The sequence below is a fragment of the Curtobacterium sp. MCBD17_021 genome (assembly GCF_003234525.1).
In the GTDB taxonomy this organism is placed as follows: domain Bacteria; phylum Actinomycetota; class Actinomycetes; order Actinomycetales; family Microbacteriaceae; genus Curtobacterium.
Map to the genome: position 1 here is coordinate 286,095 of NZ_QKTS01000001.1, position 55,742 is coordinate 341,836.

The following is a 55,742-nucleotide window of genomic DNA, read 5'->3' on the forward strand; positions in this document are numbered from 1 at the left end:
CCTGCGCGACGACGAAGTCGTCCTCTTCCGAAGCCGTGAGGTAGTCGATGGTCGTGGTGACCTGACCGTTCACGACCCGGCGGTACGGGGTCTCGATGAAGCCAAAGGAGTTGATCCGACCGAAGGACGCGAGCGAACCGATCAGGCCGATGTTCGGGCCTTCCGGGGTCTCGATCGGGCACATGCGGCCGTAGTGCGACGGGTGGACGTCGCGGACCTCGACGCCGGCACGCTCACGGGACAGACCACCCGGGCCGAGGGCCGACAGACGCCGCTTGTGCGTCAGGCCCGCGAGCGGGTTGTTCTGGTCCATGAACTGCGACAGCTGGCTCGTCCCGAAGAACTCCTTGATCGCGGCGACGACGGGACGCACGTTGATGAGCGTCTGCGGCGTGATGGCCTCGATGTCCTGCGTGGTCATGCGCTCGCGGACGACGCGCTCCATGCGGGACAGACCGGTGCGGACCTGGTTCTGGATGAGCTCGCCGACGGCGCGGATGCGACGGTTGCCGAAGTGGTCGATGTCGTCCACGTCGAGGCGGAGCTGGACCGGCTCGCCGTCACGGATGCCGTCCATCGTGGTGCGCTCGGCGTGCAGCGACACGAGGTACTTGATCGTCGCGACGATGTCCTTGACGGTGAGCACCGAGTCGGACAGCGGGGCGTCGATGCCGAGCTTGCGGTCGAGCTTGTAGCGACCGACCTTGGCCAGGTCGTAGCGCTTCGGGTTGAAGTAGAAGTTGTCGAGGAGCGCACGCGCGGCCTCGGCGGCGACCTGCTCGCCCGGACGGAGCTTCCGGTAGATGTCCTTGAGCGCCTCTTCCTTCGTGAGGACGGCGTCCTTCTCGAGGGTCGACTCCATGGACGCGAAGCCCTGGAACTCCTCCATGATCTCTTCGCTCGTCAGGCCGAGGGCCTTGAGGAAGACGGTCACGGACTGCTTGCGCTTGCGGTCGATGCGCACGCCCACCTGGTCGCGCTTGTCGATCTCGAACTCGAGCCAGGCACCACGCGAGGGGATGATGCGAGCGGAGTAGATGTCCTTGTCGGACGTCTTCTCCTGCGCACGCTCGAAGTACACGCCCGGCGAGCGGACGAGCTGCGAGACGACGACACGCTCGGTGCCGTTGATGATGAACGTGCCGCGCTCGGTCATGAGCGGGAAGTCGCCCATGAAGACCGTCTGCGTCTTGATCTCACCCGTCATGTGGTTCATGAACTCGGCGTTGACGTACAGCGGAGCGGCGTAGGTCTTGCCGCGTTCCTTGCAGTCGTCGATCGAGTACTTCGGGTCCTCGAGCTCCGGGGACGTGAACGAGAGCTGCATGGTCTCGCCGAGGTCCTCGATCGGGGAGATCTCCTCGAAGATCTCCTCGAGGCCGGAGTGCAGCGCGAGGTCGGTGCGACCCTGCTCCTGCCCTTCGGCGAGGCGGGCCTTCCATGCGTCGTTGCCGACGAGCCAGTCGAAGCTCTCCGTCTGGAGGGCGAGCAGATCAGGAACCGTGAGGGTGTCCGTGATCTTGGCGAACGAGAGTCGCGAGTGGTTGCGACCGTTCTTGGGGTTGGTGGATGCGTTGGGCGCAGCAGCCAAGGGTTTGACCTCCGGTAGGCCCCGTCGGGCCGACACTGACGAGCAGTGTGTAGGTGAGTGGATTGATCGCTCGGCGCAACCCGATGATCACGACACGAGTACGGTGAGGCTCCGGGTCCGGAGCCGCCTGTGGGATGATCGGTGAGCGGGCCCCGCCGCCATATACGGGACCGGCATCACCAGGCGTGTTCTGCGAAGCACCTGCTGAGAGGCGTCTTCGAGGAACTCGGTCGACCGCAATATGACGACACGGATGCCAGGGAGCGCGAACTGTCATCATAGGTCGGGTACGAGTGCGCTGTCCAGTCCTGGCTTGACCGAGATCGAGTCCGGCGTGTATAAGCCCCGCACGACCTGTCTCATTCCCCCGCCGGGGCACCCCCGGCCGCGACCCCGCTGTCGAGCGCGCGGACCGCGTCACACGGCCGGTCGCTCCGCACGAACGTCGTCCGTCCCGCGTCGTCGGTGATCTCGAGGCCGGGTCCGGGCGTCAGCACGAGGGCGCGACGCCGCCGCCCGATCCGGAGCCCGACGCCGCCGTAGGTGCCGGCGTCCGCCTCGGACACCCGGACCCGTGCGATGCGCCGGCGCGCGATGCGACGGGGCGGGAGCGGCCGGAAGTGCAGGACCACGGCGTCGGCGGTGACGGTGAAGCCGGCGCGGGCGACGAGTGCGAGGACCCCGACCAGGACGGCGACGAGCCCGGGGACGAGGAGCGCCGTCTCCGGCGCGTCCCCCGGCCAGGCGAGGACGGCGGCCGTGAGCGCGAGCCCGGCGGTCAGCACGACCCCGCCGACGACGCGCATCCAGACCGGTGCCGTCTCGTGGTCCTCGACGATCGGACGGGAGGCCCGGCTCGCGCCCACACCGCGGCGCGCGTGCGTCGAGGGTCGCGCCGTGCCTCCTGGTCGGCGAGGACGGGCCGGGCGGACGGGGACGGGGACGGGGACGGGGACGGAGAGGGTGTCGGCGGACATGGGGTTGCTCCTTCGGGCGCGGGGCCCGGACGTGGTGCGGTGGTGCGGGCGGACGCGGAGCACGTCGACGAGACCCGCGACGGGAGCGGGGCTCGTCGTCGGGCGGCGTCCGGAGCGGTCGGGGCCGACGGCGTCGGGCGCGGCCTCGGCGGGGACCGGGGCGGTCGTCGACGGGTCGGGCCGACCGGGACGACGGGCACGACCACCGTGGGGTGGGGCGGTCGCGTCGCTCGTCGTCCGAGGACACGCAGACCGTACGTCGCCTGCCTTGGCGTCTCCTGGCTGTCCATGCAGGAGCATCGACCGACCCGGTCGGACCCGGCGCACATCGGACCGGTCATCGGCCGTGCTCCGTGCAGTCCTTATCCTGGTCGCATGCCCAGTCTCTCGAGCGACGAGCTGTCCAGCTGGATCGCGGAGTTCCGCGCGCGGGACGCCGGCGACGCTGCCGACCCGCGCGCGATCGACGTCTCGTGGGACGGCTCCCTCATCGACACCGCGCTCATCGTGGCGCGCCTCGGGACCTCCGGCACCGAGGTCTACCTCAAGCGCGACATCGGCGGCTCGCCGGAGTGGACCGTGACGTTCGAGGCCCGGGAGTCGGACGCGCAGGTCTCCGCGGAGCAGGTGATGACCCTGGCCACCGAGGTCCTCGCGGTCGGGCGGCTGTGCGCCTTCCTGACCGAGCGGACGGCGCAGCACCTCCGCGAGGTCGCGGCCCGCACCGGGGCACCGACCCCGGCAGCGTCGGACACCTGACCCACGGGCGGGACCTCGCCGGACGCCGGGTGGTGTTCCATGGACACATGGTTGATGCGTTCGACGGGTTCCGGGTGGGTGCTGGGTACGCGGTCGTCGAGCCGGACAAGCACCGGCCGGGGTCGTTCACCCTGGTGGTCGACGGGACGCCGCAGTCCCACGTCGACCTCGAGGACCCGACCCACCTGGCGTTCGAGTACATCCGGCGGATCGGCCACGCGATCGACCTGCTGCCGCCCGGACCGGTCACCGCGCTGCACCTCGGCGCCGGCGCCCTGACCCTGCCGCGGTACGTCGCGGTCACCCGGCCGGGCTCCCGGCAGCAGGTGATCGAGCTCGAGCGGGAACTCGTCGACCACGTCCGCGACGCCCTGCCCTTCCCGCGCGGCGCCTCGATCCGGGTGCGGTACGGCGACGCCCGCGAGGTGCTCGACAAGCTGCCGGCCGGCCTCCGCGGCACGGTCGACCTGGCCGTCGTCGACGTATTCTCCGGAGCCCGCACACCCGCCCACGTCACGAGCGTGGAGTTCTACCGGTCGGTCGCGTCCTTCCTGTCGCCGACGGGCATGGTCGCAGTGAACGTCGCCGACGGTGCCGGCCTGGCCTTCGCGCGCGGTCAGGCGGCGACGCTGCAGTCGGTGCTGCCCTCGGTGGCGGCGGTCGCGGACACCGGGATGCTCAAGGGCCGGCGGTTCGGCAACATCGTGCTGCTCGGGTCCCCGGGCGAGCTGCCGATCGCCGAGATGCCCCGGCGGTACTCCGCCGACCCGCTGCCGAGCAAGGTCGTGCACGGCGCGGAGCTGCGGTCCTTCATCGCGGGCGCACCGATCGTCACCGACACCACGGCGGTCGGGTCCCCCGAGCCGAACCGCTCGGTCTTCGGCGCCTGAGCACCGGCTGCGGATGCCGGCGCGGGTGTACCCCGGCGAGGGGACGCTGCCAGGATGGGAGCACGCCGCGCCAGCGCGCGACCGCACACCACGAGGAGGCCGCCGATGACCAACGACGATCGCAACCAAGCCCCGCAGGGCCACGGTGAGCACGACCAGCCGCGCTACGGCGAGCGCATCACCCCGGAGCACGGCTCGGCTCCGCGGTACGAGGACCAGCCGACGCAGCAGTACGGTCAGCAGTCCCCACCGCAGTGGGGCGAGCACCAGGGCGGGCAGCAGCAGTACGGACACCAGCAGGGCCAGCAGCCCTGGGGGCAGCAGCAGTACGGGCAGCCGCAGCAGTACGGCCACCAGCAGCACGGTGCCGCTCCCGCCTGGCAGGCACACGACGGGTCGGCGAAGCGGAAGAAGACCGTGGGGGTCGTGGCGTTCGGCCTGGGGATCGTTGCCCTCGTGCTCGGCGCCGTGGGCGGCTGGTTGTTCGGCAGCGGCATCGGGGCGAGTCAGTCGTTCCAGGACCTCATGCGCAACGGCGGCTCCGGCACCATCGACCAGCAGGAGATGTCGCGCGAGCTCATGTCCGACCCGGCCGTGATGCGTGCCCTCGGCAGCGCGCTGGTCGTGATGGGCATCGGCACCGTGATCGGCCTCTGGGCCCTCGTGCAGGGCATCATCGCGGCCGCCACCGGGCGCGGCCGGGTGTGGGGTGTCCTGGCGATCGTCCTCGCCGTCCTCGCGGTCGTCGTGTTCGGCATCGCCTACGGCGGCTCGATCGCTGCTGCCGTCGCCGGGAGCCGGTGACCGCAGCCTCCGCCGACGTCGACACGGCCCGTCCCGGACGACCGGGGCGGGCCGTGCGCGTTCCGTGCGCGTGGCACGGAGACCTCAGGGGATCGCGCGGATACCCTCGACCCTGATGTCCCTCCCGCCCGACGAACGCCGAGACCACGACCGGACCGACCAGGCCCGGGAGCCGCGTCATGCCGCCCCCGTGACCGCAGGGGTCAGCCCGGGCAGCACCTTCGCGCCGATCAGCCTCCGCCCGGCCGTCGACGTCCAGGTCGTGCAGGACCGCCTGCGCGACCTCGGCCAGAGCCGAAGCACCGACGCCCTCGCCGAGCGCGCCGAACTGCTCCGACTGCTCGGTCGGCTGGACGAGGCACTGACCGTGGCTGAAGAGGTGTTCCGGTTGACGATGTTCACCGGGGAACGCCAGGACAAGGTCGGCGCACGGATCCGCCGGGCGCACATCCTGCACGACCTCGGTCGGTACGAGCGTGCCGCGACCGAGGCCTCGCTGGCGCGGGACACCGCCGCGACCGAGGAGTGGCCGGAGCTCGAGGGCGCCGCCGCCGAGATCGAGGGCTGGTCCCTGCACGAGCTCTCCCGCTTCGAGGAGGCCCGCGCCGTCCTGAGCCGCGCGTACGACGCCTTCCGCGCCGCCGGTGCGCCCTCGGAGCGGACCGAGGCGCTCCGCACCGCCGTCGAGGCTGCACTCCGGGCCTCCATGGCGCAGCCCGCGGCGGAGCCGGACGCCGCTCGTCCGCGCACCGCCCGTGAGGTCGCGGTGCGGACCGACGACGAGCCGCAGACACGGGTGACCGAGCCGCAGGAACAGGTCCCGCCGGTCCGACGCCGGGTGCTCGGCGCTCCGGACGCCGCCCGGACCGAAGGGGACTCGCTCTGGGGTCGTCTGGCCGCCCGGAAGGACCGGTCCGACGAGGGCCAGGGTCCGCGCGGGGAGCAGTGACCGCGCTCGACCGCGTCCGTTCCCGGGCTGCCGAGCTGATGAGCGCCCACCTGGCGGACCGCTCCTGGGCCTTCGCGTTCGACAACGCGAAGACCCGCGCCGGCCAGTGCGACTTCGCCCGCCGTCGGATCACCGTGAGTCGGCACCTCGCCGTCCGCTTCACCCCCGAGGACGTCGAGCAGGTGCTGCTGCACGAGATCGCGCACGCACTGAGCGGTCCCCGGGCGGGGCACGGGCCCACCTGGCGCCGGACGGCCGCTGCGCTCGGCTACACCGGGTCACGGCTGCACGACGGGCCGATCGCGAGTGAGCTCGCCCCGTGGGTGGGCCACTGCCCCGCCGGACACGAGCACTTCCGGTACCGGACCCCCACGCGCCCGCTCGCCTGTGCCCGGTGTTCGCGCCGGTTCGACGAGCGGAACGTCATCGCGTGGGTGCGCCGCCCGCACTCCGAGACGGCTGCGTCTACCCCAGCAGTGGCGGATCGTGTCGGAGGCGCGCCGCTCACCCGTTAGCCTGGGCGGATGCGAACAGGGCAGGACATCCGGACCGATGCCGGGTCCTCGTGGTTCTTCGACGCGGGACGGATCGCCCTGGACTTCGCGCACACCGGTGGGTTCGCGGACGACCCGGACCGCCGTCGCCCGCGTGGGCACCTCGGCGAGCTGCTCGCCACCCCGGCCGACCTCGACGAGTGGCTCGGCCTGCACACCGAACCGATCGACGTCGGCGCGACCGCCCGTGAGCTGCAGGACGCCCGTGCGCTCCGTTCCGCGATCGCCCGCCTCGCCGTCGCCGCCGCCCCGGCGGCCGCGGACTCCGCCGCCGAACGGACCGCCGTCGCCGCGGGTCTGCGGGCCGGGACCGGTCGGACGGGTCCCGCGCCGGACGACATCGACACCGTCAACCTGTTCGCCGCCCTGCCGGACGTGCCCCCGAGCCTCCCGGGTGGTCGGCGTCGTGCCGGCGCGAACCGGGTCCGGCTCGCGCAGGCACTCTCGAGCGTCGCCCGTGACGCCGTCGCCCTGCTGACCGAGGTCGGCTTCGACGACGTCGAGGCCGACGGTCGGGCCGCCCGGCTCAGCCGGTGCTCGGCGCCGGACTGCGGCCTGGTGTTCTACGACTCCTCCCGCGGCGGCACCCGGCGTTGGTGTTCGATGCAACGGTGCGGGAACCGGGCGAAGGTGCGGGCACACCGGGCCAGACGCGCCGCGGTCTGACCCGACACCACCGGCAGCGCCCTCCAGCGGTCGAGCGCGCCGCAGGACGGCCGTCCGCGCGGATCGGACGACCTGCCGAAACCCTGGATTCGGCCCGCCGAACTCTCTGGCAGGCTGGCGGCATGACGGACACCGCCGCCCCGGTCGTGGGCCAGCGCCCGCCCGGCCGACGTGCTGCCGGCCTCGGGTTGCTCGGACCGGCCTTCGTCGCCGCGATCGCCTACGTCGACCCCGGCAACGTCGCCGCGAACCTCACCGCCGGCGCCCGCTACGGCTACCTGCTGCTGTGGGTGCTCGTGGCCGCGAACGCGAGTGCGGTCGTCGTGCAGTACCTCTCCGCGAAGCTCGGCATCGTGACGGGCAGGTCGCTGCCGGAACTGCTCGGCCTGAAGATGCGACGCGCGCCGCGCCTGCTCTTCTGGGCGCAGGCCGAGGTGGTCGCCGCGGCCACCGACGTCGCCGAGGTCATCGGTGGTGCGCTGGCTCTGCACCTGCTCTTCGGGGTGCCGCTCGTCGCCGGCGGGGTGATCACGGGCGTGGTGTCGATGGCGATCCTCCTGCTCCAGAACCGCCGCGGCGCCCGGACCTTCGAGGCGGTCGTCACGGCGATGCTCGCGGTCCTCACCATCGGCTTCTGCGCCGGACTGCTGTTCGCGCAGGTCTCCCCCGGCGCCCTCGTCGCCGGCATCGCCCCCCGGTTCGCCGACTCCGGCTCCGTGCTGCTCGCCGCCTCGATGCTCGGCGCGACCGTCATGCCACACGCCGTCTACCTGCACTCCGCCCTCGCCCGGGACCGCCACGGCGACGTGCCGGCCGGACCCGAGCGACGCCGGGTCCTCGTCGCCACGCGGTGGGACGTCGCCCTGGCACTCGTCGTGGCCGGCGGGGTGAACATCAGCATGCTCGTCCTCGCCGCCGCCACGCTGCAGGGCGTCGAGGGGACGGACTCGATCCCGGGAGCGCAACGGGCCATCGCTGAGAACGTCGGACCGGTCGTCGGGGTGCTCTTCGCGATCGGGCTGCTGGCGTCGGGACTCGCCTCGACCTCGGTCGGCTGCATGGCCGGCGCCGAGATCATGCACGGGCTGCTCCGGGTGCGGGTGCCGCTCGTGGTGCGGCGGCTCGTCACGCTCGTCCCCGCGATCGTCCTGCTCGCGCTCGACGCCGACGCCACGCAGCTCCTCGTCATCAGCCAGGTGGTGCTGAGCTTCGGCATCGCGTTCGCGATCGTCCCGCTCGTGGCCTACACGTCCCGGCGCAGCGTGATGGGTGCCGACGTCAACGCCGTCGGCACCCGGGTCGTGGCCTGGCTCATCGCCGCGGTGATCGTCGCCCTCAACGTGGCGCTCATCGTCCTCACCGTGACGGGCTGAACCGGGTCACGCACGCTGTCGGTCGACCTCAGTCGGCGACGCGGACGTCCTTCCAGAACGCCACGTAGCCGCTGTAGTCCTTGCCCACGCGGTCGAACGACGACGGGATCGGCTCCGGGTACGACCAGGCGTTGTCCACGTGCTCCTGCCCGTCGACGGTCACCGTCCAGTACTGCGTGTCGCCCTTCCACGGGCAGTGGTACTGGGTGGGGCTCTCGCTGAACAGCTCGGTCTTCACGCTCGCCGGCGGGAAGTACCAGTTGCCCTCGATCTGGATGAGGTCCGCCTCCGGGGCCTCCGCGATGACGGTGTCGCCGATCACTGCCTGCATGACTTCCTCCTCGTTCCGGCCGTCGGTCCGACGGCGGTCGAGCCGGACGTTACGCCCGCCCGGTGGACGGTCGCAGCGTGACGAGGTCGGTCCCCACGGCGAGCGCCGCGTGCACCCGCTCGGGCCCGAGCACGGCGGCCGACTCCGACGCCGTCACGAGGTGCTTGGCCGCTCGACGGAGGCCCGTCCACGCCGCACACGCCGCCGCGGCCTCCGGGGACGTGTGGTCGATGCCGGACTCCACCAACGCGTCGACCACCGCGCCGGCGCCGAGCAGGTCCTCCACCGCGAACTCCGGCACCGCCTGCACGTCGGGGGCCTCGCCCGCCTCGGCGGCGGCGTTCCCGCCGAGGGGACCGTCGACGTGGCCCGCCGCGACGACCGCCACCACACAGCGGTCGCCCCGCTCTGCCTGGAGGCGCGCGACCCGTCCGGCGACCGCCGCCGCGTTGCCGAGGTGGCCGAGCACGACCTCCGGCCCGTCGGGCACCTGCCCGAGCGGCACGTCCCGGTGGTCGGCCGGGTGCCCGTCGTCGTGCCCACCGGCCGCGGGCAGGACGTCCACCCACACGAGCAGGTGTGCGTCGGCGGCGACCCGCGCCGCTCCCGACACACCCCACCCGAACCGCACCTGGTACTTCTGCTGTCCTCGCTCCTGCACGCCGACACGATAGCCGCCGACACGGGACCGGACGTCGTCCGCCACCGGCTGCGGTGCCCGTCCACGGACAGGTCCCGCGCAGCTGGCGTGTCCGGGTCGGCCGGTACGATCCGGTCCCATGGAGACCGTCCCCGCGCCCACGCTCACCGGCGACCGCGTCACGCTCGAGCCACTGTCGCACGAGCACGCGGACGACCTGCGGGTGGCCGTCGCGGACGGTGACCTCTGGCGTGCCTGGTACACCTCGGTGCCCGCTCCGGCGCAGGTCGACGCCGAGGTCGACCGACGGCTCAGCGAGCAGGCCGCCGGTCGGATGGTGCCCTTCGCGGTCCGGGACCGGCCCACCGGCCGGGTCGTGGGCGCGACCACCTTCATCAACCTCGACCGCGACAACCGGAGGGTCGAGATCGGGGCGACGTTCCTCGGCGCCTCCGCGCAGCGCACCGGCATCAACACCGAGGCGAAGCTGCTCATGCTCTCCCACGCCTTCGACGTCTGGCAGTGCATCGCCGTCGAGTTCCGGACGCACTGGCACAACACGCGGTCGCGTGCGGCCATCGCCGGGCTCGGCGCGAAGCAGGACGGGGTGCTCCGGAACCACGCCCTCGGCCGCGACGGCAGCCTCCGCGACACCGTCGTGTTCTCGGTCATCCAGTCCGAGTGGCCGACCGTCCGACTGTCGCTCGCTGAACGTCTGCGCAGCCATGACCGCGCGGAAGGGTCCCGGCGCCGGTCCGCCCGACACGCCTGAGCGGGACGGCCGCCGTCGCGGACGAGTCCCCGGGTCGCTCCGGCGCCCCCAGCGGGTCCGGGTAGCGTCCGCCGCATGCACGTCGGACTCCGCATCGAACTGGACGCGCCCGTCGACGCCGTCCGGGAGGCCCTCCTCCGCCCCGCCGTGATGGTCGCCGTCACGAAGCCGTTCCTGGTCTACCGCTCGCTCGACCCCGCCGGGTTCCCGGAGCACTGGACGCCCCACGAGCCGCACCCGATCAGCGCCTCGGCGTTCGGTGTCGTCCCGAGCGGCGCCAGCCACGTGGACATCGACCTGCACCAGACCGACGGCGTGCCCGTCCAGGTCGACCGCGGCGGTGGCACGAGTGGCCTCTTCGCCCGGATGGAGATCCGCCACCGGATGGCGGTGTCCGCGCTGCCCGACGGACGCACGCTGTTCCGCGACCGGCTGACCTACCGGACCCGACCGACCCTCCTCGGCGTGGCGCTCTGGCCCGGGATGTGGGTCATCTGGCAGTGGCGGGCGTTCCGGATGCGCGCCCTCGCGAGCACCTGGCGGGCCTGAGCCGAGCGGTTGCCCGCTGCGGGCCTCCCGTCCGTCCGGGGCGCTGTCGTCGGACGCGCGTACGCTCGCCGGCGTGACCCAGACGGAGACCGCCGACCGCGTCCGCAGCACCCTCGCCACCGTCGACTGGCGTCGTGCCACCTTCGACCTGTTCCGGCGGGTGCGGGCGACCCCGGACCCCGAGGCGGCCCACACGCTGTGGCGCGAGGGCCGGGACGCCATGTTCGCCGGCCACCCGGCCAGTCCGCTCCTGGCGGAGGACGCCGCCGCCTTCACGGCGTTGCCCGTCGCACCGTACGACCCGGCGTGGCGCTTCCGCCTGCCCGTCGAGTCCGCCGAACCGCAGTCCCTCGACGTCGAGACCGGCACCGACGGGACCGTGCACTTCGACCGTCTCGGCGTCGTCCGGGTGCCCGGCGTCGGCTCCCTCGACGTCTGGGCGCACGGCGGCTACGCGGGCGGGCTGTTCGTCCCGGTGAAGGACGCCGACGCCGGGCGCCCCGGCGGGACCTACGGCGGCGGCCGCTACCTGCTCGACACGATCAAGGGCTCCGACCTGGGCGGGGACGACGGGGAGCTGGTGCTCGACTTCAACTTCGCGTACAACCCGTCGTGCGCGTACGACCCGGCGTGGGCATGCCCGCTCGCTCCTCCGGGCAACACGGTGCCCGTGGCGGTCCCGGTCGGCGAACGGTACGGCTCCTAGGGTGGACCGCATGTCGGGGTTCGTCGCGATCGACGCCGGCGGCCGGGTGCCGCCCTTCGAACAGGTACGGTCGCAGCTCGCCGCGCAGATCACGGCCGGCTACCTGGTGGACGGCGAGCGGTTGCCGAGCGTCCGCGGGCTCGCCGCCGAACTGGGACTGGCCGCCGGGACGGTCGCCAAGGCCTACCAGTTGCTCGAGGAGGCCGGACTCGTGCACACCGCACGCGGCGCCGGCACCCGCGTGGTGCGCCCGGCCGAGGTGCCGGAGACCGTGACGGCTGCGGCCACGGCGCTCGTGGCCGCGGCGCGCGATGCCGGCCTGTCGGCGGACCAGACGGCCGCGGCCGTGCGGGACGCCTGGCCGGTGTAGCGCGGGCGGACCACACGGACCGACGGCACCGCTCAGCAGTGCTCGAAGACGTACCCGTCGCTGCCGGCGGGCACGAGCTCCCGGTCGCGGAGGATCGTCATGCGCGGCCGGGCGGTCATCGCGCACACGTCGGACCAGTCCTGCTCGAGGGTGTCCGCGTACTCGACGTCCACCACGCGGTCGCCGTACACCTCGGTGTAGGCCGCGCACTCGTCGTACTGCACGCACTCCTCGGCGACCGCGAAGTCGAAGCCGGCTCGCCGCTGCCCGTCGGTGCCGAGCTGCGGCGTGTTCTTCTGCGCGGCGGCGAGTCCCTCGTCGTGCGCCACCCGGACGAGCGCGGCGGCGAGGGCCAGGTTCCCGGAGCGGGTGAGACGGCCGCCGGAACGGGTCCACGAGTCGAGGTTGTCGAACTCCACGGCGTCGAAGCCACGGTCGGCACACCGCGCGACCGTGCGGCCGAGGACCTCGGTGATCGTCGCCCGAGCCGTGGCCGTCCTGGTGTCGAGGAGCACCTCGTCCGGCCAGCCCGGATCGGACACGGGCGCTCCGGACGACGTGCGGAGGACCGCCCCTGGATGATCGGACAACCAGGCTGCCCGCTCCCCGGGCTGGGTCTGGAACCCGTTGACGTAACAGATGCCGTATGTGCCGGCCGCCGGCCGCTCGGTGCTGTCGCGCTCGACGACGGTGACGCCGGCAGGCGGGGCGTAGCCGCCGCCGAGCTGGTAGTCGGGCACGCCCGTGGTCGGCAGCGCGCGGGGTGCAGCGCCGGTGGCCGCGCCCGTCGGGCCGGCACCGCTCGGGGCGGCCGCCGCGCACCCGGTCGAGGCGAGCACGACGACGGCCACCAGGGCCGTGAGGACGACGGGGTTCCGGGAGCGCACGAGGCATCCTCGCACGCCGATCGCGAACACCCCCTCCCGCTCGGGCCCCTGAGCCCGCTATGCTGGCATCACTCGAGGCGCCGATCGCCTCGTGCGTCGTACGGACGCCCCCGAAACTCCCGGTGTCCCGCACCGAGCCCCAGTGGCTCACGAGCGGAACCGACACCGATGTATCGCGCACCTCCCCTCCCCCGGAACCCGTCCGGTGGGAAGGACCCGGTGCCAGGCTCTCTGCTGCGGCGACAGCACCCGTTCACCAGCGCCGTCTCCCCTCGGGACACGGACCGCTCACGGATGCGCTCCCGCCCGCGCCGGCCTCGACCGCGCGCCTTCCGGCCGGCAACGGCCCGAGAGGTCACCATGACCACCCAGAACACCCCCACCGCCGACGTCCGCTTCGCCGACCTCGGCGTCCCCACCCCGATGGTGGACGTCCTCGTCGCCCAGGGCAAGGAGAACGCCTTCCCGATCCAGGTCGACACCCTGCCGGACTCACTCACGGGCAAGGACGTGCTCGGCCGTGGCCGCACCGGCTCCGGCAAGACGATCGCCTTCGCGATCCCCCTCGCCGCACGCCTGGCCGCCTCCCCCCGCAGCCGTCGCGCCGGGCGCCCCCGTGCGCTCGTGCTCGCCCCGACGCGTGAGCTCGCGACGCAGATCGACGCGACGCTCGCCCCGCTCGCCAAGGCCATGGGCCTCAACACGACGACCATCTTCGGTGGTGTCGGTCAGGGCCGCCAGGTCGAGGCGCTGAACCGCGGCGTCGACATCGTCGTGGCCTGCCCGGGCCGCCTGGCCGACCTCATGCAGCAGGGTCACGTGCACCTGGACGCCATCGAGGTCACCGTCCTCGACGAGGCCGACCACATGGCCGACATGGGCTTCCTGCCCGGTGTGACGAAGATCATGCAGGCGACGCCGGTCAAGGGGCAGCGTCTGCTGTTCTCCGCCACGCTCGACAACGGCGTGGACAAGCTCGTCAAGAAGTTCCTGCACGACCCGGTGATGCACTCGGTCGACGACGAGACCAGCCCCGTCGAGGCCATGACCCACCACCTGTTCGAGGTCGCGGACGCCGACGCGAAGAAGGACCTGGTCAAGGCCCTCGCCTCCGGCACCGGCCGTCGCATCCTCTTCATGCGCACGAAGCACCACGCCAAGCGCCTCGCCAAGCAGCTCTCCAGCCAGGGCATCCCGGCCGTCGACCTGCAGGGCAACCTGTCGCAGGGCGCCCGCGAGCGCAACCTCGCCCGCTTCTCCTCCGGTGACGCCCTGGTCCTCGTGGCCACCGACGTCGCGGCCCGCGGCGTGCACGTCGACGCCGTCGAGCTCGTCGTGCACGTCGACCCGCCCACCGAGCACAAGGCGTACCTGCACCGTTCGGGCCGCACCGCGCGCGCCGGTTCGTCGGGCGACGTCGTCACCGTGACGATGCCCGCCGAGCGTCGTGACGTCGCGCAGATGATGCGCGCCGCCGCGATCAAGGTCACCCCGCAGCAGGTCACCGCGACCTCCCCGGCGGTCACCGAGCTCGTCGGCGAGGTCGCCCCGTACCGCGAGGACACCACCCCCGCGGTCCAGCAGCAGCAGCCGCGTCGCCAGTCCTCCGGCGACACCGCCGGTCAGGGACGTGGCCGTTCGCGTGGTCGTGGCGCCCCCGCCGCTGGCACCGGTGGTCGTTCGGGAAGCTCGGCCTCCGCCGGGCGCTCCGCTGCGGGCACCGACTCGGCTGGTTCGGGCTCCCGCCGCGGCGGTCGGTCCGACTCCGCCGGTCGCGACGACCGCCGTGGTGCCTCGACGGGTGGTGCCGCCTCCGGGCAGCGCCGGGGTGGGCCGCGCCGTGCCGCGTCGGACACCACCCGTGGCGGTTCCGCGTCGGTGTGGTCGTCGGACGGCGGCTACGCCGCCGGTCGCACCCCGCGTGACGACGCTGCGCCCGCAGCCCGTCGTGGTGGGTCCCGCCGCGCCTCCCGTCCGGCCGGCAGCGGTCGCTGACCCGGTCCGGACGGGCCCGGTCCACCAACCTCAACGTCTCCTCCGAGCGGCCCGACGTCGCGGCGTACGGTACTGGTCACCGGCGGATGCGCGAGCGTCCACCGGGGAACTGTCCGTCGTCGGAAGGAGCTCGTATGGCTGGGATCGAAGACATCAAGAACGCCGCTGAGAAGGCGGCCGGCAAGGCCAAGGAAGGCTTCGGCAACGCCACCGACAACGACCGCCTGAAGACCGAGGGTCAGACCGACCAGGGCAAGGCCTCGGCCAAGCAGGGCGTCACAGACGTGAAGGACGCTGCACACGGCGTCGCCGACTCCTTCAAGAACGACAAGTAACGAAGCCGGTCTCGTACCGCGCTGCGAAGCCCCCGGATCCGATCGGATCCGGGGGCTTCGTCGTGCGCGGGACGCGAGGTCAGTGCAGGGCGCCCACCGAGGCGAGGCCGGCCCGGAGCAGGGCACCCCGACCGCCCTCCATCTCGTCCGCGACGGCGTCGGACGCCGCCTCCATCGGGCTCATCCAGGTCAGCTCGAGGGCGTCCTGGCGCGGCTCGCACGTGCCCGTCACCGGGACAACGTAGGCGAGCGAGATCGCGTGCTGCCGTTCGTCGGTGAACACCGAGGCGCCGGGCAGCGGGAAGTACTCGGCGACGGTGAAGGGGTTCGGGCTCGCCGGCAGCTGCGGGAACGCCATCGGACCGAGGTCCTTCTCGAGGTGGCGGAACAGCGCGGTGCGGATCGACTCGCCGTACATCACCCGGCCGGACACGAGCGTCCGCGCGATCGACCCGCTCGGGGACACGCGCAGCAGCACGCCGACCTCCGTCACGACTCCGAGGCCGTCGGTGCGCACCGGGACCGCCTCGACGTAGGCGATGGGCATGCGACGGCGGACGGTCGCGAGTTCCTCGTCCGACAGCCAGCCGGAGCCGAAGTCGGGATCGGGGTCGGGGGTACGGAGCGATGCCATGCACCGTTCCTACCAGGCCAGGCGGCGAGTGCGGTGCCGGAGGAGCACGGCGGTGCACGGATAGCGTTGTCCACATGGTGGATGCAGACGTCGTGCAGTGGACCCGGTCGGCAGCGGACCGCGTCGGGACCCCGCTCCTCGTCGCCCTGCACGGGGTCGGGTCGCACGAGCACGACCTGCTCGGGCTGGCGCCGGCGCTGCCCGCGACGTGGACCGTGGCAGCGCTCCGGGCGCCGGACCCGTGGGGTCCCGGCTTCAGCTGGTACCCGCTCGAGGCGCCCGGGTCGGCCGACCCCGCCGCCGTCGAGGCGTCCGCGGCCGCGGTGCTCGCCTGGATCGACGCGGTCGCGGCCGACCACCCGCGGATCGGTCTGCTCGGCTTCTCGCAGGGCGGGTCGATGGCCCTGCAGCTCCTCCGTGCCCGACCGGAGGCGTTCGCGTTCGCCGTCTCGCTCTCCGGCTTCGTGGTCCCCGGCGTCGACGACGGCCGTGACGACCGGTTGGCCGCCGTCCGGCCGCGGGTGTTCCTCGGGCACGGGGACGCCGACACGGTCATCCCCGCCGAGGCCACCGCCAGGACGAGCGTGTGGGCGGCCGCACACACCCGGCTGACCGACCGGAGCTACCCCGGCCTGCCGCACGCGGTCGCCGCGGCGGAGCTCGCGGACGTCGCGGCGTTCATCGGCGACTGAACGGGGGACGGACGGTCAGTCCGCCAGGATCTGCAGGAGGTCCCGGCGCAGTTGGTCGACCTTGGCGGTGGCGGCGGTGAGCTGCTCCTCCGTGGCGGTGGTCCGGTACATGTGCAGCACGCCCATCGCCTTCCGGAGGGACTCGACGAACGCCCGCTGCGAGTCGGGGACGCCGGGCGTGGACTCCCACGCGGCGGCGATCTCGTCGGCCTTCGCCTCGACCTCGGCGCGGCCGGCGTCGGTGAGTTCGAAGAGCGTCTTGCGACCGTCGCCCGTCGAGACGACGAGCTCTTCGTCGACGAGCTGCTGGAGGGTCGGGTAGACCGAACCGGGGCTCGGCTTCCAGGCACCGCCGGTGCGCTCGGCGATGGTCTTGATGACGGCGTACCCGTTCTGCGGGCCCTCGCCGAGGAGGCCGAGGACGGCGAGCCGGACGTCGCCGCGACGGCGGCGCTCGCGACCCGGGCCGAAGCCGCCGCCGAAGCCCGGGCCGAAGCCGGGTCCGCCGAACCCCGGGCCGCCGAAGCCGCGACCGCCACGGCCGGCGTGGTCGTGGTCACGGCCGGGGAACCCGACGCCGTGGTGCTGGCGGGCGCCGCCGAAGCGGAGCCCGCGGGGACCGCGACCGAAGGGGCCGCGGTGGGATGTGGTGCTGGTGTGGTCGTCCATGGAGTGCATGACGACTCCTTTCGTGGAGGATGATCCGCGACCGCACTAGTACCGGTCGCGATGCAGTAACGATAGATCGGTACTGTTCGTCCTGTCAAGCACGCGTCCCCGATCAGGACGCTGTCGGTGGTCGGGAGCAGGATGGAGCGGACCATGACGGACGTCTTCGAGCGCTTCTCCCCCGCCACCGCTGCGTGGTTCCGGGGTGCCTTCCGCGAACCGACGGCAGCGCAGGCCGGGGCGTGGGATGCGATCTCCACCGGGCAGCACGCGCTCGTGATCGCCCCGACCGGTTCCGGCAAGACCCTCGCCTCGTTCCTGTGGTCGATCGACCGCCTCATCGCCTCGACCGACACCCCGCCGGCGAAGCAGCGGACCCGGGTGCTCTACGTGTCCCCGCTGAAGGCCCTCGGCGTCGACGTCGAACGCAACCTCCGGAGCCCGCTCGTCGGCATCACGCAGACCGCCAAGCGGATGGGCCTGGAACCCCCGGACGTCACGGTCGGGGTCCGGAGCGGTGACACCCCGTCAGCCGACCGGCAGCGGCTCCTGCGGCTCCCGCCGGACATCCTCATCACGACGCCCGAGTCGCTCTACCTCATGCTCACGTCGAAGGCCCGCGAAACGCTCGTCAACGTCGACACGGTCATCGTCGACGAGGTGCACGCGGTGGCCTCCTCGAAGCGCGGCGCCCACCTCGCCGTGTCGCTCGAGCGCCTCGACGACCTGCTCGAGAAGCCCGTGCAGCGCATCGGCCTGTCCGCCACCGTGCGTCCGGCGGAGGAGGTCGCCCGGTTCCTCGGCGGTCGCGCCCCCGTGCAGATCATCGCGCCGCCCGCGCAGAAGACCTTCGACCTGCGCGTGGTCGTCCCCGTCGACGACATGACCGAGCTCGGCGCCCCACCGGTCGGTGCAGACGCGACCTCCAGTCCGACCAACGGATCGATCTGGCCGCACGTCGAGGAGTCCGTGGTCGACCTCATCGAGCAGCACCGGTCGACGATCGTCTTCGCCAACTCCCGCCGACTCGCCGAACGCCTGACCGCCCGACTCAACGAGATCCACGAGGAACGGGCGCTCGCGACGACGGAGGTGGCCGAGCCCGTGGCAGCCGGCGTCGGCGCAGCGGCGGTGGCGCAGTCCCCGGGCCGGGCGTCGGCGCACGCGCCGGTGGCCCAGCCGAAGCGACCCCCGGCGCAGCTCGTCGGCGGGTCCGGACAGACCGAGGGCGGCGGCTCGGACCCGAGCGTGCCGGTGCTCGCCCGCGCCCACCACGGCTCGGTGTCCAAGGACCAGCGCGCGATCATCGAGGACGACCTGAAGTCCGGGCGGCTGCGCTGCGTGGTCGCCACCAGCTCGCTCGAACTCGGCATCGACATGGGCGAGGTCGACCTCGTCATCCAGGTCGAGGCACCGCCGTCGGTCGCGAGCGGGCTGCAGCGCGTCGGCCGTGCCGGGCACCAGGTCGGCGAGGTCTCCCGCGGCGTGCTGTTCCCGAAGCACCGGGCGGACCTCGTCAACAGCGCCGTCACCGTCGAGCGGATGGTCAGCGGGCAGATCGAGTCGATCTCGGTCCCCGCGAACCCGCTCGACGTCCTCGCGCAGCACACCGTCGCCGCGGGCGCGGTCGACACGATCGACGTCGAGCACTGGTTCGACCTGGTCCGACGCAGCGCACCGTTCAGCGGCCTGCCCCGCTCGGCGTTCGACGCGACGCTCGACCTGGTCACCGGGCGGTACCCGAGCGACGAGTTCGCCGAGCTGCGACCGCGCCTGGTCTGGGATCGCGTGCACGGCACCCTGACCGGTCGTCCCGGTGCCCAGCGACTCGCCGTCACGAGCGGCGGGACGATCCCCGACCGCGGGATGTTCGGCGTCTTCATGGTCGGGGAGCGGGCCTCCCGCGTCGGCGAACTCGACGAGGAGATGGTCTACGAGTCCCGCGTGGGCGACGTCTTCGCGCTCGGGGCCACGAGCTGGCGGATCGAGGAGATCACCCACGACCGTGTCCTGGTCAGTCCGGCGTTCGGGCAGCCCGGCCGCGTGCCGTTCTGGAAGGGCGACGGCCTGGGCCGTCCGGCGGAGCTCGGCCGCGCGACGGGCGCCTTCGTGCGCGAGGTCGAGTCCGCCTCGGACGAGGACGCCCGCGCGCGGGTGGCGGGCGTCGGACTCGACGACCGCGCGGTGACGAACCTCATCACCTTCCTCCGCGACCAGCGCGCCGCCACCGGCCACGTGCCGAGCGACACGACGCTCGTCGTCGAGCGCTTCCGCGACGAACTCGGCGACTGGCGCCTCATCCTGCACTCCCCGTACGGCATGACCGTGCACGCCCCGTGGGCCCTCGCGGTCGCGGCCCGCCTGCGGGAGCGGCACGGGATCGACGGCGGTGCGATGGCCGCCGACGACGGCATCGTGGTGCGGATCCCGGAGACCGACGCCGAGCCTCCCGGGGCCGACCTGTTCGTCTTCGACCGCGACGACCTCGAGGCGATCGTCACCGACGAGGTCGGCGGGTCCGCGCTGTTCGCCGCCCGGTTCCGCGAGTGCGCCGCCCGGGCGCTCCTGCTTCCCCGCCGTGACCCCGGCCGCCGCTCGCCGCTCTGGCAGCAGCGTCAGCGGGCGTCCCAGCTGCTCGAGGTCGCCCAGAAGTACCCGACGTTCCCGATCCTGCTCGAGACCGTGCGCGAGGTCCTGCAGGACGTGTACGACGTCCCGTCCCTGCTCGGGATCGCGGACGAGATCGCCCGGCGGCGCATCCGACTCGTCGAGAGCGAGACCGAGCAGCCGTCGCCGTTCGCCCGGACGCTCCTGTTCGGCTACGTCGCCGCCTTCATGTACGAGGGCGACTCACCGCTCGCCGAACGTCGGGCCGCAGCCCTGTCGCTCGACTCGACACTGCTCAGCGAGCTGCTCGGTCGTGCGGAGCTGCGCGAACTCCTCGACCCCGCGGTCATCGCGGGCGTCGAGCGCGACCTGCAGCGGTTCTCCCCGGACCGCCGGGCGCGGGACGTCGAGGGCATGGTCGACGTCCTGCGACTCGTCGGCGCGCTCGACCTCGACGAACTCCTCGACCGCAGCTGGCTGGCGGACGCCACCGACCGGGCCGAGGCGGGCGCCACCCTGCGCACGGCACTCGAGGGGCTCGAGCGCGACCGCCGCGTCCTCGCCTTCTCGCACGCCGGCGCCACCCGGTGGGCCGTCATCGAGGACGCCTCCCGGCTCCGCGACGCGCTGGGCGTCCCGCTGCCGATCGGCGTCCCGACCGCGTTCGTCGAACCCGTCGCGGACCCGCTCGGGGACCTCGTCGGCCGGTACGCCCGCAGTCACGGGCCGTTCAGCCTGCAGGAGGCGGCCGGTCGACTCGGGCTCGGCGTGGCGGTCGTGCAGGACACGCTGCGTCGCCTGGTCGCCGACCGACGGCTGGTCGAGGGCGAGTTCCGCCCCGACCGGCAGGGCGCGGAGTGGTGCGACTCCGAGGTGCTCCGACGCATCCGCACGAAGTCGCTCGCGGCGCTCCGGCACGAGGTCGAGCCGGTGTCCCCGGACACGCTCGCCCGGTTCATGCCGGCGTGGCAGCACGTCCGCGTCCCCGGCACCCGCGGCGGGCTGCGCGGGATCGACGGCGTGCTGCAGGTCGTCGACCAGCTCGCAGGTGTCGCCCTGCCCGCCAGCTCGTGGGAGTCCCTCGTGCTGCCGGCCCGGGTGTCCGACTACGCCCCGAGCATGCTCGACGAGCTGACCGCCACGGGCGAGGTCCTCTGGTCCGGCGGCGGCACCCTGCCCGGCAGCGACGGCTGGGTGCGCCTGCACCTCGCCGACACCGCGGCGACGACCCTGGCCGAAGCCGCCGGGGACGAGACGACCGAGCTGCAGCGGGACGTGCTCGGTGCCCTGGCCGGCGGCGGCGCCTACTTCTTCCGCCAGCTCGGCCAGGCCGTCGGGAGCACCGACGACAAGGCGTTGACGACCGCCCTCTGGGACCTCGTCTGGGCCGGACAGATCACGAACGACACCTTCGCCCCGCTCCGGGCGATGCTCGGCGGCAAGGCGCGGACCTCCAGCGCTCCCCGCACCCGGGCGTACCGCGGACGGCGACGCCCGACGCTGCCGACCCAGTCCGGACCGCCGGACGTCGGCGGACGCTGGTCGCTCCTGCCGCTCGCCGAACCCGACGCGACCGTCCGGGCCGCGGCGACCGCCGAGCTCCTGCTCGAGCGCTACGGCGTCGTCACCCGCGGGGCCGTGCAGGTCGAGGGCGTCCGGGGCGGCTTCGCCGGCGTGTACCGGGTGCTCGCGAAGTTCGAGGAGTCGGGCCGTGCCCGACGCGGGTACTTCGTCGAGGGGCTCGGCGCGGCGCAGTTCGCCACCGGGCCGACCGTCGACCGGCTCCGCACGTACGCGAAGGACCTGGACGACGAAGAGCGCGCCGACCCGGACCGCGTGCGGGAGGCGCTCACGCTCGCCGCCACCGACCCGGCCAACCCCTACGGGGCGGCGCTGCCGTGGCCGCACGACGCGGCTGACGAGGACACCGACGGCTCGACCGGCACCGAGGCCGTGGGCACGTCCGCGTTGACGACCACCGCCCCGGCGACGAAGACCGGACGGGGGCACCGACCCGGCCGCAAGGCGGGCGCGCTCGTCGTGCTCGTCGACGGCCAGCTCGCCGTCTACGTCGAACGCGGTGGCAAGAGCGTGCTGACCTTCACCGAGGACCCGGCCGACCTGGCGGCAGCGGCGGCGTCGATCGCGGCCACGGTGCGGACCGGACTCGGCAAGCTCTCGGTGGAGCGGGTCGACGGCGAGTTCGTCCTCGAGTCGGCGCTCGGCACGGCGCTCCGGACCGCGGGCTTCACCGCCACCCCGCAGGGACTGCGGCTCCGCGCATGAGGCCGATCGTGCCTGAGGTCGATCGTGCCTGAGGGCGACACCGTCTTCCGGGCGGCGGCTCGCCTGCACGCCGCACTCGCCGGGAAGGTCCTGACCCGCAGCGACTTCCGCGTGCCCGCGTTCGCCACGCTCGACCTGGTCGGTCGGACGGTGGACGAGGTCGTGCCGCGGGGCAAGCACCTGCTGCACCGGATCGGCGACCTCACCGTGCACTCGCACCTCAAGATGGAGGGCCGGTGGGACGTCTACCGCCCCGGTGAGCGCTGGCGGCGTCCCGCGTTCCAGGCCCGCGTGGTGCTCGACGCGGCGGACGTCTCGACCGTCGGGTTCACGCTCGGCGTCCTCGAGGTGGTCCCCCGCGACCAGGAGTCCACCGTCGTCGGACACCTCGGCCCGGACCTGCTCGGCCCGGACTGGGACGCCGACCGCGCACTCGTGAACCTCACCGCCGACCCGGATCGTCCGGTCGGCCTCGCCCTCCTCGACCAGCGGGTGATGGCGGGCCTCGGGAACGTCTACCGCAACGAGCTCTGCTTCCTGCGGGGCGTGCTGCCCACGCGCCCCGTCGGCGAGGTGCGCGACCCGGCGCGGATGGTGACGATGGCCTCCCGGCTCATCGTCGCCAACCGCGACCGGAGCAACCGCGTGACCACGGGCGTCGACCGACCGGGGCAGCGGTTCTGGGTCTACAACCGGGCCGGCAAGCCGTGCCTGCGCTGCGGCACGCGCGTGCGGTCGGGCGACCTCGGCGAGTCGGACCTCACACTGCGGGACACCTACTGGTGCCCGCGCTGCCAGACCTGACTCAGTGGTCGACGGCCTCGACGATGCAGCTCTGGACCTGCTTGGCGGCCTTCGACGTCTCGGAGAACGCGGACGGCGCCGCGGTGGCCGACCCCTGCTCGTCGGCGACGACGTCCTCGGCCACCTTGTTCACCGGGAACACCATGCCGTCGAAGTCCTCGGCGGTCGGGTCCTCCTCGGTGCCCCAGATGCCGACCTCGTCGTCGTTCGGGTCGTCGCTCGTGTTCGGGGCGACCGAGACGCCGAGGTACCAGCCCTCGTCGCTCTGGGTGACGCTGACGACGTCGGTGCCGTCGTGCGGACCGACGGCCTCGTCGAGGACGTCGACGGCGGCGCTCGAGGCGACCCCGCACGGCGCGCTGTTGCGCTGACCGGGGTCGGAGCGCGTCGCGGACTCCTCGGAGCCCGGGACCTTCCCGACCGGGTTGCCGTTCTGGGCACCGGCGTTGGAGCAGCCGCCGAGCAGCAGGCCGACGGTGGCGAGGCCGACGAGGGTGGCGGTTGTCTTCGCGCGCAAGGTGGTCATGGTCCCGACGCTAGGCCGCCGGAGGTGTGCCGGAGCCCAGGAGCGCGTCCCCCGACCACGCTCCCGGTCCGGCGTCCGCTACCCGCGCGCCATGATCCAGGCGAGCAGGTAGGACCGGGTGTTGCCGGTGTCGATGTCCTCCGCCGGCAGGTCCCGTGCCGCGTCGAGGGCGGCCTCCGCCTCGGCTCCGGACGCGAGCGCCCGGTACATGAGCAGGTAGTCCCCGAACTGCACGGCGTAGTCGCCCTCCGGCACGGCCTCCCGGAGCACCTTCGCGATCTGTTCCTCACCACCGGCGGCCACGTAGTCCGCGGCGACGGCGGGCATCGGGATGAGCTCGATGCCCGCCGGAGCCGCCGGGTCCGCGCTGAACCACGTGGCGTGGTCCCGCTTGCCGCCCCAGTTCAGCGAGACGACGGTGTGCTCGAAGCCCGGGAACGCCCGCAGGTCCGGGTCGAGGACGTCCCGCTGCGCGGACACGGCCTCGTTCGCGAGCAGCCAGTCGCCGAGTTCCTCGGTGGCGCGGGAGCCGGAGACGGCGCCCCAGCGGGCGAGCCCGTTCCAGGCCGAGACCGCCTCGGAGGACGACTCCTGGTTGTTCCCGTCGGCGAACGGCGAGTACCCGGAGGCCCACGAGTGCTGCGCGTAGGGGTCGTACACGCGGAGCTCGGGGAAGGACTCCGTGGCCGCCGGGGACGCGATGTCCGCGGCGACCAGGTCGAGCACCGGCTTCCACTCCGCGACGAGGTCGTCCGAACCGTCCGCCACGATGGCCGCCGCGGACAGCAGGTACCCGTAGTGGAAGTGGTGGTCGTTGAACTCGTCCGAGCCGTACGACGGCGCCTGGCCGACGAGGCCCTTCACCGTGTCGTCGTACAGGAAGCACCGGGTGCCGCTGACGCCGCAGCCGTCCGGGTCGGTCCACTGGTCGATCTGGGTGACGAGCTGCTGCTGCAGCCCCGTGGCCACGTCGTCCAGGTCGAGCTGGGTGGCGAGCCGGTACAGGTTCGCGACGCGGTACAGGTCCTTGCCACCGCCGTAGCTGTCCGCGCCGAACGACGCCTCCGAGACGCCGCCCGCGTCCGCACGGACCTGGGCGACGAGCGTGTCGCGCTGCGACGACGTCAGGCCGGACAGGTCCAGCTCGTCATCGGCCGGGAGGCTCGGAGCCGAGAACCGGAGCACGTCACCGATGCAGACGGGTGCGTCGCCGGTGATCGTGGCGTAGTGCAGTCCGGTGCACCGCAGCCCGGTCGCGCCCTGGCCGGGCTGGGGGACGATGACCGTCTTCCCCGTCGCGGCCGTGCGGTAGCCGAGCGCCGTCCGCTGCACTCCGTCGCTCCCCGACTCGGTGGACGAACGGGCGAGCGTCACCTGCTGCAGCGGGGACGCCGCTGCGGCCGAGAGTGCCTGCACCTGCTTCGTGGTCGCGTCGTCGGGGACCGGGAAGAGCACCACCGAGCCGTCCGCCGCGAGACGGATCGACCTGCCGTCGACCTCCCCGCTCGTGACGACGCCCCAGGTCCGGCCGTCGGCGGCGATGGTGCCCGTCGTGGTGCCGTCGGGTCCGTCGCCCGTGCCGGTCACCGCTCCCGTGACGGTCACGGTCTGGGGACCCTCGGCGGTGTACGAGACGAGGGGCGACCCCTGCGCGAGCACCGTGCGTCCGAGGACGGTGGCACCCGCGCGGTGTTCGACGGTCACCGAGACCTGGTCGTACGCGGACACCAGGGTCCGGTCGGCGCCGAGGTCGAGCCCGACCTGCTGCACGGCGCCGCCGGCGATCGTCTTCTCGGTCGCGCTGACGACCGGCAGCCCGGCCGCGAAGCCGTCGTCGGTCACCTGCCACGAGATCGGGGTCGGGAAGACCGGCTGCGGGGCGTCGCCGTACACGAGGCCCGAGAACCACCGGTTCGTCGGTGGGACCAGTCCGTCGGCGAGGCGCATCGTGCCCGCCGTCGTCTCCGCGACCGAGCCGAGTGCGGTGACGGCGCGCTGCTGGGCTGCACCGTCCACGGTGGGTGACGCGGTCCCGGTGGCGCGGTCCGCGCCTCCCGTCCCGGTCTCGGTCCCGGTGCAGGCGGTGAGCAACAGGGCGGACGCGGCCACGAGGGCGACGGCGCCGGCACGGAGCCGCACGCTCACAGCCCGATCTGCCGGAGGAAGTCGCGGAACCCGTCGGTCACGCCGGACAGCCGACCGTCGTCCCGGAGGTGCAGGGTCGCGTCCACCGGGGTGCCGGGGCTCGTGACGCCCGAGGACGGCGAGGCGGACAGCTCCGGGCTCTCCACCGACACGGTCGTCTTCGCCTGGCCGTCGGCGTCCGTGACGACGCTGACGTCCTCGACCGTGCCCTCGATCGACCGGTCGTTGGGCAGGAGCAGGTCGACCGTCGCACCGTCGGTGATCCGGCCGTAGTCGCGGGGGCTGACGAGGAACTCGGACGTCACGAACAGACTCTGCGCCTTGTGGATCGTGCCGAGTTCGGCACCCGCCTGCACGTAACCGCCGGCCTTGACGTCGAGCGTCGCGACGGTGCCGGAGACCTCCGCCTTGAACGTGATGAGTCCGTCGGACTCGATCTCGTAGGCGCTGGTCGTCGTGTTCGCTCCGACGACGCCCTTCCGGATGTCCTGCGCGAGCTGCAGGCTCTGGACCTGCATGAGCTCCTGCCCCTCGCGGACGGTGTCGCCCTCCTCGACGTACTCCTCGGTGACGGTGCCGCCGTAGTCGGTGCCGACGGCGTACTCCTGCGCGGTGATCGCGGCCGAGGTGCTCGCCACCGCACTCCGGCGCTGGTTGAAGACGAGCGTGCACGCCGCCACGAGGACGAGTACGAGCACGATGCCGCCGTACAGGCGGAGCCGGTTGGTCCAGGTCACGAAGCCACCTCCACGGGCGTCGGGGTGCCGGCGGCGGCGCTGGCGGTGATGACGTCGCGTGCGGACTGCAGCGCGTCGGGGCGGACCACCTGGGTCCGCAGGGCGGGCGCCGGCTCGAGGCCGACCGTGGCGAGCACGAACACCGGGGCGGTGTCGGCGTCGCGCTCCTCGCGGGCGGCACGGCGGCCCGCCGACTGCTCGCGGAACGCGGTGATGATGAAGGCGCCGAAGATGAGCGAGTTCGTGATGTTCCACGCCGTCGCCAGGGTCAGCTGTCCGTTCGACACGTCACGCCAGATCGCGACGACGCTCGTCAGGGACAGGAACACGAAGACGAGCACCTGGGGCACGATGAAGTTGAACGGCGACGGTGCCCGACCGCGTCCCGCTCCCGTCACGTGCCAGGCCTGCTCCTTCCCGCACAGGACGTTCCAGAGCGCTCGGGCGTAGATCGGGAACGAGACGGCGGCGAGCAGCAGCGTCTCGTAGCGGAACGACCCGAGGGCGTAGAAGGCCAGGACGACCTGCATGAGGTAGAAGCCGAGGTAGAACAGCACCCATTCACCGACGCCGATCGACATGTTCATCGGGCGGAGGTCGAAGAAGATCTCCAGCGGCGGGACGAGCAGCAGCAGCCCGGGGACGATGCCCGTCAGGTAGAAGCTCGCGGTCACGAAGTACTGCAGGCGCTGGTCCATCGTCAGCTTGCGCTTCGGGTTGAACGGGAAGTGCGTGAGCAGGATCTCGAACCCGCCGGTGGCCCAGCGGAGCTGCTGCTTGCTGAACGCCTCGATCGTCTCCGGGGCGTCGCCGACCGCGAGCGTCATCGGGATGAAGACCGACTTCCAGCCGCGCTCGTGCAGGTGCAGGCTCGTCCAGACGTCCTCGGACTTCGAGTCGGTGTGGATGCCGCCGACGTCGTCGATCGCCGCACGCCGGAAGATGACGTTCGTCCCCACGCAGAAGGCTGCGTTGAACCGGTTCCGCCCGGGCTGGATGAAGCGGTAGAACACCGTCTGCATGTAGCCGGCGCCGCGGGAGACGAGGTTGTGCAGGTTGCCGTAGGTCTGCGGGGTCTGCACGAACGCGATCGACCCGTCCGCGAAGAACGGCACGGTCTCGAACAGGAAGTCCTTGCCCGGCACGAAGTCGGCGTCGAAGACCGCGAAGTAGTCGCCCTTCGCCAGGGTCAGGGCGTGGTTGATGTTGCCCGCCTTCGCGCCGTTCGAGGACAGGCGCCGGACGTACCGGGCACCGAGGCGGTCGGCGAGCGCACGGACGTCGTCGCTCCGGCCGTCGTCGAGGACCCACGTCCGGTGCTCGCCGCGCATCGCGACCGCCGCGGCGACCGTGGCGGCGATCTTCGTCAGTTCCTCGCCGTACACGGTGATGAACACGTCGACGACGACCTGCTTGCCGCGGACGCGCATCGGCCAGAGGTGGCTGCGCTCGGCGAGCCCGTCGCGGTCGATCTGGTCGAGGTCGAACAGCGTGTCCTGGGTGTTGTGGAACGCGAAGTCGCGCGGGTCGGAGCCCCCGGACAGGATCGTCCACATCGACAGCAGGGACTGCCCGACGAGGACGCTCTCCGCGACGATGACGAGGCCGTACGGCAGGAAGTCGCCGCGGTTGGCGGGGTTGAGCAGGAACACCGCGTACGTGACGACGCCGAGCGTGGCCAGCAGCACGATGAGCACCATGACGGGGCTGTGGGCCCGGGTGTCGGCGCGGGTGCGGCGCGCGGGGGTCGCCTCGGCGCGGCCGCCGGGCTGCTCGGTCGAGCGGTCCGGCCGCTCGGCCGGCCGGCCGGTCCGACGCTCGGGGCGGCGGGCTGCGGCGTCGACGGCGCCGCTGCCGGAGAAGGACCGACGGCCGGGCCGGCGACGGGGGTCCCCGTCGGCCGGGACCTCGATCACGGTGCGGTCGTCGGGTTCGGTCGGGGGTGCAGAGGTCGTCCGGGGTCGCCGGACGTCCGTGGGTGCGGACATGCGCGTTCTCCTGTCGGGTGTCGGAGATGTCAGTCCGCCGTGCTCGCGGGGGCACGACGGATGACGGGTGTCGGCGACGGTGGCGACAGGACCCGGACGCAGTGGTCCGGCGCGGACGGAGGCTAGGGTTCCTCGTCCGTGGCACGGTGCTCGCCGTGGGTGCGGCGTGCACCGGAGGGGGCCCGCCCTCGGGAGGCGTGACCGTGTTCGGTGATGTCGGGTCGAGCTGCCGACGGCCCGCGCCGTCGGTGGTGCTGATCGTACGTCACCGGTCGGAGCCGGCATGTGACGATCGTGTGAACACACCCCCTGGGCGGGGGCCACGGGCGCGTCGTGGTGCTGGCCGTGCGTTCCGCGGACATCCGCCGCCACGGGCGCGTCACGGGCGCGTCATGGGTACGGGCGCACGGAGCGACGCCGACCCGGCCGTCACGCCCGAGCGGGGTGCAGCCGCTCCGCCGCGACCGCCCGGACGGCCTCGGTGACGCGTTCGAGCAGCGGGGACGCCAGGTTCCAGCGCTGCCACCAGAGCGCCACGTCCGCCCGCCGGCCGGGCGTCAGCTCGACGAGTGCGCCCGACCGGAGGGCGTCGAGGCATTGCGCCTCGGGCAGGAGGCCCCATCCGAACCCGAGCCCGACGGCGCGGGCGAAGTCCGCGGAGTTCGGGACGAAGTGCCGGGGGCCGCGGGGAGCGTGCCCGAGCACCCGCCGGAGGAACCCCTGCTGGAGGTCGTCGTCACGGTCGTAGTCCACGAGCGGCACCCGGTCGAGACGGGCCGTCATGCGCCGCTCGGTGTCGGCGTCGGCGAGGTAGCGGGTGACGAACGCCGGCGACGCCACGGCCCGGTACCGGTCGACGCCGAGCGGCACCGACGAGCAGCCCTGCACGGGCTCCGACTCGGCCGTGACCGCTGCCATCACCGTGCCGGCGCGGAGGAGCTCCGCGGTGCGGTCCTGGTCCTCGCGGTGCAGGTCGAACACCACCTCGGTGTCGCGGCGGACCAGGGCGAGGGCGTCGAGGAACCAGGTCGCGAGCGAGTCCGCGTTGACGGCGAGCGGGATCGAGGGCGTCCGCCCGGGCACCGTCGCGTCGGCGACGTCGAGTGCCCGCGAGGTCTCCTCGTCCAGCAGTCGCACCTGGCGCGCGTGCCGGAGCACGACCTCGCCGTCCCGCGTCGGGCTGATCGGTGTGGTCCGCTGCAGCAGGACACGTCCGACGAGCTGCTCCATGGCCTTCACCCGCTGCGACACCGCCGACGGGGTGATCGCGAGCTCGCGCGCCGCGGCTTCGAAGGTGCCGGCATCGACCGCGGCGAGGAGGGTCTCGAGGTGGTCGCGCTGGAGGTGCACCATGAGCGCAGCTTACGGCCGACCAGGAACGTGAGCTGGCCTGGTGGCGGGGTCCGGTCGTACGGTTCCCCTGTGACCGCACTCCTCCCCGTCCTCTCCGGCCTCGGGACCGGTCTGGCCCTCATCGTGGCGATCGGGGTGCAGAACACCTACCTGCTCCGGCTCGCGGTCAGCGCACGCCTCGGCGTGGTCGCCGTGGCGGTCGGCGTCTGCGCCCTGTCGGACGCGGCCCTCATCGTCGCCGGGGTGCTCGGCGTCGGCGCGGTCGTCGAGCGGGTGCCCGCTGCGCTGCTCGTCATCCGGTTCGTCGGGGCCGCGTTCCTGATCACGTACGGGGTGCTCGCGGCCCGGCGGGCGCTGCGGCCGTCCGGGGACGCCATCCGCCTGGACGACCGCGCAGCGGAGGACGGCGTCCCCGTCGCGGCCGCGGTGGACGCGGACGGGAGCGGGACCACCGACGCGGTGTCGGGGCACACCCTGGAGGCCGCACCTGCGTCGCGGGGCCGCCCCGCGCCTCCCGGCCGGGTCGACTCCGGACTGGTCGGCGCCGGCCCGGTCGGTTCCAGACTGGTCGACTCCGGGCCGGTCCGCTCCGGGCCAGGCGGACCGACGATGCGCGCCGCGGTCCTGACGATGCTCGTCTTCACGTGGGCGAACCCGCACGTCTACCTGGACACGCTGGTGTTCCTCGGGTCCGTCGCGAACCAGCAGGGGCCGGACGACCGCTGGTGGTGGACCGTCGGCGCCGTGGCCGCGAGCTGCCTGTGGTTCGGCGCGCTCGGCTTCGGCGGGCGGCTGTTGCGGCTGCTGTTCGCGAAGCCGGTGACCTGGCGGGTGTTCGACGCCCTGGTCGCGGTGGTGATGCTGGCCTTCGGGCTGACGCTGCTCCTCGGCGCCTGACGGGCCGTCGACGCCGAGGAGGCGGTCAGCGGGACTGCTGGCGCAGGTCCTGGCCGACCCGGCTGTTGCGGCGGCTGTAGCCGAAGTAGATCGCGAACCCGATGGCGAGCCAGACGACGAAGCGGAGCCACGTCTCGACCTCGAGGTTGAGCATCAGCCAGAAGCACAGCACGGCGGACAGGATCGGGATGACGGGCGACCACGGCACGCGGAACGCACGCGGCGCGTCGGGGCGGGACTTGCGGAGCACGATGATGCCGATCGACACGAGGACGAAGGCGGAGAGCGTCCCGATGTTGATCATGCCCTCGAGGTTCTCGACCGGCGTGAACCCGGCGAGGAACGCCACGATGACGCCCGCGACGACCTGCACGCGGACCGGGGTCTGCGTCTTCGGGTTCGTCACCGAGAACCAGCGCGGCAGGAGGCCGTCGCGGCTCATGGAGAAGACGATGCGGGACAACCCGAGCAGCAGCACCATGACCACCGTGGTGAGTCCGATGAGCGAGCCGATCGCGATGATGCCGGCGGCCCACGGCAGGCCGACGAGGTCGAAGGCCGAGGCGAGTGACGGTGCCTCCTCCTGGGCGAGCTGCTGGTAGGAGACCATGCCGGTGATGACGATGCTGACGCCCACGTAGAGGAGCGTGACGATGCCCAGGCCGATGAAGATGCCGCGCGGCAGCGTCTTCTGCGGGTTCTCGGTCTCCTCGGCACTGGTCGCGACGACGTCGAAGCCGATGAACGCGAAGAACACCAGGGACGCGGCGGCGAGCAAGCCGAAGACGCCGTACTGCGCGGGCTCGGACCCGGTGGCGAAGGACACCAGCGACTGGGTCCAGACGCTGCCCTCGGCGCCCTTGGCCGGCTCGGCCTCGGGGATGAACGGCGTGAAGTTCGCGGCCTTGACGAAGAAGGCGCCGACGACGATGACGAACAGGACGATCGCGACCTTGATGATCGTGATCACCGCGGAGACCCGGCTCGACAGGCGGGTGCCGAAGGCCAGCAGTGCGGTGAAGACACCGACGATGAGCACCGGCCCCCAGGTGAAGCCGATCGGGCCGACCGCGATGGTGCTCGGCAGTGTGATGCCGAAGACGTCGAACGCGGTGCTGAGGTAGATGCCCCAGTACTTCGCGATCACGGCGCTGGCCGTCAGGGTCTCGAGGATGAGGTCCCACCCGACGATCCACGCGAGCAGCTCGCCCATCGTGGCGTAGGTGAACGTGTACGCGGAGCCGGCGACCGGGATCGTCGAGGCGAACTCGGCGTAGCACATGATCGCGAGGCCACACGTGACCGCGGCGAGGATGAACGAGATGATGACGCCGGGGCCGGCGAAGTTCGCGGCGGCGTTCGCCCCGACCGAGAAGATGCCGGCACCGACCGCGACGGCGATCCCCATCGCGGCGATGTCGAACGTCTTCAGGGAGCGCTTGAGGGAGCGCCCCTTCTCGTCGGCGTCGGCGAGCGACGCCTCGATGGACTTGGTGCGGAGGGCCATGGGACGTTCCCGTCATCGGAGCAGGCGGACCCGGGAAGGGTAGTGGTATACCGCTTGCTGCCGCAAATGGGAGTCACCCCGTCACACTGTGCGGGTCAGGCTTCGTGCCCTTCGGTGCGGGTCAGACCTCGTGCCCCTCGCGCCACCCGCGGAGGAAGCGGGCGCCGGCCTCGTCGTGGATGACGCCGTCGGGTGCGGTGAGGACGCGGTACGGCGTCTCGGGGACCCCGTCGGCCGGCCGGACGTCGACGTGCGCGACGCGGTGACCGTTCGCGTGCAGCCAGTCCGCCATCGCGTAGTCGCTCCGGGAGTCGCCGACCGTCCGCCACTCGAGCGGCAGGGCGCCGTCCGCGGCGAGGAGCTCGAGCGCCCGTTCGGCGCCGAGGTCCTTGCCGCTCCGGTCGGACTCGATGTCGGTCGAGATGATCGTCGGGTCGACACGCCAGTCCACTGCGCCGTGCTCGTCGGGTCGGACGTCGTCCAGTCGCCGCACGCCGAGTCCGCGACGCTCGAGCGCCGCCATCGCCTGGGCGTCGAACGACGGCTGCCGTGCCAGGTAGGCCGCGTTGTCGACCTCGACCAGCTGCTCGATCGACACCATCGCACGCTTCGTCTCGTCGAAGAACACCAGGTCGGCGTACTCGTCCCGGACCAGGTCCCGCATCTCGTCCGCGAAGTCCCGCGGCAGCGCCAGGTCGTCGGCGACGGTGAGTTCGCCCATGCCGTCCGGGAACTGCGGCCCGATGGAGCACCACACGGCGCCCTTCTCGCAGACGGCGTGCACGCGGCCGCCCGCTGCCAGTCCCCCGGCGAGGAGCGGCCCGACGACCTGCTCGCGGATGAAGGCGTCGCTCCGACCGGTGTTGAACACGACCGGGACGCCCTCCGCGGCGAGCGCGACGAGGTCCTCGATGATGCTCGGGATCGCGATGGTCCGCGAGAGCGGGCTGGCGATCGGGCCGTCGACGTCGAGCAGGAGTCCGAGGCGGGGTGCGTTCACCCGTCCATCCTGGCGCAGGTCAGTGCGGGTCGGGGCTGCGTTCGCCGAGCAGGAACGCGTCGACGGCGCCCCGGAGGACGGCGGGATCCGGCACGTGCCCCTGTCCTTCGAGGACCACGGACGTGGAGCCGGGCACGGTGTCGACCACCGCTCGGGCAGCGCCGCGCGCCCACACCGCCCCCGCGGTGCCGGCCGCGACGAGCACCGGGACGCCGATGGCGGCGAGCACCCGCTCGGGCACGACGAGTCCGCCGAGGACCCGGACGTCGCGGCCGAGCACGGCGGCGTCGGCGAGCAGCGCCTTCCAGAGCTTCGGTTTGAGGGGCACGGCGGAGACCTGCAGCATCGGCACGCCGAGCACCCGGGTCAGGTAGGCGCGGACCGCTGCCGCTCGGCGTCCGCCGGCGATCATCTCGTCGAGCCGGTCGGCGAACAGGACGTCGTCCGCGTGGGCGTCGACACTGGCGCGGTAGGGCGGCTCGTAGAGGACGACGCGCCCCGCGGGGACACCGGCGGCGACCGCGTGCAGGACCACGGCGGCACCCACGCAGATGCCGAGCAGGTCGACCGGTGCGCCGACGTCGGCGACGACCGCGGCGAGGTCCTCGACCTCGCGCTCGACCGACCACGGCCGGGTGTCACCGCTCTGGCCCCGCCCACGGCGGTCGTACGTCACGACCCGGTACCGGTCCGAGAACGTCGCCACGATCGCGTCGACGTACGGGGTGCCCCGATGGTCGAAGGCCCCGCCGACGAGGACGAGCGCTGGACCCGAACCGCTCGACGACACCGCGATCCGCGTGCCGTCCGGAGACAGCACCGATCGTTCGGCGGTGGTCGTCATGGCGTCCTCGTTCGGTCCCGACGGCGGGTGGGTCGTCCCCGGCCGAGCGGCACTGGTCGGTGCCACGCGCATCACGGGCGACGCTGATCACGGCCCTCGGTGGTCATGGGCCACGCCGTCGTCGCGAGTCTGACAGGCGGATCGTCCCGCGTCACCACCCGCGTCCTGGGGGAGCGCTCTGTGGACCCTGTGGACGGCCGCGCCGACGGCGACCGGTCAGACCAGCGCGTCGACGCTGACGGATTCCCGTTCGAGGAGTGCGCGCTTGACGTCGAGCCCCCACGCGAAGCCACCCAGGGAGCCGTCCGACCGGAGCACGCGGTGGCAGGGGATGAACAGCGCCGGGGCGTTCCGGGCGCAGACGCTCGCGGCGGCCCGTACGGCGTCCGGTCGACCCATCGCGCTCGCGAAGGCGGTGTAGGTCAGGGTCGTGCCGGCGGGCACGTCCCGCAGCCGCCGCCACCCTTCGGCGAAGAGGTCGGTTCCGACCTGGTGGACGGGCACCTGCATGACGTGGTCGGTCTCGCCCGCGTAGTAGGCGTCGACCGCGTCCGCCGCGGCGACGTGTCCGTCGAGGACCCGGGTGGGGCGGTGTCGCTCGGCGATCCGGGCGAGGACCCGCTCCGGGTCGGCGGTCCACCCCGAGGCGAGGACCCGACCTCGGTCGTCCTCGAGCACCGTGAACGGTCCGTCGGGGGTCGAGAGGGTGGCCAGGACGGCGTCGGTCATCGGGGTTCCTTCCCGGAGTTCGTGGAGGTCGCTGCGGTCCGGTCCATCGCGCGATCGATGATCGGCCGCCAGCAGTGCATCGTCAGGTAGCTGCGCCAGGGCGCCACCCGTTCCGACCATAGAGAGAGCTCGCGCGCCGTCCCGGGCAGTCCGAGCTCCTGTGCGCCGTTCCGTACCGCGAGGTCGCTGTGGAGGAAGAGATCGGGGTGGTGTCGGACCCGGAGCGCCACGTAGTCGGCGGTCCACGGCCCGATGCCCTTGACGGCGAGCAGCCCGGATCGCAGGTCGTCGAGGGACTGGCCGCCGTCGACGACGAGCGACCCGTCCACGAGGGCAGCCGCGACGCGCATGATCGTGTCCACCCGGGCGGCGGGGCCGCGGAGGACCTCGTGCCCGCGCTCTGCGATGACCGCGGCCCGCGGGAACAGGCGCGCGCCGGGCTCGTCGGGCCCGGACCCGTCCGGCCCGGACCCGTCCGGCACGAGTCCGTCCGGCACCGGCGCCCCGAGCGCCGCGACGAGCCGGGTCTGCGCCGTCCGGGCCGCGGCGACCGACACCTGCTGGCCGATGAGGGTGCGGAACACGACCTCGTGCGGGTCCACCGCGCCCGGCAGCCGCATGCCGGGGACCCGTTGGACGACGGGTGCGAGCTCGGGCACCGCGGCGAGTGCCGAGTCCACCGCCACCGGGTCGGCGTCGAGGTCGAAGAGCGCCCGGACCCGGGCCACGAGCGTCGGCAGGTCGGACAGGTCGGTCAGCCGCACGAGCAGGTCGAGGCCGGTGCGTCCACGGCCGTCCGTCCGGCGCCCCGCGCTCGACGCGGCCACGTCGGGGTCGGCGGCCGACGCGCGGAACCAAGCGGGGCCTCCCGGCAGGTCGAGCAGGCGCCCGTAGGACGCGACCCGTCCGGCGGCCGTGGTCCCGACCTGTTCGATGCCGGCGAGCGCGTGCAGCGCGTGCCACTCGAGCAGGCCCTGCGCGTCGAACGGCGGGCGCGCCGGCAGGTGCACGCGCAGCGCGCCGTCCGCGCTCGGGGCGGACCGACGACGGGCGCGGAGCTCGGTGGGGGTGAGTGCGAAGACCTCGCGGACGGTGTCGTTGAACTGGCGGATGCTCGTGAACCCCGCGGCGAAGGCGACGTCGGCGATGGACAGGTCGGAGGCGGTGAGCAGCGTGCGGGCCGTCTGCGCCCGGTGCGCGCTGCTGAGGGCCTTCGGTCCGGCGCCGAGCTCCTCGGTCATGATCCGGTTGAGCTGCCGCTCGGAGTACCCGACGCGGCTGGCGAGGCCGGGGACGCCCTCCCGGTCGACGACGCCGTCGACCACCAGGCGCATCGCCCGGCCGGCGACGTCCTCGCGCAGGTCCCACTCCGGGCTGCCGGGCGTCGCTTCGGGCAGGCAGCGACGGCAGGCACGGAACCCGGCCAGGTGCGCGGCGGCGCTCGTCCGGTAGAAGGTGACGCCGGTGGATCGTGGGGTCCGTGCCGGGCAGCTCGGCCGGCAGTAGATGCCGGTGGAGTGCACCGCGGTGACGAACTGTCCGTCGAACCGGGCGTCCCGTGACGCGGCGATGCGGTAGCGCTCGTCGTGCAGCGCCTCGGCTCCGGTCGTCGTCATGCGGTCAGCCTGGCACGGGCAGGTGACACCGGACTGGCGGGAATCGGACGTCGCAGCGGACGGGGCGCCGCGCCCGCCCGGCGGGTGCGGGTGCCGGATCGTCGGGTCCAGGCGCCGGACGGGCTGACCCGACTGCTCCGGCCGGGAGGCACGACTACCGTCGTCCGCATGGGTCCCGGTTCCGACACGGCTGCGTCCGAGGCGCTGCCGCATGCCCGCGCGGTCGAGGTGGTGATGCTCCTGGCCTCCCGGCGGCACCGCTACGAGGGACGTCCGGCCGACGGGGCCGCTCCTCCGCAGCCGGGTGAGCAGGAGCTCCGCGACCGCATCGAGCTCCGCGCCGGACTCGGGATCGTCGGCGACCGGTACTTCGCAGCCCGGGCGCACGTGCACGCCTCGGTGACGGTGATCGGCGTCGAGGGGCTCGAGCAGGCCGGCCGCGAGCTGGGCGCACCGATCGACCTGGCGTCGACGAGGCGCAACGTGTTCCTGCGCGGGGTCGACGTCGAGGCCCTGCGCGGGGTGCCGTTCTCGCTCGACACCGGTGACGGGCCCGTGCTGTTCCGCGGCTACCGGCCGGCGAACCCGTGCGCGTGGATGGACACCGAGGTGGCTCCGGGGGCGTTCCGCGCGATGCGCGGGCACGGCGGCGTCCGGTGCGACCCGGAGTCCGACGGCGTGCTCACCCTCGGCACGGCGGTGCTCCGCACCGCCGACCCGGTCCCCGCCGCTGACGTGGGCGCCGACTGACGGGGCGCCGGCTGGTCGGCCCGCCGGCTCGCTGTCTGGTCCGCGGGACGCGACGTGGGCGGCAGCGCGCCACGGAACACCGTTGCGCGCGACCGCCCATGTCGCGTGGTGCGAGGGTCAGGCGAGTGCTGCCTGGATCGCGTCGACGAACGCCGGCAGGTCGCCGGGGTTCCGCGAGGTGATGATCGTGCTGCCCGTCTCGTCGACCTGGACCTCCTGGTCGACCCACTCCCCGCCGGCGTTGCGCACGTCGGTCTGCAGCGACGGGAACGACGTGATCGTGCGACCCGGCAGGACACCGGCCTCGACCAGGGTCCACGGGCCGTGGCAGATCGCCGCGACCGGCTTGCCGGCCTCGACGAAGGCCTTCACGAGGTCGACCGCCGTGCTGTCCTGGCGGATGGTGTCGGCGTTGATCGTGCCGCCGGGGACGACGAGCGCGTCGAAGTCGGCGGCGGAGACGCCGTCGTAGGTGGTGTCGGTGTCGACGCTCTCGCCGGGGTCCTTGTCGCCGACGAGGGTCTCGATCGAGCCGGACTCCTTCGCGGCCACGGTCACGGTGGCGCCACGCTCACGGAGCTGGTCGGTGGGGACGACGATCTCGTCCTGCTCCACGCCGTAGTTCGTCGCGATGACGAGGATCTTCTTGCCGTCGAGGGCTGCCATGGTCACTCCTTCCGCAGGCCGGGGTCTCCGGCCGCGGACACCACGGTCGTCGGTCGCCGCTGGACGTGCTCGCAGTGCGCAGCGCGCGTTCAGCCGCGGATGCGGAACCCGTCGCCCTCGGCCGTCACGGTGACCTCGTCGTACCCGGAGATGCGCGCGAGGCCGGCGGGGACCTCGGCGGCGAGTGGCCCGACGGCGACGGTCGTCGCACCGGAGGCGATGGCGGCCTCCAGTCCGGCCGGGGCGTCCTCGAAGGCGAGGCAGTCCGGAGCGGCGAGGCCGAGCAGGGCCGCGCCCCGCAGGTAGCCGTCCGGGTGTGGCTTGCCGTGCTCGACGTCGTCGGCGGCCACCACGGCGTCCGGGACGGGCACGTCGGCGGCGCGCATCCGGTTCAGGGCGAGGTCCCGCGGGGCGCTGGTGACGAGCGCGACCGGGACACCGGCGGCGAGGAGCCGGCGGACGAAGGCACCGGCGCCGGGGACCTCGACGATGCCGTCGGTGTTCTCGACCTCGTCGTCGACCAGTTCGAGTGCCACCCGGCGCTGCTCGTCCGGGTCGAGGTCCGGCAGGAACTGCCGGATGGTGTCGATCGTCTGACGGCCGTGCGAGAAGGCGAGGATCGTCTGCGGGTCGAGGTCGTGGTCGGCGCCGAACCGTCCCCACGCCCCCTCGACGACGGCGGTCGAGTCGACGAGCGTCCCGTCCATGTCGAACAGGACCCCGGACACCACGACGTCGATCACGTGCCGACCCTACCGCCGGCCGTCCCCGGGAGGCCCGCGGCGACCGACACTGCCCGTCAGCGCGCCCGCACGTACCGCGTCAACAGCACGTCCCCGGCCCCGCGCAGCACGTGCGCCAGCCGCATCGACCGCAGCCCCGGCGACGACCCGCGCACGATGCGCCCACCGGCCCCGCCCTCGAGCGACGGGTCGATCGACAGGCACAACTCGTCGACCAGGTCCGCCGCCACCAGGGCCCCGAGGAACGACGGCCCGCCCTCGCAGTGCACCCGCCCGAGGCCGCGCTCCACGAGGGCGGCCCGGACGAGCACCGGGTCGACGGTGTCCGCACCGCAGGACACCACGTCGGCCACGACCTCGAGGGCACGTCGTCGCTCGGGGTCGGCCGACGTGGCCGTGAGCACGAGCGGCCGGACCGGCGCCTCGGTGAACACCCGCGACGCCGGGTCGAGGCCGAGCGACCCCGTGACGATCGCGAACACCGGGTGGTCGGACAGACCGTGCTCCCGACGCCAGGCCACGTCGACGTCGTGCAGGAGCATCGGGCCGTAGCCCTCGTCGCGGACGGTGCCCGCGGCGACCAGGACGACGTCGGCGACCCGCCGCAGCAGGTCGAACACGCGCAGGTCGTCGGGGCCACCGAGCGAGCCGGACTGCCCCGCTGCGGTGGCGGAGCCGTCGAGCGAGCTGACGAAGTTGACCCGGAGCCAACCGCCGTCCGCCGTGCCCTCGGCGCCGTCCGTGTAGGCGGCGAGCAGGTCGTCGTCGGACAGGTCGGCGACGGAGTCGGGCAGGTGCGTCACGTGTTGTGCCTCGCTTCCAGGGGTTCCCGCCAGCCGAGCACCGCCTCGACCATGCGCATCGCGTCGACCGACTCGGCGACGTCGTGCATCCGGACGATCCGCGCGCCGAGCATCGCGCTCATCGTCGCGGCGGCCAGCGACCCGGACAGGCGCTCACCGCGGGGTCGGCCGAGGGTCTCGCCCACGAAGTCCTTGTTCGACACCGCGGCGAGGACGGGGTGGCCGAGCGCGACCACCTCCGGCAGCCGTCGTGTCAGCTCGAGGGTGTGGACGGTGGTCTTGTTGAGGTCGTGCCCGGGGTCGACGACGATCCGGTCCTCGGGGATCCCGGCCGCGAGCGCCCGGTCGACGCGGAGGCGCAGGAAGGCCGCGACCTCGCCGGCGACGTCGGCGTACTGCGGCTCCGGGTACTCCTGCCGGGGTGCGGCGAGGGAGTGCGTGATGACGATCGTGGCGTCGGAGTCCGCGACGACGGCGGCCATCCGCGGGTCGGTCAGGCCGGTGGTGTCGTTGACGACGCTGGCACCGGCGGCGATCGCGGCGGCGGCGACCTCCGGCCGGAACGTGTCGACGCTGATCGTGACGTCGGACTGCTGCGCGACCTGCTCGACGACGGGGACGACGCGGTCGATCTCGTCCGTCGCGGACAACTCGGGTCCGGGCGCGAACTTCACCCCGCCGATGTCCACCCAGTCGGCGCCCTGCTCGGCTGCGAGGACGGCGGCCTCGACGGCACGGTCGAGGGCGAAGGTCCGACCCTGGTCGTGGAAGGAGTCCGGGGTGCGGTTCACGATCGCCATCACGGCGATGCGGGAGTCGAAGTCGAAGGTGCGGTGGCCGATGGTCCGGACCGGTGCGCGCAGGTCCGGGACGACCCAGCCGGGTCCGGGTGCACCGGACGGACCGGACCGGAGGCCCGAGCCGAGGCCGGCGCGCATCAGGCGCCCGTCCCGGGGTCGGCCCCGGCAGCGGCGCCTGCACCGATCAGCGCGATCGCCTCCGCACGGCCCGCGGCCTCGGCGAGGGTCCCGCTCGCCGCGACGGTCACCGTCGTGGAGCTCGTCTGGCGCTCCCCCCTGGTCGTCACGCACTGGTGCTGGGCGTCGAGCACGACCAGGACGCCGCGTGCCTCGAGCCCGTCCTGCACCGCCGCGACGACCTGCTCACCGAGCCGCTCCTGCAGCTGCGGGCGGGAGGCCAGCGCCTCCACCACCCGCGCCAGCGTCCCGAGGCCGATGAGCCGTTCGCCGGGCGCGTACGCCAGGTGCGCGGTGCCGAGGAAGGGCAGCAGGTGGTGCTCGCACACCGAGCGGAACAGGATGTCGCGGACGATCACGAGGTCACCGCGCTCCCCGTCGCCGGCGGGCACCGTGCCGTCCCGGGCGATCTGCGTCGCGTCCTGGTCGAGCCCGTGGAAGAACTCGGCGTACGCGTCCGCCACCCGCTGCGGGGTGCGTTCGAGTCCTGGTCGGTCGGGGTCCTCGCCGATGCCCGCCAGCAACTCGCGCACGGCGGCCTCGACACGGGCACGGTCCATGCGCTGCGTCACCCGCTCATCCAACACCGGCTGCGCGGTGCGGTCCTGACCCCGTCCTCTAAACTCCACCGGTGAGCGCCCCGCAGACATCCAGCCCGCCCCGGAACAGCGTCGCATCCGGTCTCGACCGCTTCTTCTCGATCACCAAGCGCGGATCGACGATCCCGCGCGAGGTCCGGGGTGGCGTGGTCTCCTTCGTGACGATGGCGTACATCGTCATCCTCAACCCGCTCATCCTCGGCGGGTTCAGCGCCGACCAGGCCGCCAAGGACGTCAGCGGCGGATGGCTCGAGAACGCCCAGGTGGCCGCGGCCACCGGGCTCGTCGCCGGACTCATGACGATCGCGATGGGCGTCATCGCGAACCTGCCGTTCGGCATCGCGGCCGGCCTCGGGATCAACTCGTTCCTGGCCGTGAGCGTCGTGCAGCAGGTGACGTGGGCCGAGGCGATGGGACTCGTCGTCATCAACGGCGCCATCATCGTGCTGTTGGCGTTGACCGGGATCCGCACGCTCATCTTCACGGCCGTGCCCGCGCAGCTCAAGGCCGCCATCACGGTGGGGATCGGCCTGTTCATCGCGTTCATCGGGCTCGTCGACTCCGGCTTCGTGCGGTCGTCGGGGCTCGCGTCGCCGCCGCTGCAGCTCGGTGAGGACGGCTCGGTCGGGGCGCTGCCGACGATCGTGTTCCTCATCGGCCTGGTCATCATCGGCACGCTCATGGCCCGCCGGGTCAAGGGCGCGCTGCTCATCGGCATCGTCGCGACGACCGTCATCGCGATCATCCTGCAGGCCGTGTTCCAGGTGCCGACCTCGGTGGAGTCGAAGACCGGCTGGAACCTCAACGCCCCCGGCCTGCCGAGCGCGCTGTTCGCCCTGCCCGACCTGTCCCTGGTCGGCCAGTTCGACTTCGGTGCGTTCGCCCGGATCGGCCCGCTCGCCGCGTCGATGCTCGTCTTCACGCTCGTCTTCACGAACTTCTTCGACGCCATGGGCACGATGACCGGCCTGGCGAAGGCCGCCGGGGTGGCGGAGCAGGACGGCACGTTCCCGCGCCTCCGGGCCGCGCTCGTCGTCGAGGGTGCCGGTGCGATCGCCGGTGGTGGCGCCTCGGTGTCGTCGAACACGGTCTTCATCGACTCGGCGTCCGGCATCGGCGAGGGCGCCCGGACGGGCATGGCCTCGGTCGTCACCGGCCTGCTGTTCCTGGCGTCGATGTTCCTCACGCCGCTGACCCAGGTCGTCCCGCTCGAGGTCGCCGCCGCCGGGCTCGTCGTCGTCGGTGCGCTCATGGTCGCGCAGGTCGCGGACATCGACTGGTCGGACTTCGGGTCGGCGCTGCCGGCGTTCCTGACGATCGTCGTGATGCCGCTGACCTACTCGATCGCGAACGGCATCGGTGCCGGCTTCATCAGCTGGGTCCTCATCAAGGCGCTGTCCGGCAAGGGCCGCCAGGTCTCGTGGTTGCTGTACGTCGTCGCCGCCGGCTTCCTGCTGTACTTCGCCCGCGGCCCGCTGGAGCAGCTGCTCGGCGTCGGCTGACCCGGCCCGGGACGGACGGGAGGCCCGGATCAGTCCGTCAGGTCCGCCGGCGTCGCCTCGTGGTGGCGCTGGCCGGGCGTGCGCCGGTCCTCCTTCATGCTCGCCTCGAACAGGTGGCGCTTGCCGTCGACGAGCTGCTCGCGCGCGGTCCGCTCGAGGTCCTTCGCGAGTGCGTAGTAGCCGTCGTCGTAGTCCTCGACGATCTGGAACGTCCACCGCCCGGCGATGACGTTGCGGCCGACGAGCTCGGTGTCGATGCGCTCCGCGAGCTCGGTGTGCCCGGCCTTCCGCAGCTGCTCCACCGCCTCGCCGAAGCCCAGGTCCGCGGTGCCGGTCAGCCGGTGGAAGCCGTAGAGCAACCCACGGGCGTGTTCGATCACCTCGAGGGCCGCTGACAGGCTGCCCAGGGCCTCGATCGTCGCCTCGGACACCCCCTCGGGGAGCTGGTGCGCGGAGTCGGGGCCCTGACCGTCGTCGTTCGTCATGGTGCTCGTCTACACGATCGCTCCTCGCGTCGTCCTGGGCGTGCTCCGGAGGACGAACGCGGCACGCCGGGCCGCTTGCAGCTGTCGGAGGGCCGACCTAGCATTCGAACACACGTTCGAACGAGGAGGCTCCTGATGATGATCGTCGACACCGCTGCCACGGTGTGGTGGACCGGCGGCGCACCCGTCCGACTGGTGTGGCTCGGCCGGCGCTGGCGCGTCACCGACGTCCCGACGCGGCTCACCACGACCCCGACCGACCTGCCCACCGCGATCACCCACGCCCCGGAACGCACCGCGGGGTGGCGCTTCCAGGCCACGGCGGAGGACGGCGAGACGCTGGTGGTCGACATCGTCCCGGACGGTGACGGCTGGAGCGTCGCCCGCACGTGGACGTGACCGTGGACCAGGCGCCCGGTCCGCGCCACCGTCACGACATGACGAGGTGGGTGGCGCTCCTGCGCGGGGTGAACGTGAACGGGATCACCATCCGCAGCGCCGAGCTGGTCGAGCTCTTCCGGGCCCTCGGGCACACCGACGTCCGGACGGTCCTGGCGTCGGGGGGAACGTCGACTTCACGACCGGCGGTGCTGCCGACCCCCGTGCGCTCCGGGCAGCGATCGAGCAGGCGCTCCGCGCGCACCACCACGACCCGGAACACGAACACCCTCCGCAAGCTCCTCTGACCCCGGGTCCTGCGGGACCACCGACTGCCCGCCCGGAACCGACCAGGTCAGCGCGGTGCGTCCGGAGCGGGGGGCGTGGCGGCGGACCGGGACGCGCCTCCGGGCCGACGCTCCATGAGCCGCCACGACCCTCCGGTCAGCGGCGCGAGCGTGACCACCGTGTAGCAGGAGGCGACCACGGCGAAGGTGACCATGACGCCGACGCCGTCCGCGGCGACGCCGGCGAGCAGACCGCCGATCGGGATGCCCGCCCACGCTCCCGCGCCGAGGAGCCCGAAGACCCGAGCGCGCATGTGCTCCGGGATCCGCTCGAGCTCCACCGCACCGAGGATCGGGTTGAGCGCCCCCGCGGCGAGCCCGGACACCGCGGACGCCGCGAGCACCCACGGCAGTCCGAGGCCGAGCGCCGGCACGACGAGCGACGGCCCGCCGGCGACCACGAAGCAGATGACGAAGGGGATCCGACGCGGCAGGCGGTGCGCCACGTACCCGAACACGACCGAACCGAGGAAGGCCGCGCCACCGAACGTGCCCGTGACGAAGCCGAGGGCCTGCGCGCCGCCGAGGCGTTCTGCGGCGTACAGCGGCATGAGGGTCGAGCGGCCGGCGTCGAGCAGGTTCGTCACGAGCACGAGCGCCACGACGAGCCGGAACAGGGGGTCGTGGACGCAGAAGCGGAAGCCCTCGACGATGTCGCGCCGGTAGCCGCCGCTCGTGCCCACGTCCACCGTGCCCGCCGCACCACCGTCGGCCCCCGAGACGATCGCATCCGGAGCATCGAGTCCGCGGAGGGTGACCGCGGCGACCAGCGCGGCGAGCCCGAACGCAGCAGCGGTGCACGCGAGCGCCGGCAGCGGCCCGGCGACGGCGACGAGCAGCCCGCCGAGCGGAGCACCGAGGAGCACCGAGAGCCGGGCGGAGGCCTCGAAGTGCCCGACGGCGCGTTCGAGCGGGATGCCCGCGGCGGTCGCCAGTCCCGGCAGCAGCACCCGTCGCGCGGACTCCCCCGGCGCGTCGAACAGACCGCCGGCGAACACGAGCGCGAGCAGCGCCCACGTCGGCAACCCGGCGGTCCACGCGAGCACCGGGATCGCCAGGAGCGTCACCCCGCTCACGATGTCCGACGCCACGCTCGAGCGGACGAACCCCACGCGTTCGACGAGGGCACCGCCGAACGGTCCGCCGAGCACGATCGGCACGGTGGCGACGAACGCGGCGATGCCGACGTCGGTCGCCGACCCACCACGGGCGAGGACCAGGAACGGCACGGCGACCGTCGTCACGACGTTCCCGATCCGGGAGACGACCTGGACGAGCAGGAGCGCCCGGAGTCGGGCGGCCGCGCTCAGGCGCCCGGCCACCGGTACGCCTGGTTCAGGACGAACACCTGCTCGGAGCCGTCACCAGCTTCGTGTGCGTCGCTCGTCGGCCGCCACCGCTCGACGACCGCCTGCACCTCGGCGCCGAGGGACACCAGTTCGTCCGCCGTGAGCCGCAGCACGGTGTCGGTGCTCGCCGAGGCCGCGGCCCAGGCGGGACCGAAGGACGCGGCCCGCTCGACGAACGCCTCCCACCGGGCGGCGTAGACCCCGGCGATGACGTGGTTGAGGGCGGTGGCGGCGAGGACCCGTTCGGGGTCGTCGAGCGCTGCCGCGAGGTCCCACGACGACGACTCGTGTACGGCCCGCCACCAGCGCTCCCGGCGGTCGGTACCGACCCCCGGTGCGGGTTCGATGAGCCCGACGGCGGCCAGCCGCGTGCAGTGGTAGCTGATGGTGCCCGGCGCCTCGTCGACCTGGTCGCCGAGCATGGCCGCGGTGTGCGGCCCGCCGGTGCGGAGCAGGCCGAGGATCCGCAGGCGCGTCGGGTGGGCGAGCGCACGCATGTGCGCGGGGTCGTCGAGGCGGCCGGCACCGCGCGGTCGGCTCGGGTCAGGTCCGCCATCGGCGGCGTCGGGTCCCGCGGAGGGCGTCGGCGTCATGCGCCGACGGTACATGCACAAGGGCCCTTGCGCAACGGTTCTTGTGCATACCCGTCGACGGGATCAGGCCTGGGCGGGCTGCCCGTTGCTCGCCATGGTGCCGCCGTCGACCGGCAGGACCGCGCCGGTGATGAACGACGCCTCGTCGCTCGCCAGGAACAGCACGGCTGCGGCGACCTCCTCGGACCGTCCACCACGACCGAGGGCGATGCGCTCGGAGAACTCCCGCTTGAGCTCCTCGTCCTCGGCCTGCGACTGCGTCAGGTCGGTCCAGATCAGACCGGGGGCGACCGCGTTCACCCGGACGCCGAACCCGCCGTTGTCGAGCGCCGCCGCCTTCGTGAAGTTCGAAACGCCGCCCTTCGCCGCGTTGTACGGGCTCATCCGCCAGTCAGCGGCCTCGCCGGACACGGACGAGGTGTTCACGATCGACCCATTCGTCTCGCGCAGGAACGGCAGTGCGGCCCGGGTGCCGTAGAACACGCTCGACAGGTCCGTCTCGACGACACGGCGCCACTCGTCGGGCGAGATGTCGGTGATGTCGCCGGAGGTGAAGGTACCGGCGTTGTTGACGAGCACGTCGAGCCGGTCCCAGCGGTCGATCGCCGCGTCGACGACCGTCTGCCACGCGTCCGGGTCGGCGACGTCCGCCTGCAACCACAGCGCCTGCTGGGTAGGCAGCGAGTCGGCGACGTCGCGGACCTTCTCCTCGACGCTGTCGACCAGGACGACGCCGGCGCCCTCGGCGACGAACGCCCGCGCGGTGGCCTCACCGATGCCGGACCCCGCGCCGGTGACGATCGCGACCTTGCCCTCGAACCGCTTGCCCATGATGTGCTCCTCTCGCGTCGGTCGTGCCCGGGGCGGGACGCCGTCGGCCCGGAGCGGCACGGGAGACCACGGTGCCCGTCCCGCCCTGGACGGTGGCCCAGGGCGGGGCGGGCAGCGAGGCGGACGGAGGACGCCGCCTCCAGGACGGTCCTACGCGGTGGTGTCCTCGGTCTCCATGTCGCGTTCCAGCGAGATCGTCGGGATGGAGGCGGTGATCACCGACCCGTCGGCGCGGAGCGTGCCCTGGATGTCGCTCGTCGTCGGCGCGTGTCCGGTCATCCGGGGCCCCTGGTGCGGCAGCGGCACGACCGTCGGCTCGCCGGGACGGACCTCGACCGGGGCGTTGTGCACCCACGCGTCGAGCCCGCTACCGGTCTCGACGGTGAACGTGAGCGCGTCCTGCTCGAGGTCGACGCGGACCCGCGAGCCGTGCACCGTGATCCGGAACGTCAAACGATCCCAGTCCACCGGCAGGCGCGGGTTGAACGTCAACCGACCGCCGTGGTCGCGCATCCCGCCGAAGCCGTTGACGAGAGCACCCCAGATGCCACCGGTCGACGCGATGTGCACACCGTCGGTGGTGTTGCCGTGCAGGTCGGCGAGGTCGACGTAGAGCGCGGTCTGGAAGTACTGGTCGGCGAGCTCGTGGTAGCCGACCTCGGCCGCCATGATCGACTGCACGACCGCCGACAGGGTCGAGTCCCCCGTCGTGAGGGCGTCGTAGTAGTCGAAGTCACGACGCTTCTCGGCGGGGGTGAACTCGTGGCCCTGCAGGAACAGGGCGAGCACGACGTCGGCCTGCTTGAGCACCTGGAACCGGTAGATCACCAGCGGGTGGTAGTGCAGGAGCAACGGGCGCTTCGACTCGGGCGTGCGCTCGAGGTCCCACAGCTCCTTGTCGAGGAACTGGGCGTCCTGCGGGTGGATGCCGCGGTGCGGGTCGAAGGGGATCTCCATCGACTCGGCCGCGCGCTCCCAGTTCTCGATCTCCTCGGGGTCGAGCCCGGTGCGTCGGACCATCCGGGCGTACTCGTCCGGGTCGTCGACCGCGAGCTGCCGGCAGGCGTTCACGGCGAACCACAGGTTCGCGCGCGCCATGACGTTCGTGTACATGTTGTCGTCGACGACGGTCGTGTACTCGTCCGGGCCGGTGACGCCGTCGATGTGGAACTTCTGGTCGCCGTTCGAGCGCCAGAACCCGAGGTCCTCCCACAGTCGGGCCGTCTCGACGAGGATGTCGATCGCGCCGCGCTTGAGGAAGTCGGTGTCGCCGGAGGCCCGCACGTACTGCATGAGGGCATGCGCGATGTCGGCGTCGATGTGGTACTGCGCGGTGCCGGCGGCGTAGTAGGCGCTGGACTCCTCGCCGTTGATCGTCCGCCACGGGAACAGGGCGCCGCGCTGGTTCAGCTCGCGCGCCCGGGAACGTGCGGCGTCGAGCATGTTGTAGCGGAACCGGAGCGCGTTCCGGGCGACGATCGGCGCCGTGTACGACAGGAACGGCAGGACGTAGATCTCCATGTCCCAGAAGTAGTGGCCGCCGTAGCCGGAGCCGGTCACGCCCTTCGCCGCGATGCCGTGCCCGTCGGTGCGGGCGGTGGCCTGTGCGAGCTGGAACAGGTTCCACCGCACGGCCTGCTGGATCTCCGGCTGACCGGCGACCTCGACGTCGCTGCGGGCCCAGTAGTCGTCGAGCCACTTCCGCTGGTCGCCGAAGACCTGCTCGACGGACTCGTACTTCGCACGGTCGAGCGTGCGGTCGCACCGGTCGGCGAGTTCGCGCGCCGGGACGCCGCGGGACGTGTGGTAGACGATGCTCTTCACCAGGCGGATCGGCTGCCCGGCCTTCGCCTGCACCCGGTACACGTGCTTGGCCAGGTCGTCCTCGATGCTCGAGGTCTCGTCCCAGGCGTTCTCGGTCTCCAGCCGGTGCTCGACGCCGACGCAGATCGTCATGCCGGAGCTCGACGCCTGGTAGCCGAGCAGGGACCGCGAGCCCGCGTTCCGCTTCAGCCGCGGCTGGAGGACCCGGTCCGTGAACGACTCGGCCTTGCGCGGGTCGAACGCGGCGGCCGCGGCCTTCATGCCGGCGTGGTACTCGTCGGCGACGTCCTGACGGTTGAGCACCTGGCTCGACAGCAGCACCGACGCGTCGTGGTCGAGCATCGTGACCTCGTAGTCGATGACGGCGAGGTGCCGCTCGACGAAGGACACGAGGCGCCGGGAGCGGATGAGGACCCGCTTGCCGGACGGCGTCGACCACTCGGTCTCGCGCAGCAGGTAGCCGCCGCGGAAGTCGAGCCGGCGGCTGTGGCGGAGGATGTCCGCCTCGGACAGAACGAGTGGCTCGTCGTCGACGTACAGGCGGATGACCTTGGCGTCGGGGACGTTGATGATCGTCTGCCCGGTCTTCGCGAACCCGAAGGCGGTCTCCGCGTGCCGGATCGGCCACGTCTCGTGGAACCCGTTGATGTACGTGCCGTACTGGACGCCGCCGCGGCCCTCGTCGAAGTTGCCGCGGAGGCCGAGGTACCCGTTGCCGACCGCGAAGTTCGTCTCGTCGACGCCCTGCTCGTCGGCGTACTCGGTCTCGATCAGGGCCCACTCGTCGACCGGGTACCGGACGCGGTCGAGGGGGTCTTCGGTGATGGGGTTCATGCGGTCTTCCGGGGGTCGACGGGAGGCAGGTCGGCAGCGGGCGCGTCGGTGCCCGCCCCGCGCAGGTCGGGCAGCAGGTCGGCGAGGTCGGACACGACGACGTCGGCGCCGTGCTCGCGGAGGGCGTCGACCCCGGCACCGCGGTCCACCCCGACCACCAGGCCGAAGGCACCGTTCCGGCCGGCTTCGACGCCGCTCGTCGCGTCCTCGACCACGACGCACTCCGCCGCGGTGAGTCTGAAGCGGGTCGCCGCGTCGAGGTACGTGTCGGGGGCGGGCTTGCCGGCGAGCCCGTCCGCGCGCGCGACGGCGCCGTCGACGATCACGTCGAAGCGGTCGATGATGCCCGCGGTGCGGAGCACGTGCTTCGCGTTCGCGGAACTCGACACCACGGCGACCTCGTAGCCGGCGGCGATCGCTGCGGTGAGGAAGCGCACCGACCCCGGGTACGCGGCCACGCCGTGCTCCTCGAGCTCCGCGGTGAACTCGGCGTTCTTCCGGTTGCCGAGCCCGCAGACGGTGTCCAGGGTGGGGTCGTCCGCCGGGGTGCCCTCGGGCAGGTCGATCCCGCGGTCGTGCAGGAGCGAGCGGACCCCGTCGTACCGCGGCTTGCCGTCGATGAAGGCGAAGTAGTCCTGCTCCGTGTACGGCGCGACCCCGTGTGCGGCGAGGTACGGCGTGAAGAGGCGGCTCCAGGCGCGCATGTGCACCTCGGCCGTCGGCGTGAGCACACCGTCCAGGTCGAAGAGGAGCGCCCGCTGGTCCGCGAGGCGTGCAGGGGTTCGCCGATCCGACGACGTCATGGGCAGACCTTCCAGGGAGCGGTGTCGAACACGAGTGCAGCGCGTCCCACTCTAGGACCGGCACGCAGGGCTGTCCTCCAGCGACGGCAGACGGTCCACGGGTACCCGGACGGTCCGGTGAACGCGGATCTGGGTGCGCGTCCAGCGGGGGGCGGAGACGCTCGCGCTCATGACCACTGAAACCACCGCGCCGCCGCAGGACGGGACCGGATCGAAGCTGAAGCAGGCGATCACCGGCCCGCTGCTGTTCCTCTTCATCCTCGGCGACGTGCTCGGCGCGGGCATCTACGCCCTCATGGGCACCCTGTCGAAGGACGTGGGCGGCGCGCTCTGGGCTCCGCTGGTCCTCGCGCTGCTCCTGGCCCTGCTCACCGCGGGCTCGTACGCCGAGCTCGTCACGAAGTACCCGAAGGCCGGTGGCGCCGCGGTGTTCGCCGAGCGTGCCTACAAGGTGCCGCTGGTGTCGTTCCTGGTCGGGTTCTCGATGCTCGCCGCCGGTGTGACGAGCGCGGCCGGCCTCTCCCTCGCGTTCGCCGGGGACTACCTCGGCACGTTCATCGACGTCCCGCCCGTGCCCGCCGCGATCGTCTTCCTCGCGCTCGTCGCCTGCCTGAACGCCCGCGGGATCTCGGACTCGCTGCGGAGCAACGTCGTGATGACGATCATCGAGCTGTCCGGTCTGGTCATCGTCATCGTGTCGGTCGCCCTGATGATGGGCGGCGGGGGCGGGGACGTCTCCCGCGTCGGGGCCTTCCCGGCGGAGGCGAACCCGGCGCTCGCGACCCTCAGCGCCGCGATCGTCGCCTACTACTCGTTCGTCGGCTTCGAGACCTCGGCCAACGTCGCCGAGGAGGTCCGCGAACCGGCCAAGGTCTACCCCCGTGCACTGTTCGGCTCCCTCGCCACCGCGGGCGTCGTCTACGTGCTCGTCGCGCTCGCCAGCTCGATCGCGTTGCCCGCCTCGGAGCTGTCCGACTCGAGTGGCCCGCTCCTGGCGGTCGTCGCCGCGACCGGTGTCGGCATCCCGGACGTGGTGTTCAGCCTCATCGCCCTGGTCGCGGTCGCGAACGGCGCCCTGCTCACCATGATCATGGCGAGCCGAGTCACCTACGGCATGGCTGAACAACGTCTGCTGCCCAGCCTGCTCGGCAAGGTGCTCCCGAAGCGGAAGACCCCGTGGACCGCGATCATCGCCACCACCGTGGTCGCGATGCTCCTCACCCTGGTCGGGGACGTCGGCACGCTCGCCGAGACCGTCGTGCTCCTGCTGCTCTTCGTCTTCATCAGCACGAACGTCGCGGTCCTCGTGCTCCGCAAGGACAAGGTGGAGCACGAGCACTTCCGGGTGTGGACCTTCGTCCCGGTGCTCGGCGTCGCGTCCTGCATCCTGCTGCTCACCCAGCAGAGCGGCCAGGTCTGGCTGTACGCGGCGATCCTGCTGGCCGTCGGTGTGGTGCTGTACTTCATCGCCCGTGCGACGCGCGGCCGCGAGCGCACCACCTCGGACACGCAGGCCCGCTGACCGGGTCGGGGCGGGCCTCCCGGCTGACGGCCTGGAGGCCCGCCGCGCGTCCGCCGTGCACCCTCGGTCCGTCCCGTGACCACGTCGCGCCCCGTTGCAGACACCGCTCCCCGTCGCGGCGGGGCGCCACGTCCGTGACGGGGCGCGTCGTCGGTCCGGCGTCGCGCGCCTGTCGGTCAGCGGAGGTCGCGGACCCAGCTCTCGACGGCGGCCGTGACCGCGCGGCCGGACTCGCGGCGGGAGACCGTCGCGGGGAGGTCCCCGGGCTGGGCGCCGTAGGCCCCGAAGGCGGCGTGGTTCGCACCGGTGACCTCGGTCATCGTCGCGCTGGCCGGGAGTTCGTCGCGCGCGGCCGCGACCTTCTCGGGTGTCGACAGGCCGTCCCGGGAGCCGGAGACGCTGAGCACGTCGAGGTCGCTGTCCGAGAGGTCGTCCGCGCAGTAGCTGCCGAGGAGGAGCACCCCGGCGACGTCCCGGTCCTCCGCGAGCTGGCACGCACGCACGCCGCCCAGGGAGTGCCCGCCCACCGCCCACGTCCGGACGTCCGGCGCATGCGCTGCGAAGCGCGAGAGCGGGCGGGTGTCGAAGAACGCGAGGTTGAGCGTCGGCTTCGTGATGACGACCGTCGTGCCGTCACCGACCACCTGCCGGAAGGTCGCCATGTACGCGTACGGGTCGACCTTCGCACCGGGCACGAACACGATGCCGACGCCGTCCGCGGTGCCGGTCGGGGTCATCACGACGGCATCGCCCGCGTCCCGCACGGACACCCGATCGTCCCGCCAGACGGTCAGGGCTGCGGACCGGGTGCCCTGCAGGACGATGTGCGCCCAGACGAGGAACACGAGGACGAGGACGAGGAGCGCCGCGAGGACCCACGCGCCGATCCGGAGCGCACGGTGTCGTCGGGCAGGGCCTGGTCGCGCGTCGGTGCTCACGTCGCCGACGGTACCGCCGCCGCCCGGGCGCCGGGCGAGCCGGAGGGTCCGGCGGGAGGTCAGTCGTCGGTGTCGACCGTGTTCGTGACGACCTTCCCGCTGCCGGCGTCGATGCGGATGCTGTGCGTCGTGCCGGAGCCGTCGAGGACGTCACCCTCCCAGACGACCGTGCCCGCGTGGTCGTCGAGACCGAGCTCGGTGACCGTGCCGCGGACGGTCTTCGTCAGGGTCGACGCGGCCTGCGCGACAGACAGGTCCGCGGCGTCGACGAACCGCTCGTTCTCCGCGACGTCCTCGGCGTCCGCGGTCTCCTTCGTCGGGCCCGCGGTGGTGCGCTCGCCGTCGGCGTCGACGTGGACCTCCTGCTCGTCGCCGCCCGAGGTGACGACGAGGACCTCCCACGAGGTGCCGCCGGCCTCCTGTTCGACCGAGGTCACCGTCCCGGAGCCGACGGCCTTGCGCGCGGTGGCCGCCGCGGCGACGAGGGCGTCCTCCCCCGGCACGGTGGCGCTCCCGCTGGCGTCGTCCGTGGTCGCGCCGTCGGTGGCGGAGACGGACGGACCGGAGGCTGCCGGGGCCGCGACGTCGTCGCGGTCGTCGTCGTCGTCGGTGGCGCACCCGGCGAGCGCCAGCGCTCCGACGAGCGGGAGGGCGGCGACGAGGGCGATGCGGCGGGCGGTGGTCTTCTTCGTGGTCTGCATGTCGTCAGCCTGGCGAGCGGGCACTGAAGCAGACCTGAAGCGACCTGGGGCGACGCCGCAGGGCGGGCGACCGGGGACCGGCCGCGACTCAGTCCCGCAGGAGTGGCAGCCGCACGGTGAACCGCGCTCCCCCGCCGGGCGCGGCCGACACCGCGACGGACCCGCCGTGCCCGCGGACCACGGCGTCGACGATCGCGAGGCCCAGCCCGGAGCCGCCGGCGTCCCGCGCCCGGCCCTCGTCGAGCCGCACGAAGCGCTCGAACACGCGCACCCGGTCACCCTCGGAGATCCCGCGCCCGTCGTCGTCCACGGTGAGCACCGCATCGCCACCGACGCTCCCGAGCGCGACGGTCACGGCCAGGTCCGCGTGCCGGACGGCGTTGTCCACGAGGTTCCGCACGACCCGTCCGAGCAGCCGCTCGTCGCCGCGGACCCGGGCCGGTGCGACCCCGGACACGTCGACGTGCACGGTCGCCCGCGGCCGCGACGCCTCCGCGAACACGAGGTCGTCGAGGTCGACGGCACGGTCCCGGTCGCGTCCGCGTTCGTCCAGGCGGGTGAGCAGGAGCAGCGACCCGACGAGCTCCTGCAGCCGGGCGCCCTCGTCGAGCACGACGTCGGCCAGGTCCCCGGTGTCGGTGACGTCGGGGTGCGCCCGTGCGACCTCGGCGTGCTGGCGGATCGTCGCGAGCGGGGAGCGGAGTTCGTGGGAGGCGTCCGAGACGAACCGCCGCTGCGCCTGCTGGGACGCCTCGAGTCGGCCGAGCATCCGGTTCATGGTCACGGCGAGCCGGTCGACCTCGTCCCCGGAGCCCGGTTCGTCGACGCGGGCGTGCAGGTTCGTGCCCTCGACATCGTCGACCTCGCGGCGCATCCGGTCGACCGGACGGAGCGCACGACCGACGACGGACCAGGTCACGAGCGACATGAGCGCCACGACGACCGGGACGGCGACGACCAGCAGCACGGTCACGGTCCGCACGGCGACGTCGGCGTCCTCGAGCGAGGCGCCGACGACGAGGACGCCGCCGGTGCCGTCCGGCAGGTCGACGTCGTCGGCGACGAGCAGCCACCGCTCGCCGTCGTGCCGGTACCGCGACCCCTCGGCGGTGTCGAGGGGCTGGCCGGGGCTGTCGTCGGCGCGGGCCAGCACCTGGCCGTCGTCGTCCTGCAGTTGGGCGAGCACGTCGTCGTCCTCCGCCGCCACCACACCGGCTCCGTCCGCCTCAACCCGGGTGGCGAGGCCGTCGAGCGTCTGCTCGGCCGACGACCGGACGCCGTCGGACAAGGAGCTCCGCAGGACCGCGACGAACGTGACCGCCCCGATGACGAGGGCGACGAGGACGACGAGGGCCGCGCCTCCCGTCGCACGCGCCCGGATGGAACGGGGGCGACGGGACGGACGCGACCGGTCAGCCACCGTCGACGTCGAGGCGGTACCCGGCCCCGCGGACGGTCTCGATGGCGTTCCGGCCGAACGGGCGGTCGACGCTGCGGCGGAGGTGCCCGACGTAGACCTCGACGATGTTCGGGTCCCCCGTGAAGTCGTCGTCCCAGACGTTCGCGATGACGTCCCGCTTCGACAGCACCTGCCCGGGGTGGCGCATGAGGTACTCGAGGACGGTGAACTCCCGGCTCGTCAGGTCGAGCAACGTCTCGCCGCGCCAGACACGACGCTCCGCCGGGTCGAGCCGCAGGTCGCCGGCCTGGAGGACCGTGGGCCGTTCCCGGGATCCGCGCCGGACGAGCGCACGGAGGCGTGCGACGAGCACCGGGAACGAGAACGGCTTCGTCACGTAGTCGTCAGCGCCGGCGTCGAGGGAGTCGACCTGGTCCCACTCGCCGTCCTTCGCGGTGAGCATGAGCACCGGGGTCCAGTCCTGCTCGGCGCGGAGGGTCGCGCAGACCTTCCAGCCGCTCATGCCCGGCATCATCAGGTCGAGGACGATGGCGTCGTACGGGTTTTCGCGGGCGTACCAGAGCCCGTCGACCCCGTCGTGGGCGACGTCGACGGCGAACCCCTCGGCCTGGAGGCCCTTGCGGATGCCGTCGGCGAGCCGCACCTCGTCGTCGACCACCAGCACGCGCATCGTCCGAGCATGGCGGCGCGGCCTGAACCGGCGCTGAAGCCGGCCGGCGGAACGCCCCCGTCCACCCGAGACGAGCCCCCGCGGAACGCAACGTGGGCGGTTCCATGCAGCGGAGTACCGCTGCGTGGAACCGCCCACGTCGCGTGTTGCGGAAGGACTACGCGGCGTCGATCGCCGCCCGGATCTCGGCGGCGGCAGCGCCGACGTCCGAGGCGCTGTAGATCGCGCTGCCGGCGACGGCGACGCGGGCGCCCGCGGCCTTGACCGAGGCGACCGAGGACGCCTTCACGCCACCGGCGATCGAGAACGGCACGCCCGAGGCCTTGCCCTCGTCGAGGAGCGTGTCGAACGTGAAGCCCTCCTCGGCCTGCTCGTCGAGGCCGGCGTGCACCTCGACGAACTCGACGCCGAGCTCGGTGACCTCGCGGGCACGGGCGGCCTTGTCCGGGACGCCGATCAGGTCGACGACGATGCCCTTGCCGTGCTTCTCCGCGGCGGCGACGGCCCCGACGATCGTGCTGTCCCCGGCGACGCCGAGCACGGTGACGAGGTCGGCGCCGGCCTGGAACGCCATGTCGGCCTCGAGCTCACCGGCGTCCATCGTCTTGAGGTCGGCGAACACGATCTTGTCCGGGTGTGCTTCCTTCATCGCGGTGATCGCGGCGACGCCGGCGCTCTTCACGAGCGGGGTGCCGAGCTCGAGGATGTCGACGTGCGGGGCGGCCTGGGCGGCGAGCTCGAGCGCGGTCTCGGTGGACAGGGTGTCGATGGCGAACTGCAGCTGCATGCTGGTGCTTCCTTCTTCCGTGGGGGTCATTCGAGGTT

The 55,742-nt window shown here is 72.9% G+C and carries 56 protein-coding genes (2 of these 56 cut by a window edge); 22 read left to right on the forward strand and 34 right to left on the reverse strand.

Annotation, left to right across the window (positions count from 1 at the left end; genetic code table 11):
- A protein-coding gene (rpoB, locus tag DEI83_RS01360; protein WP_110824269.1) for a DNA-directed RNA polymerase subunit beta crosses the window boundary here: on the reverse strand, positions 1-1,591 show its start. Its footprint begins 1,898 nt before the window's first position; 1,591 of the gene's 3,489 nt are visible here — the first part of the coding sequence; the start codon lies at positions 1,589-1,591; the stop codon falls past the left edge of the window.
- Between the two features lie 359 nt (positions 1,592-1,950).
- Entirely contained in the window at positions 1,951-2,568 is a 618-nt protein-coding gene (locus DEI83_RS01365) for a hypothetical protein (protein WP_146243204.1), read from the reverse strand.
- A 375-nt stretch (positions 2,569-2,943) separates the two neighbouring features.
- Here DEI83_RS01365 and DEI83_RS15670 point away from each other — a divergent pair, with 375 nt between their 5' ends.
- From DEI83_RS15670 to DEI83_RS01400, 7 genes are all read left to right on the forward strand, one after another.
- Complete coding sequence (locus DEI83_RS15670; protein WP_146243205.1) at positions 2,944-3,327, forward strand: hypothetical protein; 384 nt, start codon at positions 2,944-2,946, stop codon at positions 3,325-3,327.
- A gap of 47 nt (positions 3,328-3,374) precedes the next feature.
- Positions 3,375-4,217 carry a spermidine synthase gene (locus DEI83_RS01375; protein WP_111080008.1) on the forward strand — a complete coding sequence of 281 codons (843 nt, stop codon included), beginning with the start codon at positions 3,375-3,377 and terminating at the stop codon, positions 4,215-4,217.
- A gap of 105 nt (positions 4,218-4,322) precedes the next feature.
- Entirely contained in the window at positions 4,323-5,021 is a 699-nt protein-coding gene (locus DEI83_RS01380) for a hypothetical protein (RefSeq protein ID WP_111080009.1), read from the forward strand.
- Between the two features lie 115 nt (positions 5,022-5,136).
- Entirely contained in the window at positions 5,137-5,970 is an 834-nt protein-coding gene (locus DEI83_RS01385) for a tetratricopeptide repeat protein (protein WP_111080010.1), read from the forward strand.
- Positions 5,967-6,485 (forward strand): SprT-like domain-containing protein, encoded by a 519-nt coding sequence (locus tag DEI83_RS01390; RefSeq protein ID WP_111080011.1) that lies wholly within the window; start codon positions 5,967-5,969, stop codon positions 6,483-6,485. The genes DEI83_RS01385 and DEI83_RS01390 overlap by 4 nt, the downstream gene beginning before the upstream one ends.
- Before the next feature lie 9 nt (positions 6,486-6,494).
- The gene (locus DEI83_RS01395) at positions 6,495-7,190 is read left to right on the forward strand and encodes a CGNR zinc finger domain-containing protein (protein WP_111080012.1); all 696 of its coding nucleotides are present in this window, start codon (positions 6,495-6,497) and stop codon (positions 7,188-7,190) included.
- Positions 7,191-7,312: 122 nt separating this feature from the next.
- Entirely contained in the window at positions 7,313-8,563 is a 1,251-nt protein-coding gene (locus DEI83_RS01400; RefSeq protein WP_111080013.1) for an Nramp family divalent metal transporter, read from the forward strand.
- Positions 8,564-8,591: 28 nt separating this feature from the next.
- Here DEI83_RS01400 and DEI83_RS01405 read toward each other — a convergent pair whose 3' ends face one another.
- Positions 8,592-8,894 carry a DUF427 domain-containing protein gene (locus DEI83_RS01405; RefSeq protein WP_111080014.1) on the reverse strand — a complete coding sequence of 101 codons (303 nt, stop codon included), beginning with the start codon at positions 8,892-8,894 and terminating at the stop codon, positions 8,592-8,594.
- Between the two features lie 49 nt (positions 8,895-8,943).
- Positions 8,944-9,555, reverse strand: coding sequence for a hypothetical protein (locus DEI83_RS01410; RefSeq protein ID WP_111080121.1), 612 nt, complete (start codon positions 9,553-9,555; stop codon positions 8,944-8,946).
- 118 nt (positions 9,556-9,673) lie between these two features.
- Here DEI83_RS01410 and DEI83_RS01415 point away from each other — a divergent pair, with 118 nt between their 5' ends.
- The 4 genes from DEI83_RS01415 to DEI83_RS01430 all read left to right on the forward strand — a co-directional run bounded on the left by DEI83_RS01415 (position 9,674) and on the right by DEI83_RS01430 (position 11,931).
- On the forward strand, positions 9,674-10,306 hold the full coding sequence (locus DEI83_RS01415) for a GNAT family N-acetyltransferase (RefSeq protein WP_111080015.1): 633 nt from the start codon (positions 9,674-9,676) through the stop codon (positions 10,304-10,306).
- A gap of 75 nt (positions 10,307-10,381) precedes the next feature.
- Positions 10,382-10,855 carry a hypothetical protein gene (locus DEI83_RS01420; protein WP_111080016.1) on the forward strand — a complete coding sequence of 158 codons (474 nt, stop codon included), beginning with the start codon at positions 10,382-10,384 and terminating at the stop codon, positions 10,853-10,855.
- A gap of 73 nt (positions 10,856-10,928) precedes the next feature.
- On the forward strand, positions 10,929-11,561 hold the full coding sequence (locus tag DEI83_RS01425) for a DUF1684 domain-containing protein (protein ID WP_111080017.1): 633 nt from the start codon (positions 10,929-10,931) through the stop codon (positions 11,559-11,561).
- 10 nt (positions 11,562-11,571) lie between these two features.
- Positions 11,572-11,931 carry a GntR family transcriptional regulator gene (locus DEI83_RS01430; RefSeq protein ID WP_111080122.1) on the forward strand — a complete coding sequence of 120 codons (360 nt, stop codon included), beginning with the start codon at positions 11,572-11,574 and terminating at the stop codon, positions 11,929-11,931.
- A gap of 32 nt (positions 11,932-11,963) precedes the next feature.
- Here the strand turns inward: DEI83_RS01430 and DEI83_RS01435 are convergent, their stop codons facing one another.
- The gene (locus tag DEI83_RS01435; protein WP_111080123.1) at positions 11,964-12,818 is read right to left on the reverse strand and encodes an endo alpha-1,4 polygalactosaminidase; all 855 of its coding nucleotides are present in this window, start codon (positions 12,816-12,818) and stop codon (positions 11,964-11,966) included.
- A gap of 360 nt (positions 12,819-13,178) precedes the next feature.
- Between DEI83_RS01435 and DEI83_RS01440 the strand changes: the two genes are divergently transcribed.
- Together DEI83_RS01440 and DEI83_RS01445 are read left to right on the forward strand one after the other, a co-directional pair.
- A complete protein-coding gene (locus tag DEI83_RS01440; protein ID WP_111080018.1) occupies positions 13,179-14,813 on the forward strand; it encodes a DEAD/DEAH box helicase in 1,635 nt (544 codons plus the stop codon).
- Positions 14,814-14,947: 134 nt separating this feature from the next.
- Positions 14,948-15,148, forward strand: a complete 201-nt coding sequence (locus tag DEI83_RS01445) for a CsbD family protein (protein WP_111080019.1) — start codon at positions 14,948-14,950, stop codon at positions 15,146-15,148.
- A 79-nt stretch (positions 15,149-15,227) separates the two neighbouring features.
- On the opposite strand, the gene DEI83_RS01450 is transcribed toward DEI83_RS01445, so the two are convergent.
- Entirely contained in the window at positions 15,228-15,782 is a 555-nt protein-coding gene (locus DEI83_RS01450) for an NUDIX hydrolase family protein (protein WP_111080020.1), read from the reverse strand.
- 74 nt (positions 15,783-15,856) lie between these two features.
- Here DEI83_RS01450 and DEI83_RS01455 point away from each other — a divergent pair, with 74 nt between their 5' ends.
- On the forward strand, positions 15,857-16,474 hold the full coding sequence (locus DEI83_RS01455) for an alpha/beta hydrolase (protein ID WP_111080021.1): 618 nt from the start codon (positions 15,857-15,859) through the stop codon (positions 16,472-16,474).
- Between the two features lie 15 nt (positions 16,475-16,489).
- Here DEI83_RS01455 and DEI83_RS01460 read toward each other — a convergent pair whose 3' ends face one another.
- Positions 16,490-17,152 (reverse strand): PadR family transcriptional regulator, encoded by a 663-nt coding sequence (locus tag DEI83_RS01460; protein ID WP_258371003.1) that lies wholly within the window; start codon positions 17,150-17,152, stop codon positions 16,490-16,492.
- Between the two features lie 144 nt (positions 17,153-17,296).
- Here DEI83_RS01460 and DEI83_RS01465 point away from each other — a divergent pair, with 144 nt between their 5' ends.
- Positions 17,297-22,036 (forward strand): ATP-dependent helicase, encoded by a 4,740-nt coding sequence (locus tag DEI83_RS01465; RefSeq protein ID WP_111080124.1) that lies wholly within the window; start codon positions 17,297-17,299, stop codon positions 22,034-22,036.
- A gap of 24 nt (positions 22,037-22,060) precedes the next feature.
- Positions 22,061-22,840 (forward strand): DNA-formamidopyrimidine glycosylase family protein, encoded by a 780-nt coding sequence (locus tag DEI83_RS01470; protein WP_111080023.1) that lies wholly within the window; start codon positions 22,061-22,063, stop codon positions 22,838-22,840.
- A gap of 1 nt (position 22,841) precedes the next feature.
- Here the strand turns inward: DEI83_RS01470 and DEI83_RS01475 are convergent, their stop codons facing one another.
- The 5 genes from DEI83_RS01475 to DEI83_RS01495 all read right to left on the reverse strand — a co-directional run bounded on the left by DEI83_RS01475 (position 22,842) and on the right by DEI83_RS01495 (position 29,589).
- Entirely contained in the window at positions 22,842-23,366 is a 525-nt protein-coding gene (locus tag DEI83_RS01475) for a hypothetical protein (protein WP_111080024.1), read from the reverse strand.
- 78 nt (positions 23,367-23,444) lie between these two features.
- The gene (locus tag DEI83_RS01480; protein WP_111080025.1) at positions 23,445-25,511 is read right to left on the reverse strand and encodes a glycosyl hydrolase; all 2,067 of its coding nucleotides are present in this window, start codon (positions 25,509-25,511) and stop codon (positions 23,445-23,447) included.
- Positions 25,508-26,248: an HlyD family efflux transporter periplasmic adaptor subunit gene (locus DEI83_RS01485; protein ID WP_111080026.1), complete on the reverse strand. Its 741-nt coding sequence runs from the start codon at positions 26,246-26,248 to the stop codon at positions 25,508-25,510. The genes DEI83_RS01480 and DEI83_RS01485 overlap by 4 nt, the downstream gene beginning before the upstream one ends.
- Positions 26,245-28,236 (reverse strand): glycosyltransferase family 2 protein, encoded by a 1,992-nt coding sequence (locus DEI83_RS01490; protein WP_111080027.1) that lies wholly within the window; start codon positions 28,234-28,236, stop codon positions 26,245-26,247. The genes DEI83_RS01485 and DEI83_RS01490 overlap by 4 nt, the downstream gene beginning before the upstream one ends.
- 429 nt (positions 28,237-28,665) lie before the next feature.
- Entirely contained in the window at positions 28,666-29,589 is a 924-nt protein-coding gene (locus tag DEI83_RS01495) for a LysR family transcriptional regulator ArgP (protein WP_220036742.1), read from the reverse strand.
- Between the two features lie 69 nt (positions 29,590-29,658).
- Here DEI83_RS01495 and DEI83_RS01500 point away from each other — a divergent pair, with 69 nt between their 5' ends.
- On the forward strand, positions 29,659-30,486 hold the full coding sequence (locus tag DEI83_RS01500) for a LysE/ArgO family amino acid transporter (RefSeq protein WP_111080028.1): 828 nt from the start codon (positions 29,659-29,661) through the stop codon (positions 30,484-30,486).
- A 25-nt stretch (positions 30,487-30,511) separates the two neighbouring features.
- On the opposite strand, the gene DEI83_RS01505 is transcribed toward DEI83_RS01500, so the two are convergent.
- The 5 genes from DEI83_RS01505 to DEI83_RS01525 form a co-directional block, all read right to left on the reverse strand.
- Entirely contained in the window at positions 30,512-31,993 is a 1,482-nt protein-coding gene (locus DEI83_RS01505) for an APC family permease (RefSeq protein ID WP_111080029.1), read from the reverse strand.
- Between the two features lie 121 nt (positions 31,994-32,114).
- Positions 32,115-32,993, reverse strand: a complete 879-nt coding sequence (locus tag DEI83_RS01510) for a hypothetical protein (RefSeq protein WP_111080030.1) — start codon at positions 32,991-32,993, stop codon at positions 32,115-32,117.
- A gap of 19 nt (positions 32,994-33,012) precedes the next feature.
- A complete protein-coding gene (locus tag DEI83_RS01515) occupies positions 33,013-33,837 on the reverse strand; it encodes an alpha/beta fold hydrolase (RefSeq protein WP_181431021.1) in 825 nt (274 codons plus the stop codon).
- Positions 33,838-34,053: 216 nt separating this feature from the next.
- A complete protein-coding gene (locus DEI83_RS01520) occupies positions 34,054-34,566 on the reverse strand; it encodes a methylated-DNA--[protein]-cysteine S-methyltransferase (protein ID WP_111080032.1) in 513 nt (170 codons plus the stop codon).
- Complete coding sequence (locus DEI83_RS01525; RefSeq protein ID WP_111080033.1) at positions 34,563-36,182, reverse strand: DNA-3-methyladenine glycosylase 2 family protein; 1,620 nt, start codon at positions 36,180-36,182, stop codon at positions 34,563-34,565. The genes DEI83_RS01520 and DEI83_RS01525 overlap by 4 nt, the downstream gene beginning before the upstream one ends.
- Before the next feature lie 168 nt (positions 36,183-36,350).
- On the opposite strand from DEI83_RS01525, the gene DEI83_RS01530 reads away from it, so the two are divergent.
- Positions 36,351-36,932 carry a molybdenum cofactor biosysynthesis protein gene (locus tag DEI83_RS01530; protein WP_111080034.1) on the forward strand — a complete coding sequence of 194 codons (582 nt, stop codon included), beginning with the start codon at positions 36,351-36,353 and terminating at the stop codon, positions 36,930-36,932.
- Between the two features lie 117 nt (positions 36,933-37,049).
- Here the strand turns inward: DEI83_RS01530 and DEI83_RS01535 are convergent, their stop codons facing one another.
- The 5 genes from DEI83_RS01535 to folE all read right to left on the reverse strand — a co-directional run bounded on the left by DEI83_RS01535 (position 37,050) and on the right by folE (position 40,681).
- Positions 37,050-37,598, reverse strand: coding sequence for a type 1 glutamine amidotransferase domain-containing protein (locus tag DEI83_RS01535; protein ID WP_111080035.1), 549 nt, complete (start codon positions 37,596-37,598; stop codon positions 37,050-37,052).
- Between the two features lie 89 nt (positions 37,599-37,687).
- Complete coding sequence (locus tag DEI83_RS01540; RefSeq protein ID WP_111080036.1) at positions 37,688-38,341, reverse strand: HAD-IA family hydrolase; 654 nt, start codon at positions 38,339-38,341, stop codon at positions 37,688-37,690.
- A gap of 56 nt (positions 38,342-38,397) precedes the next feature.
- Complete coding sequence (locus tag DEI83_RS01545) at positions 38,398-39,144, reverse strand: pyrimidine reductase family protein (RefSeq protein ID WP_258371004.1); 747 nt, start codon at positions 39,142-39,144, stop codon at positions 38,398-38,400.
- Positions 39,141-40,082, reverse strand: coding sequence for a dihydropteroate synthase (gene folP, locus DEI83_RS01550; RefSeq protein ID WP_111080038.1), 942 nt, complete (start codon positions 40,080-40,082; stop codon positions 39,141-39,143). Before folP ends, DEI83_RS01545 begins: the two co-directional genes overlap by 4 nt.
- The gene (folE, locus tag DEI83_RS01555) at positions 40,082-40,681 is read right to left on the reverse strand and encodes a GTP cyclohydrolase I (protein WP_220036745.1); all 600 of its coding nucleotides are present in this window, start codon (positions 40,679-40,681) and stop codon (positions 40,082-40,084) included. The genes folP and folE overlap by 1 nt, the downstream gene beginning before the upstream one ends.
- 71 nt (positions 40,682-40,752) lie before the next feature.
- Here folE and DEI83_RS01560 point away from each other — a divergent pair, with 71 nt between their 5' ends.
- Positions 40,753-42,222 carry an NCS2 family permease gene (locus tag DEI83_RS01560; RefSeq protein ID WP_111080040.1) on the forward strand — a complete coding sequence of 490 codons (1,470 nt, stop codon included), beginning with the start codon at positions 40,753-40,755 and terminating at the stop codon, positions 42,220-42,222.
- Positions 42,223-42,251: 29 nt separating this feature from the next.
- On the opposite strand, the gene DEI83_RS01565 is transcribed toward DEI83_RS01560, so the two are convergent.
- Entirely contained in the window at positions 42,252-42,707 is a 456-nt protein-coding gene (locus tag DEI83_RS01565; RefSeq protein ID WP_111080041.1) for a hypothetical protein, read from the reverse strand.
- 135 nt (positions 42,708-42,842) lie between these two features.
- On the opposite strand from DEI83_RS01565, the gene DEI83_RS01570 reads away from it, so the two are divergent.
- Positions 42,843-43,106 carry a hypothetical protein gene (locus tag DEI83_RS01570; RefSeq protein ID WP_111080042.1) on the forward strand — a complete coding sequence of 88 codons (264 nt, stop codon included), beginning with the start codon at positions 42,843-42,845 and terminating at the stop codon, positions 43,104-43,106.
- 38 nt (positions 43,107-43,144) lie between these two features.
- Positions 43,145-43,393 (forward strand): DUF1697 domain-containing protein, encoded by a 249-nt coding sequence (locus DEI83_RS16165; protein WP_258371005.1) that lies wholly within the window; start codon positions 43,145-43,147, stop codon positions 43,391-43,393.
- Positions 43,394-43,440: 47 nt separating this feature from the next.
- Here the strand turns inward: DEI83_RS16165 and DEI83_RS01580 are convergent, their stop codons facing one another.
- The 5 genes from DEI83_RS01580 to DEI83_RS01600 all read right to left on the reverse strand — a co-directional run bounded on the left by DEI83_RS01580 (position 43,441) and on the right by DEI83_RS01600 (position 49,666).
- A complete protein-coding gene (locus tag DEI83_RS01580; protein WP_111080043.1) occupies positions 43,441-44,754 on the reverse strand; it encodes an MFS transporter in 1,314 nt (437 codons plus the stop codon).
- A complete protein-coding gene (locus DEI83_RS01585) occupies positions 44,739-45,374 on the reverse strand; it encodes a helix-turn-helix domain-containing protein (RefSeq protein WP_181431022.1) in 636 nt (211 codons plus the stop codon). The genes DEI83_RS01580 and DEI83_RS01585 overlap by 16 nt, the downstream gene beginning before the upstream one ends.
- 63 nt (positions 45,375-45,437) lie before the next feature.
- Positions 45,438-46,205 carry an SDR family NAD(P)-dependent oxidoreductase gene (locus DEI83_RS01590; RefSeq protein ID WP_111080045.1) on the reverse strand — a complete coding sequence of 256 codons (768 nt, stop codon included), beginning with the start codon at positions 46,203-46,205 and terminating at the stop codon, positions 45,438-45,440.
- A gap of 150 nt (positions 46,206-46,355) precedes the next feature.
- Positions 46,356-48,863: a glycoside hydrolase family 65 protein gene (locus DEI83_RS01595; protein ID WP_111080046.1), complete on the reverse strand. Its 2,508-nt coding sequence runs from the start codon at positions 48,861-48,863 to the stop codon at positions 46,356-46,358.
- Positions 48,860-49,666, reverse strand: coding sequence for an HAD family phosphatase (locus DEI83_RS01600; protein ID WP_111080047.1), 807 nt, complete (start codon positions 49,664-49,666; stop codon positions 48,860-48,862). Before DEI83_RS01600 ends, DEI83_RS01595 begins: the two co-directional genes overlap by 4 nt.
- Positions 49,667-49,835: 169 nt before the next feature.
- Between DEI83_RS01600 and DEI83_RS01605 the strand changes: the two genes are divergently transcribed.
- Positions 49,836-51,188, forward strand: a complete 1,353-nt coding sequence (locus tag DEI83_RS01605; RefSeq protein WP_111080126.1) for an APC family permease — start codon at positions 49,836-49,838, stop codon at positions 51,186-51,188.
- A gap of 176 nt (positions 51,189-51,364) precedes the next feature.
- Here the strand turns inward: DEI83_RS01605 and DEI83_RS01610 are convergent, their stop codons facing one another.
- The 6 genes from DEI83_RS01610 to hxlB all read right to left on the reverse strand — a co-directional run.
- Positions 51,365-52,126: an alpha/beta family hydrolase gene (locus tag DEI83_RS01610; protein ID WP_181431023.1), complete on the reverse strand. Its 762-nt coding sequence runs from the start codon at positions 52,124-52,126 to the stop codon at positions 51,365-51,367.
- A gap of 59 nt (positions 52,127-52,185) precedes the next feature.
- Positions 52,186-52,827 carry a PepSY domain-containing protein gene (locus DEI83_RS01615; RefSeq protein WP_111080048.1) on the reverse strand — a complete coding sequence of 214 codons (642 nt, stop codon included), beginning with the start codon at positions 52,825-52,827 and terminating at the stop codon, positions 52,186-52,188.
- Between the two features lie 88 nt (positions 52,828-52,915).
- On the reverse strand, positions 52,916-54,247 hold the full coding sequence (locus DEI83_RS01620) for a HAMP domain-containing sensor histidine kinase (protein ID WP_258371006.1): 1,332 nt from the start codon (positions 54,245-54,247) through the stop codon (positions 52,916-52,918).
- Positions 54,240-54,917 (reverse strand): response regulator transcription factor, encoded by a 678-nt coding sequence (locus tag DEI83_RS01625; protein ID WP_111080049.1) that lies wholly within the window; start codon positions 54,915-54,917, stop codon positions 54,240-54,242. The genes DEI83_RS01620 and DEI83_RS01625 overlap by 8 nt, the downstream gene beginning before the upstream one ends.
- 157 nt (positions 54,918-55,074) lie before the next feature.
- Complete coding sequence (gene hxlA, locus DEI83_RS01630; RefSeq protein WP_111080050.1) at positions 55,075-55,704, reverse strand: 3-hexulose-6-phosphate synthase; 630 nt, start codon at positions 55,702-55,704, stop codon at positions 55,075-55,077.
- A gap of 26 nt (positions 55,705-55,730) precedes the next feature.
- Positions 55,731-55,742: the final stretch of a 6-phospho-3-hexuloisomerase gene (hxlB, locus tag DEI83_RS01635; protein WP_111080051.1), read on the reverse strand. Its footprint extends 561 nt past the window's final position; only the last 12 of its 573 coding nucleotides appear in the window; the start codon falls outside the window, past its right edge; it ends in the stop codon at positions 55,731-55,733.

Coding starts and splice junctions, on each gene's coding strand:
- DEI83_RS01365 (WP_146243204.1), bottom strand. CDS start 2,568: ATGTCCGCCGACACCCTCTCCGTCCCCGTCCCCGTCCCCGTCCCCGTC.
- DEI83_RS15670 (WP_146243205.1), top strand. CDS start 2,944: ATGCCCAGTCTCTCGAGCGACGAGCTGTCCAGCTGGATCGCGGAGTTC.
- DEI83_RS01375 (WP_111080008.1), top strand. CDS start 3,375: ATGGTTGATGCGTTCGACGGGTTCCGGGTGGGTGCTGGGTACGCGGTC.
- DEI83_RS01380 (WP_111080009.1), top strand. CDS start 4,323: ATGACCAACGACGATCGCAACCAAGCCCCGCAGGGCCACGGTGAGCAC.
- DEI83_RS01385 (WP_111080010.1), top strand. CDS start 5,137: ATGTCCCTCCCGCCCGACGAACGCCGAGACCACGACCGGACCGACCAG.
- DEI83_RS01395 (WP_111080012.1), top strand. CDS start 6,495: ATGCGAACAGGGCAGGACATCCGGACCGATGCCGGGTCCTCGTGGTTC.
- DEI83_RS01400 (WP_111080013.1), top strand. CDS start 7,313: ATGACGGACACCGCCGCCCCGGTCGTGGGCCAGCGCCCGCCCGGCCGA.
- DEI83_RS01405 (WP_111080014.1), bottom strand. CDS start 8,894: ATGCAGGCAGTGATCGGCGACACCGTCATCGCGGAGGCCCCGGAGGCG.
- DEI83_RS01415 (WP_111080015.1), top strand. CDS start 9,674: ATGGAGACCGTCCCCGCGCCCACGCTCACCGGCGACCGCGTCACGCTC.
- DEI83_RS01420 (WP_111080016.1), top strand. CDS start 10,382: ATGCACGTCGGACTCCGCATCGAACTGGACGCGCCCGTCGACGCCGTC.
- DEI83_RS01430 (WP_111080122.1), top strand. CDS start 11,572: ATGTCGGGGTTCGTCGCGATCGACGCCGGCGGCCGGGTGCCGCCCTTC.
- DEI83_RS01440 (WP_111080018.1), top strand. CDS start 13,179: ATGACCACCCAGAACACCCCCACCGCCGACGTCCGCTTCGCCGACCTC.
- DEI83_RS01445 (WP_111080019.1), top strand. CDS start 14,948: ATGGCTGGGATCGAAGACATCAAGAACGCCGCTGAGAAGGCGGCCGGC.
- DEI83_RS01450 (WP_111080020.1), bottom strand. CDS start 15,782: ATGGCATCGCTCCGTACCCCCGACCCCGATCCCGACTTCGGCTCCGGC.
- DEI83_RS01455 (WP_111080021.1), top strand. CDS start 15,857: ATGGTGGATGCAGACGTCGTGCAGTGGACCCGGTCGGCAGCGGACCGC.
- DEI83_RS01460 (WP_258371003.1), bottom strand. CDS start 17,152: ATGCACTCCATGGACGACCACACCAGCACCACATCCCACCGCGGCCCC.
- DEI83_RS01465 (WP_111080124.1), top strand. CDS start 17,297: ATGACGGACGTCTTCGAGCGCTTCTCCCCCGCCACCGCTGCGTGGTTC.
- DEI83_RS01475 (WP_111080024.1), bottom strand. CDS start 23,366: ATGACCACCTTGCGCGCGAAGACAACCGCCACCCTCGTCGGCCTCGCC.
- DEI83_RS01490 (WP_111080027.1), bottom strand. CDS start 28,236: ATGTCCGCACCCACGGACGTCCGGCGACCCCGGACGACCTCTGCACCC.
- DEI83_RS01495 (WP_220036742.1), bottom strand. CDS start 29,589: ATGGTGCACCTCCAGCGCGACCACCTCGAGACCCTCCTCGCCGCGGTC.
- DEI83_RS01505 (WP_111080029.1), bottom strand. CDS start 31,993: ATGGCCCTCCGCACCAAGTCCATCGAGGCGTCGCTCGCCGACGCCGAC.
- DEI83_RS01515 (WP_181431021.1), bottom strand. CDS start 33,837: ATGACGACCACCGCCGAACGATCGGTGCTGTCTCCGGACGGCACGCGG.
- DEI83_RS01520 (WP_111080032.1), bottom strand. CDS start 34,566: ATGACCGACGCCGTCCTGGCCACCCTCTCGACCCCCGACGGACCGTTC.
- DEI83_RS01525 (WP_111080033.1), bottom strand. CDS start 36,182: ATGACGACGACCGGAGCCGAGGCGCTGCACGACGAGCGCTACCGCATC.
- DEI83_RS01530 (WP_111080034.1), top strand. CDS start 36,351: ATGGGTCCCGGTTCCGACACGGCTGCGTCCGAGGCGCTGCCGCATGCC.
- DEI83_RS01535 (WP_111080035.1), bottom strand. CDS start 37,598: ATGGCAGCCCTCGACGGCAAGAAGATCCTCGTCATCGCGACGAACTAC.
- folP (WP_111080038.1), bottom strand. CDS start 40,082: ATGCGCGCCGGCCTCGGCTCGGGCCTCCGGTCCGGTCCGTCCGGTGCA.
- folE (WP_220036745.1), bottom strand. CDS start 40,681: ATGGACCGTGCCCGTGTCGAGGCCGCCGTGCGCGAGTTGCTGGCGGGC.
- DEI83_RS01565 (WP_111080041.1), bottom strand. CDS start 42,707: ATGACGAACGACGACGGTCAGGGCCCCGACTCCGCGCACCAGCTCCCC.
- DEI83_RS01570 (WP_111080042.1), top strand. CDS start 42,843: ATGATGATCGTCGACACCGCTGCCACGGTGTGGTGGACCGGCGGCGCA.
- DEI83_RS16165 (WP_258371005.1), top strand. CDS start 43,145: ATGACGAGGTGGGTGGCGCTCCTGCGCGGGGTGAACGTGAACGGGATC.
- DEI83_RS01585 (WP_181431022.1), bottom strand. CDS start 45,374: ATGACGCCGACGCCCTCCGCGGGACCCGACGCCGCCGATGGCGGACCT.
- DEI83_RS01590 (WP_111080045.1), bottom strand. CDS start 46,205: ATGGGCAAGCGGTTCGAGGGCAAGGTCGCGATCGTCACCGGCGCGGGG.
- DEI83_RS01595 (WP_111080046.1), bottom strand. CDS start 48,863: ATGAACCCCATCACCGAAGACCCCCTCGACCGCGTCCGGTACCCGGTC.
- DEI83_RS01600 (WP_111080047.1), bottom strand. CDS start 49,666: ATGACGTCGTCGGATCGGCGAACCCCTGCACGCCTCGCGGACCAGCGG.
- DEI83_RS01605 (WP_111080126.1), top strand. CDS start 49,836: ATGACCACTGAAACCACCGCGCCGCCGCAGGACGGGACCGGATCGAAG.
- DEI83_RS01615 (WP_111080048.1), bottom strand. CDS start 52,827: ATGCAGACCACGAAGAAGACCACCGCCCGCCGCATCGCCCTCGTCGCC.
- DEI83_RS01625 (WP_111080049.1), bottom strand. CDS start 54,917: ATGCGCGTGCTGGTGGTCGACGACGAGGTGCGGCTCGCCGACGGCATC.
- hxlA (WP_111080050.1), bottom strand. CDS start 55,704: ATGCAGCTGCAGTTCGCCATCGACACCCTGTCCACCGAGACCGCGCTC.